The sequence below is a fragment of the Mycobacterium sp. genome (assembly GCF_044370595.1).
Classification (GTDB): Bacteria; Actinomycetota; Actinomycetes; order Mycobacteriales; family Mycobacteriaceae; genus Mycobacterium.
The window spans coordinates 1-43,145 of sequence record NZ_JBILVF010000015.1; the positions used below are offsets into that span (position 1 = coordinate 1).

Here is a 43,145-nt window from a genome sequence, read left to right on the forward strand (position 1 = left end):
AGCAGATCGACTCGCTGGGGCCGGAGAAGTCCAAGCGCTACATGCACCACTACAACTTCCCGCCGTACTCGACCGGTGAGACCGGCCGCGTGGGTTCGCCCAAGCGCCGCGAGATCGGCCACGGTGCGCTCGCCGAGCGGGCCCTGATGCCGGTGCTGCCCAGCGTCGAGGAGTTCCCGTACGCCATCCGGCAGGTGTCGGAGGCGTTGAGCTCCAACGGTTCGACGTCGATGGGCTCGGTCTGCGCCTCGACGCTGTCGCTACTCAACGCCGGTGTGCCGCTGAAGGCTCCAGTCGCGGGCATTGCGATGGGCCTGGTATCCGACGAGGTCAACGGGGAAACCCGCTACGTGGCGCTGACCGACATCCTCGGTGCCGAGGACGCCTTCGGCGATATGGACTTCAAAGTCGCCGGCACCAAGGAGTTCGTGACCGCTCTGCAGTTGGACACCAAACTCGACGGGATCCCGTCACAGGTACTGGCAGACGCATTGGCTCAGGCCAAGGATGCCCGGTTGACGATTCTCGAGGTGATGGCCGAGGCCATCGACGCCCCCGATGAGATGAGCCCGTATGCACCGCGCGTCACCGCCATCAAGATCCCGGTCGACAAGATCGGCGAGGTCATCGGGCCCAAGGGCAAGATGATCAACGCCATCACCGAGGAGACCGGCGCGTCGATCTCCATCGAGGACGACGGCACGGTGTTCGTCGGTGCCACCGACGGCCCGTCCGCGCAGGCGGCCATCGACCGGATCAACGCCATCGCCAACCCGCAACTTCCCAAGGTCGGTGAGCGTTTCCTGGGCACGGTGGTCAAAACGACCGACTTCGGTGCGTTCGTGTCGCTGCTGCCCGGCCGCGACGGCCTGGTCCACATCTCCAAACTGGGCCGTGGCAAGCGGGTCGCCAAGGTGGAGGACGTGGTCAAGGTCGGCGACAAACTGCGCGTGGAGATCGCTGATATCGACAGCCGCGGCAAGATCTCGCTCATCCTGGTCGCCGAGGACGCCGAGGTGTCCGCCGGCCCCGCCGCGGCTGCACCCGTGCCTGCCGATGCCGCGACCGCCGGCAGCTAGCCCGAAGACCGCCCGCGCAGAGCAGTCGACCATCCGGCGCACCGTTCTGCCGGGCGGCCTGCGGGTGGTGACCGAACGGGTGCCGTCGGTGCGGTCGGCCTCGGTGGGGGTGTGGGTCAACGTCGGCTCGCGCGACGAGGGCCCCACCGTCGCCGGCGCCGCCCACTTCCTGGAACACCTGCTGTTCAAGGCCACCCCGACTCGCACGTCGGTGGAGATCGCCCAGTCGGTCGACTCCGTCGGCGGTGAGTTGAACGCGTTCACTTCCAAAGAGCACACCTGCTATTACGCCCATGTCCTCGACGACGACCTGGAGATGGCCGTCGACCTGGTCGCCGACGTGGTGCTCAACGGTGTTTGCGCGGCTGAGGATGTGGAACTCGAACGCGATGTGGTGCTCGAGGAAATCGCCATGCGCGACGACGACCCGGAGGACACCCTCGGGGATGTGTTCCTGTCCGCCATGTTCGGCGAGCATCCGGTCGGCCGTCCGGTGATCGGCAGTGTCGAGTCCGTCTCGGGGATGACCCGTAACCAACTGCGTTCCTTTCATGTGCGGCGCTACATTCCCGAGCGCATGGTGCTGGCGGTCGCCGGGAACATCGACCACGACCACGTAGTGGCATTGGCGCGGGAGTTTTTCGGTCCCCGGCTGGTGACGGGCCGCAAACCGCAGCCGATACGAACAGGCAACGGCAGGGTTGCCACGCCACCCGCGTTGACATTGGTCAGCCGGGACTGCGAGCAGACCCATCTGACCCTCGGTGTCCGCGTACCCGGCCGGCACCAGTCGGACCGATGGGCACTATCGGTGCTGAACACCGCACTCGGCGGGGGCCTCAGTTCGCGGCTGTTTCAGGAGATCCGGGAGACCCGCGGGCTGGCCTACTCGGTCTACTCCGCCCTCGATACCTTCGCCGACAGCGGGGTGTTCTCGGTCTACGCCGGCTGTCTGCCGGAACGGTTCGATGAAGTGGTCCGACTCACTGCCGAGGTTCTCGAAACCGTTGCGCGCGAAGGGATCACCGAGGCCGAGTGCCGAATCGCCAAAGGCGCGTTGCGCGGCGGACTGCTGCTGGGGTTGGAAGACTCCGCCTCGCGGATGAATCGCCTGGGCCGAACCGAACTGAACTACGGGCAGTACCGCACCCTGACGAGCACACTGCGCCACATCGAGCAGGTGAGCGTCGAAGACGTCAACGCCGTCGCGGCGAAAGTGCTCACGGGTCGGTTCGGCGCGGCGGTGCTCGGTCCGCATCGTTCGAAACGAGGCCTTCCGCGGCGACTGCGGGCGCTGACCTGCTGACTGATCAGGCCAGTAGGCCGGCTGGGTCGGTGTAGTGCAAATCGAGGTCGTGGGCCACCTCTTTGTTGAGCAGCTTGCCCTCGTGCGTGGAGAGGCCCTTGGTCAGCGCCGAGTCGGAGAAGCAGGCGCCTTGCCAACCCTTGTCCGCCAGCTTGAGCACGTACGGCATCGTCGCGTTGGTCAGCGCGAAGGTCGATGTGCGCGGCACGGCGCCGGGCATGTTGGCGACGCAGTAGAACACCGCGTCATGGACCTTGAAAGTCGGGTCGTCGTGCGTGGTCGGGCGGGAATCTTCGAAGCAGCCGCCCTGGTCGATGGCGATATCCACCAGCACCGCACCCGGCTTCATTTGCGCCACAGTGGCATTGGTCACCAGCTTGGGGGCCTTGGCGCCCGGCACCAGCACCGCGCCGATCACCAGATCGGCCTGCTTGACCGCGTTCTCCAGATCTAGCCGCGCGGAGTAACGGGTCTCGATGGCGCCGCCGTACTCGGCGTCGATCTTGCGCAACGTGTTGACGTTGAGGTCGAAGACCGTCACATGGGCGCCCATACCCCAGGCGACGGCGGCGGCGTTGTCACCGGCCATGCCGCCGCCGATCACGACGACAGTGGCGGGCGCCACGCCGGGCACCCCACCCATCAGCACGCCGCGTCCGCCCATGGTGCGCATCAAGTGGTAGGCGCCGACATGCGCCGACAGCCGGCCGGCCACCTCGCTCATCGGAGCCAGTAGCGGCAGCGCCCCATCGGCAGTCTGCACGGTCTCGTACGCGATCGAGGTGGTACCCGAGGCCAGCAGCGCGTCGGTGCACTGCTTGGAGGCCGCCAGGTGCAGGTAGGTGAACAGCACCTGGCCCTTTCGCATCCGGCTGTACTCCGGTTCGATGGGTTCCTTGACCTTGAGCAACAGATCGGCCTGGGCCCACACCTGATCGGCACTTTCGACCATCGTGGCGCCGGCAGCCTTGAAGTCGGCGTCGTGGATGGCCGAACCCTCACCCGCGCCCACCTGGACCAGCACATCGTGGCCGCGATGCACCAATTCGGCGACACCCGATGGGGTGATCGCGACGCGGTACTCGTTGTTTTTGATCTCAGTCGGGATGCCGACGCGCACGCTTGCTCCTAGGTCCGGGAATGGCTAGGTCCAGTGTGAAGAAAGTTCGACACGTCGACAGTCACACCGACAAAAAATCGCTAAAGTCTGGTGATGGCAGAACAAAAAGTGGCCAAGGGTGCGGTTTTGCAGCAGAAACCGAAGGATGTTCAGACCGTTGGGATCGACGACGTCGACCGGCGGATCCTGGCCGCACTGCACGCCGATGCGCGCATTCCCAACAGCACTCTGGCCGACGCGGTGGGAGTTGCGCCGTCGACCTGCCACGGCAGGGTTCGCCGCCTTCAAGATCTGGGAGTCATTCGGGGGTTCCATGCCGACATCGACCCGGCCGCCATCGGCCTGCCGTTGCAGGCGATGATCTCGGTGAGCCTGCAGGCCGGCGCCCGCGGACGGATCAGGAGCTTCATTCAGCAGATCCGGCGCAAACACCAAGTGATCGACGTGTACTTCCTGGCCGGTGCGGACGACTTCATCATCCACGTCGCCGCCCGTGACACCGACGATCTGCGCTCGTTCGTGGTCGACAACCTCAACGCCGACGTTGACGTGGCCGGCACGAAGACCTCGTTGATCTTCGAGCATCTGCGTGGCGCCGCACCGCTGTAGTCCGTCGCCGCCCGATAGGCTGCCCGCATGCGAGTCGCAGTCCTGGGCGCCAAGGGCAAAGTCGGAACCGCGATGTGCACGGCGGTGCGCGACGCCGACGATCTGACCTTGAGCGCTGAGGTCGACGCCGGTGATGCGCTGGCGATGCTCACCGACTCCGGTACCGAGATCGTCATCGACTTCACCCACCCAGACGTGGTGATGGAGAACCTGAAGTTCCTGATCGACAACGGGATTCACGCCGTCGTCGGAACCACCGGCTTCACCGAGGAGCGGCTCGATCAGGTGGGCGGCTGGTTGGCGGCCAAGCCCGACATCGGGGTCCTGATCGCGCCCAACTTCGCGATCGGCGCGGTGCTCTCCATGTACTTCGCGCAGAAGGCGGCCCCGTACTTCGAGTCCGCCGAAGTCATCGAACTGCACCATCCGCAGAAGGCCGACGCCCCGTCGGGAACGGCGACCCGCACCGCCGCGCTGATCGCCGAAGCCCGAAAAGGTCTGCCGCCCAACCCCGATGCCACCAGCACCGGACTACCGTGCGCGCGGGGCGCCGACGTCGGCGGCGTCCCAGTGCACTCGGTGCGGCTGACCGGACTGGTCGCTCACCAGGAAGTGCTGTTCGGCACCATGGGTGAGACCCTGACGATCCGGCACGACAGCCTGGACCGGACCTCCTTCGTGCCCGGTGTGCTGCTCGCGGTCCGCCAGATCGGTCAGCGGCCAGGCCTGACCCTCGGCATCGAACCGCTGCTCGACCTGTGATCCTGCGCATCCAACTGCTGATCGGGTTTCTCTGCCTGGCCCTACTGGTCTACTTCGTCATGTTGACCCGAACTGCCGTCGCACTGATCCGGACCGGCACACCGACGGCGGTGGCTCTGGGCATCGGCGTGCTGCTGCTGCCCATCGTCGGTGTCTGGGTCACGGTGTCCACGCTGCGGGCGGGCATTGCTCATCAGCGGCTGGCCCGGCTGGCCGCCGAAGACGGTATGGAACTCGATGTCGGGGCACTGCCCAGGACGCCGGGGGGCCGCATCCAGCGGGACGCCGCTGACGCCCTGTTCGACTCGGTGCGCTCCGAAGTGGAGGCAGACCCGCACAATTGGCGGCGGTGGTACCGGCTGGCCCGTGCCTACGACTACGCCGGGGATCGTTCCCGGGCCCGGGAGTCGATGCGCAAAGCCGTTGCCCTGCAGGCCGAAGAGTCCGGTTGATGAGCACACTGCTGGTGGTGCACCACACACCGTCGCCCGCCACCCGGGAACTGCTCGAAGCCGTCCTTGCCGGCAGCCGCGATCCCGAGATCAGCGGTGTGGAAGTGGTGCTGCGTCCGGCTTTGGCGGCTTCGGTCACCGACATACTCGACGCCGACGGTTACCTGTTCGGAACCCCGGCGAACTTCGGGTACATGTCCGGCGCGCTGAAGCACTTTTTCGACACGTCCTATTACCCGGTTCTGGACCATGTGGCTGGCCGGCCCTACGGTCTGTGGGTGCACGGCAACAACGACACCGCCGGTGCCGTCGCGGCCGTCGAGCGGATATGTACTGGATTATCCCTGGTCAAGTCCGCCGACGTGCTCGAGATCACCGGTATCGTCGACGGCGCCGCGCGGCAACAGGCCTACGAATTGGGCGGCACCCTGGCCGCCACACTGATGTGAGTGAGGTGTCATGGCCGGAATGGGTGACGTGGCGTTGGGTGCGGCGCCGATCGCCGGTGGGGCGGTGCTGGGTGCGCTGATGGGAACCGTCAAAGGCCCGGATTTTCGGGCGCTGATCAAGTCCGACATCGACCTGCTCAACAGCCTCCCGGCCGAAAGCGTCGAGTTGCGGGCGGCCTTGCAGCGCAGCATCGACGAACGGGTCTACGAGCTGATCGCCAACGTCGACCGCAACCGCGAACTGCGTCAGGCGGCCAGCGGCTACCAGGGCAACTGGCGTGACATCTTCGTCTTCCTCTGCGCGGTGATGTTCACGATCGTCTGGTGGAACGTGCCGCACAGTCGATCAAACTGGCTGGTCACCTTTATCGTCCTGCTGATTCTGTCGGCCATCGTCGGGCTGTACGCCACCCGCGGCATCATCGGGCTGTTCAGGCGGTTCCGGAACCGGGGCTGACGCCTTCAGGTGAGCGCCGAAGAACGATTCCATGGCCTGCCAGTGCCGTTCGGCCGCCTGCCGGTCGTAGGGTCCGTTATCGGTCACGGCGAAGCCGTGCGCCGCGGGGTACCACTCGATGATGTGCTCCACGCCAGCCGCGGTGAGCGCGGCCTCGAGAGCTGCTGACTGCTCGGGAGTGTAGGACGGATCGTCCTGCGCCGCACCCACATAGACCGCCGCTTGTATCAAGCCGGCCAACAGATGCGGGCTGCCGGGACTGTCGTCGGCCAGGCCGCCCCCGTGGAACGACATCGCCGCGGCCACCCGCTGGGGAACGCGGCTGGCCACCGTCAGCGACGTGCGCCCACCCATGCAGTAGCCGGTGGTGCCGAACCGGTCCCCGGACACCTCGGGCCGGGCGTCGAGGTAGTCGAAGAATGCGCCGGCGTCGGTGGCCATCACCTCCGGGGTGATCGCTTTCATCATGGCGAAAAGACGGTTCCGCTCGGCCTTGTCGGTGAAGACGTTCGTCATGTCGAACGGCGCCCAGGTCCCGGTGCGGTAGTACACATCGGGCAGCAGGACCGCGTACCCCAGCGAGGCGAGCCGGGCGGCCATCTCACGCAGCGCGGGTCGCGTTCCGCCGGCGTCCGGATACATCACGATCCCTGGCCACTTCAAATCCAGCGGCCCGGCTCCGTCCGGGATGGCCAAGACGACGGGGCAGCTGCCATCCGGTGTGGTGATCGCGTCGCTGATGATCGGCATGCCTTCGTTGTACTCCGTGAGGCCGAGGCGGACGTAAAGTGGTCTTCCGTGTCGATCCCGACGCCCTATGAGGACCTGCTGCGTATGGTCCTCGAGCAGGGCACACCGAAGTCCGACCGCACCGGCACCGGCACCCGCAGCCTGTTCGGACACCAGTTGCGTTACGACCTGTCGGCGGGCTTTCCGCTGATCACCACCAAGAAGGTGCACACCAAGTCGGTCATCTACGAATTGCTGTGGTTCCTGCGGGGCGATTCCAACGTGGAGTGGCTGCAGCGCCACGGTGTCACCATCTGGGACGAGTGGGCCTCCCCGTCAGGTGATCTCGGGCCGGTGTACGGGGTGCAGTGGCGGTCGTGGCCGACGCCCAGCGGCGAGCACATCGACCAGATCAGCGCCGCCGTGGAGTTGCTGCGTGATGACCCGGACTCCCGACGGATCATCGTGTCGGCGTGGAACGTCTCCGACTTGCCGCGGATGGCCCTCGCGCCCTGTCACGCGTTCTTCCAGTTCTACGTCGCCGGGGGCAAACTGAGCTGTCAGCTCTATCAGCGCAGCGCCGACATGTTCCTCGGCGTGCCGTTCAACATCGCCAGCTACGCCTTGCTGACCCACATGATGGCTGCGCAGGCCGGCTTGCAGGTGGGTGACTTCATCTGGACCGGTGGTGACTGCCACATCTACGACAACCACATCGAACAGGTCACCGAACAGCTCAGCCGCGATCCGCGTCCGTACCCGGAACTTGTTCTTGCTCAGCGCGATTCGGTATTCGACTACACCTACGACGACATCGAGATCCGCAACTATGATCCGCATCCTGCGATCAAGGCCCCGGTGGCGGTCTAGGGCGTGACCGTCGCGCTGGTCTGGGCCCAATCGACCTCGGGGGTGATCGGCCGGGACGGTGCCATCCCGTGGCATGTGCCCGAAGACCTCGCCCGGTTCAAGGAACTGACCCTCGGCCACACCGTGGTGATGGGCCGCCGAACCTGGGAGTCGCTGCCGCCGAGGTTTCGACCGCTGCCCGGACGTCGCAATGTGGTGGTGAGCCGCAATCCGAACTACTCGGCGCCGGGAGCCGAGGTCATCGACTCCGTCGCGGCCGCCCTGGCTGATGAGGGCCAGACCTGGGTGATCGGCGGCGCCGAGATTTACCACCTGGCGTTACCGCTGGCCACCCGCTGTGAAGTCACCGAAGTCGAGATCGACCTGCGCCCCGACGACGACGACGCGCTGGCCCCCGCGCTCGACGAGACCTGGACCGGCACGGCCGGCACCTGGCAGGACAGCACCTCGGGGCCGCGGTACCGGTTTTTCCGCTACCTGCGGCCCTGACCGGCCTGACCGCCGTCGTTTCACTCATCGCCGCGACTAGGGTGAGCGCGTGGCTGAGACCGCGCCGCTGCGTGTGCAGCTGATCGCCAGGACCGAATTCGTGGCGCCCGCCGACGTTCCGTGGGACACCGATGCCGACGGCGGCCAGGCGCTGGTCGAATTCGCCGGCCGGGCCTGCTACCAGAGCTGGTCCAAACCCAACCCGCGCACGGCCACCAACGCCTCCTACCTCAAGCACATCATCGATGTTGGGCACTTCTCGGTGCTCGAGCACGCCAGCGTCAGCTTCTACATCACCGGCATCTCCCGCTCCTGCACCCACGAACTCATCCGGCACCGGCACTTCTCCTACTCGCAACTGTCCCAGCGCTACGTTCCCGAGGACGACGCCCAGGTCGTGCTGCCGCCCGGACTGGAGGACGACCCTGAACTGCAGCAGATCGTCCTGGCTGCGGCCGATGCCAGCCGCGCCGCCTACCTGGACCTACTTACCAGGCTGGAGGCCAAGTTCGCCGATCAGCCCAATGCCGTGCTGCGCCGCAAGCAGGCCCGCCAGGCCGCCCGCGCGGTGCTGCCCAACGACACCGAAACCCGCATCGTGGTTACCGGCAATTACCGGGCCTGGCGGCATTTCATCGCGATGCGGGCCAGCGAGCACGCCGACGTCGAGATCCGTCGGCTGGCCATCGCCTGCCTGCGCGAGTTGGCGGCCGTCGCGCCGGCGGCGTTCGACGACTTCCAGATCAGCGTGCTGCCCGACGGTACCGAGGTGGCCACCAGCCCGCTGGCTACGGAACTGTAGGGCCCAGCGGGTAACCTAACCGTCCGTGAGCACCGGCGGATTCGATGCGAGCGCCCGGTTGGGCACGGTCCTGACCGCGATGGTGACGCCGTTCAAAGACGGCGGCCTGGATATCGCCACCGCGGTGCGGCTGGCCACCCACCTGGTGGACTCCGGGTGCGACGGTCTGGTGCTGTCGGGCACCACCGGCGAATCGCCGACGACCACCGATGACGAAAAACTGGCCCTGCTCGGTGCGGTACTGGAGGCCGTCGGAGATCGAGCCCGCGTTATTGCCGGTGCCGGGAGCTACGACACCGCGCACAGTGTGCACCTGGCCAAGGCCTGCGCGGCCGAAGGGGCCCACGGCCTGCTGGTGGTCACCCCCTACTACTCGCGGCCCCCGCAGAGCGGACTGGTGGCTCACTTCACTGCGGTCGCCGACGCCACCGATCTGCCTGTGGTGCTTTACGACATTCCGCCTCGCTCGGTCGTCCCCATCGAATGGGACACCATCCGCACCCTCTCCGGGCACCCCAACATCGTCGCGGTCAAGGACGCCAAGGGCGATCTGCACGGCGCCACCCAGATCATGTCCGAAACCGGTCTGGCGTACTACTCCGGCGATGACGCGCTCAACCTGCCCTGGCTGGCAGTCGGCGCGGTCGGCTTCGTCAGTGTCTGGGGCCATCTGGCCGCCGGGCAGCTGCGAGAGATGTTCAGCGCCTTCAGCTCCGGCGATCTGGCTACCGCCCGCAAGATCAGCGTGTCCCTGGGCCCACTGAACGCCGCGCAGGCCAGACTGGGTGGGGTGACGATGTCCAAGGCAGGCCTGCGACTGCAGGGCTGCGACGCCGGGGACCCGCGTCTGCCGCAGATGCCGGCCACTGCTGAGCAAGTCGACCAGCTGGCCGCCGATATGCGGGCGGCGGCCGTCCTCGGAGTGAGGTCGCCGGCCGAGCGGCCCCAGCGGTGAGTATCGACGATCTTCGTCCCCCCGGCCCGCTCGCACCGGGTGCGCTGCGGGTGACGGCTCTGGGCGGAATAGGTGAAATCGGCCGCAACATGACGGTTTTCGAGCATCTCGGCCGGCTGTTGATCGTCGACTGCGGGGTGCTCTTCCCCACCCACGACGAACCCGGCGTCGACCTCATCCTGCCCGATCTGCGGCACATCGAAGATCGACTCGACGACATCGAGGCCCTGGTGCTCACCCATGCGCACGAGGACCACATCGGCGCGATCCCGTTCCTGCTCAAACTGCGCGACGACATTCCGGTGGTGGGCTCGAAGTTCACCCTGGCCCTGGTGGCTGCCAAGTGCCGGGAGCATCGGATCAATCCGAAATTCGTGGAAGTGGCTGAGGGGCAACGCAGCACTCACGGCGTCTTCGAATGTCGCTATTTCGCGGTCAACCACTCGATCCCGGACGCACTGGCCGTCGCGATTCAGACTGGGGCGGGAACGGTGTTGCACACCGGCGACATCAAACTCGACCAGCTGCCGCTGGACGGCCGCCCCACCGACCTGCCCGGGATGTCGCGGCTCGGCGACGCCGGCGTGGACCTGTTCCTGTGCGACTCCACCAATGCCGAGATTCCCGGGGTGGGGCCCTCGGAGAGTGAGATCGGGCCCACCCTGCACCGGCTGATCCGCAACGCCGAGGGCAAGCGGGTGCTGGTGGCCTGCTTCGCCTCCAATGTCGACAGGGTCCAGCAGATCGTCGATGCGGCGGTGGCATTGGGCCGACGGGTGTGCTTCGTCGGGCGCTCGATGGTCCGCAATATGGCCATCGCCCGTGAATTGGGGTTTCTGAAAGTCGACGACAGCGACGTGGTGGACATCTCCGCTGCCGAGATGATGCCCCCGGACCGGCTGGTGCTCATCACCACCGGTACCCAGGGGGAGCCGCTGTCGGCGCTGTCGCGGATGTCGCGCGGGGAGCACCGCAGTATCTCGATCACCGCCGACGATCTGATCATCCTGTCCTCGTCGCTGATCCCGGGCAACGAGGAGGCGGTCTACGGGGTCATCGACGCGTTATCGCGGGTCGGGGCCCGGGTTGTCACCAATCAGCAGGCTCGCGTGCATGTTTCCGGCCATGCCTATGCCGGGGAACTACTGTTCCTCTACAACGCGGTTCGGCCGCGCAACGTGATGCCGGTGCACGGGCACTGGCGGCATCTGCGGGCGAACGCGAAACTGGCCGCCCGCACCGGAGTTCCGGAAAGCAACATCATGCTGGCCGAGAACGGGGTCAGCGTCGACCTGGCCGGCGGGGAGGCCGGCATCGCCGGGGCGGTGCCGGTGGGCAAGATGTTCGTCGACGGTCTGGTCAGCGGCGATGTCGGGGATGCCACGCTGGGGGAGCGGCTCATCCTGAGTTCGGGGTTCGTGGCGGTGACGGTGGTGATGCACCGGGGCACCGGCCGGATGGCCGCGCCTCCGCACCTGCATTCGCGCGGCTTCTCCGAGGACCCCAAGGCGCTGGAACCCGCATTGCGCAGAGTGGAGCAGGAGTTGGAATCCCTTGCCGCCGATAGGGTCACCGATCCGGTGCGGATCGCTCAGGCGGTGCGGCGCGCGGTGGGCAAGTGGGTCGGCGAAACCTACCGCCGCCAGCCCATGATCGTTCCCACGGTGCTGGAGATCTGACCGCGCCGAGTGTGCGCCCCGTGCAGGATTCCGGGCCCTCTTACCCGAACAGGCCGCACATTCGGCGTCAGCGCTTATTGACGAAACCGGCGTCCACCGGCAGCGCCACCCCGGTGACGTAGCGGCCGGCATCCGACACCAGCCAGAGCACCGCACTGGCGATGTCCTCGGGTTCCAGCGCCTGCACGGGCAACGCATTACCCATATCCGGGCCGCCCTGCTCCTGCTGGGCCAGGCCGTCCAACCAGGATCGGGTGAAGTCATTGTCGATCATCGGGGTGTTGACCGCCGCCGGATGCACCGAGTTGACCCGGATGTTGTACTGGGCAAGAAAATTGGCGTAGGCCCGCATCAACCCGACGATGCCGTGTTTGGCCGCCGTGTAGCCCAGCGATCCGGCAAGCGGTGCCCCGATGCCCACCAGTCCGGCCACCGAACTGGTCAGGACGATGGATCCCCCGTCACCCTGCTTGATCAACGGCCGGATCGCGACGTCGACGGTGTGATACGCCCCGGTCAGGTTGACGTCGATGACGTCTTGCCAGGCGTTCTCACCCATCATCGGCGCAATCCCGGCATTGGCGATCACGATGTCCAGGCGACCCAGTTCGGCGATACCTTCTGCCAGTGCGGTTTTCAGGACTGCGCGGTCACGGACGTCGGCGTGGCGGGCGACGATGCGCGCCCCGGTGTCCTCGACAAGTTTGACGGTGGCCTGAAGATCCTCCGGTGTTGCCAGTGGATAGGGCACGCCGGTGATCTGCTCGCAGAGGTCTACCGCGATGATGTCGGCACCTTGGGAGGCGAGTGTCACCGCGTGTGCCCGGCCTTGGCCGCGGGCCGCACCGGTGATGAATACGACCTTCCCGTCGAGGACTCCCACGCTCAGGCGCGCAACTGGCCCTTGGCCGGGTCACCGGCCGGGATGGGCTCGAGCATCTTCAGGTCGGGTGCACCGGCGAGATGGTCGCCGATCTCGGCGAACAGTGCACCCACGGCGGGCGCGGTGCTGTGCACCTTGAGCGCCTCGGCGTCGGCCCACTGCTCGATGAACACGAAGGTGTCTCCGGTCTGGTGCAGCGAGTACAGGTCACAGCCTGGCTCGTCGTGCACCGCCTCGATGGCTTTGATGCAGGCGCTGCGGACCGCAGCGGCTGACTCCGGCTTTGCGGTAAACGACGCGACGACGACGACGGGCATGGGGCGTGCTCCTTGATCTAGGGGCGGACCCGCACTACGGTAGCGCCCGTTTTGCCCAACCGGACACCCGTAGGCCTCCCCGAACGGTTAACTCACTCTCCGAACCGATCAGTGGAGTGCCAGACGACAGAAACCGCGGCAGCCGGGCGGGCGAAGAAATCCGGTCGCCGGTGAGAGTTCCTGCAGGGACTGGGCAAGACGTTCATGCTGCCGGTGGCACTGATGGCGTTCTGCGGCATCATGCTCGCGAAACTCGTCGCCGGCAAATATGACCCGGCCGCAATTCCGGCGGCGATCGGCGGGGCGGAGAATGTGCAGTCGCTGGACAACTGCATCACCCGGTTGCGGATGGTGGTGAGCGATGCTGGGTGCTCTCGGCGTGGTCAAACTTGGTGATCGCAATGTGCAGGTGGTGATCGGACCACAGGTCCAAGCTGTCAAAGATGCTATGGCAGAAATGATTCCATCGATCTGATGGTTGAGGCCGGATACGATTTCAACCACTGCTGCGGCAGTTCCGGCGCGGGAGACACGATCGTTGCCTGGTGGCTGCCGAAATCGGCGTCTCGCCGTCGGGGATCGACGACGATACGTTGCAGGCCGACCCGATTGGCGTCGAGAAGCTGGCGATCATGCCGGGCACACCTACGCTGCGTGCGGCTGGGCAACTGCTGGCGTCAAGAGAGAGTATGAAGGCTGACGGATGAATCCACAGGACCGCAAGTCGCTCTACATGACCGTGCTCATGAGCCCGGACATGGCGAACTTTTCCGGCAACGTCCACGGCGGCACCCTGCTCAAACTGCTCGACCAGGTGGCCTACTCCTGTGCCAGCCGCTACGCCGGCACCTATGTGGTGACGCTGTCGGTGGACCGGGTGCTGTTCCGAGACGCCATCAAGGTCGGCGAATTGGTGTCGTTCTCAGCGTCGGTGAACCACACCGGCCACACCTCGATGGAGGTCGGCATCCGGGTGGAAACCGAGAACATCCGGGACGGCACTCGTCGGCACACCAACAGCTGCTATTTCACGATGGTGGCCGTCGACGACGACGGTCAACCTGTCCCGGTGCCTGAGTTGGTCCCGACCTCCGAGCGGGAGCGATCCTGGTTTGAGGCGGCCGCCGCCCGCAAGGCGGCACTGAGGTCTGCATTCGCCGATTGATTGCGGTCTGGCAACGGCCGTGCTGTGACCAGTGTGGCGTATGGTGCAGAAGGGGCCAGGGCTATTAGTCTGCCCGCATGGCGAACAAGACGGCCGCTCGCTCTGGCGCGCGAACGACCAGTTCAGGTAGTACTACGAGACCGGTTTCCCGGTCCACCAGACCCGCGCCACCGCGCCGCAAGCCGGTGGCTAAGAAGTCCGCGTCACCGATCACCGTCGCGGCCGCCGCTACCGGCCGGGCTGCTCGGGCGACGTGGTTGGTCGTAGCCCGAGGCGCCGGGTCGACGGCTCGGTCGGTGGGTCGAGCCCGCGATATCGAGCCAGGCCATCGCCGTGACGGCCTGGCCCTGGCCCTGGTGGCTCTGGCGGTGGTGATCGCCGCGGCCTGCTGGTTCGACGCCGCCCGGCCGGTGGGGGCCTGGATCGACTCCGGCCTGCGGACCGTCATCGGCGGCGCCGTCGTACTACTTCCCCTGCTGATCGTGGCCATCGCGGTGATCCTGATGCGCACCGAGCCCTACCCACCGACGCGCCCCCGACTGGTGCTCGGTGCGGCGATGATCGGCCTGCCGGTGCTGGGCCTGTGGCATCTATGGTCCGGGTCGCCTGCAGACCCGGCGGCCCGGCAGCACGCCGGCGGGTTCGTCGGCTTCGTCGTCGGCGGCCCGTTGGCCGACGGACTCACCGCCTGGATCGCTACCCCCCTGCTCATCTTCGCGGCGATTTTTGGGCTACTGCTGATCACCGGAACCACCATCCGGGAACTACCCGCAACCCTGTACGCGATGTTCGGCACCCGGGGCGGCTACGCCGACGGTGACTACGACGATGACGACGCCTATGACGACGCCTATGACGCCTATGGCTCCGGCTACGACGGTGGCGACGACGTCTACGACGTCTACGACGTCTACGACGACTACGACGACTACGACGACTGCGCCCAAGACTCCTACGGCGACGACGTCGGCAGCACCGGCGCGCGCCGCAGCCGACGGCAGGGCCGGGCGGCAGCAGCCATGGAAGACCTCTCCGGTGGCTCCTACGACGACCCGCGCGCCTACAGTGCCGACGAGCCGCCGGCGTGGGCGGTTGAATCCGGGCCCGTCGGCACCCCCTACGACAACTATCCCCTTGACGAAGCCGGACCCGCGGAACCCAATGCGACAGAGCCGATTAAGCCGCGGCGCAAGAAGGCGGCTGCGCCCAAGCAGCAGACCGCATCGCTGGACCGGATTGTGGAGGGGCCCTACACCCTGCCGTCGCTGGAACTGCTCACTCCCGGTGACCCGCCGAAGCGGCGGAGTTCGGCCAATGACCATATGGTGGACGCGATATCCTCGGTGCTGGAGCAGTTCAAAGTCGATGCCGCGGTCACCGGGTGCACGCGTGGACCGACCGTAACCCGCTACGAGGTCGAACTCGGACCCGGTGTCAAGGTCGAGAAAATCACTGCGCTGCAGCGCAATATCGCCTACGCCGTCGCGACCGAGAGTGTGCGCCTGCTGGCTCCAATCCCGGGCAAGTCGGCGGTGGGTATCGAAGTGCCCAACACCGACCGCGAGATGGTGCGGCTTGCCGATGTGCTCACCGCACCGTCAACACGCAGCGATCACCACCCGTTGGTGATCGGGCTCGGCAAGGACATCGAGGGGGACTTCATCTCGGCCAACCTGGCCAAGATGCCGCATCTCTTGGTTGCGGGCTCGACAGGTTCGGGAAAGTCGAGTTTCGTCAACTCGATGCTGGTGTCGCTGCTGGCCAGGGCGACCCCCGAAGAGGTCAGGATGATCCTGATCGATCCCAAGATGGTGGAATTGACTCCCTACGAGGGCATTCCACACCTCATCACGCCGATCATCACCCAGCCCAAGAAGGCGGCCGCCGCGCTGGCCTGGCTGGTTGAGGAGATGGAGCAGCGCTACCAGGACATGCAGGCCTCCCGTGTGCGTCACATCGACGACTTCAACGCCAATGTCCGGTCGGGGAAGATCACCACGCCGCTGGGCAGCCAGCGCGAGTACAAGCCCTACCCCTACATCGTGGCTATCGTCGATGAGTTGGCCGACCTGATGATGACCGCTCCGCGCGACGTCGAGGACGCCATTGTTCGGATCACCCAGAAGGCCCGAGCCGCCGGCATCCACCTGGTGCTGGCGACTCAGCGCCCGTCAGTGGACGTCGTCACCGGCCTGATCAAAACGAACGTCCCCTCGAGGCTGGCGTTTGCGACATCGTCGCTGACCGACAGTCGGGTCATCCTCGATCAACCGGGCGCCGAGAAGCTGATCGGTATGGGCGACGGGTTATTCCTGCCGATGGGTGCCAGCAAGCCGATCCGTCTGCAGGGTGCCTACATCAGCGACGAGGAGATTCAGGCCGTGGTTCAGGCCTGTAAGGATCAAGCCGAGCCGGACTACACCGAGGGTGTCACCAGCGCCAAGGCGTCCGGCGACCGTGCTGAGGTCGACCCCGACATCGGCGATGACATGGACGTCCTGTTGCAGGCCATCGAGCTGGTGGTGTCCAGCCAGTTCGGCTCCACCTCGATGCTGCAGCGCAAGCTGCGGGTGGGCTTCGCCAAGGCGGGCCGGTTGATGGACCTTATGGAGACCCGCGGCATCGTGGGACCCTCGGAGGGCTCCAAAGCGCGTGAGGTTCTGGTCAAGCCCGATGAGCTGGCTGCAACCTTGGCCGCCATCCGGGGCGGGGGTGGGGCAGCCGGTGAGGATATCGACGACGAGGACGACACCGGGGTGCCAGAGGATTTCTGACCAAGCCGGATCGACGAAATGGTCAGCCGAAGTGGCACTTTCACGCCCAAACCGAGGTTTGGGCGCGAGGGGAGTCAGAGCACCAGCAGCATCCGGGTATTGCCGAGGATGTTTGGTTTGACGTAGCTGAGGTCGAGGAATTCGGCCACGCCGATGTCATAGGAGCGGCGCATCTCCTCGTAGACCTCAGCGGTCACCGGGGTGCCCTCGATCTCAGCGAAGCCGTGGTGGCCGAAGAAATCTGTCTCGAAGGTCAACACGAACAATCTCTCGAGTTGCAACTCGCGGGCGACCTCCAGCAACCGGTCGACGATCGCGTGCCCGATGCCCCGGCCCCTGACCTCAGGGTGCACCGCGACGGTACGCACCTCGCCAAGATCGGTCCATAACACGTGCAGGGCACCGCACCCGACGACCCGCCCGTCGAGTTCGGCGACCCAGAATTCCTGAACCGACTCGTAGAGCGTTACGAGGTTCTTCTCCAGCAGAATCCGCCCGGCGTAAGTGTCCACCAGACGCTTGATCTCCGGCACGTCGGAGGTGCGGGCGCGGCGGATCACTACCTCGCGGCCGGCGGCTTGAACCGACGGAGGCAAAGGGGAGTGGTCGGACACGCCAGCCACCCTATCGGGCCGCGACTGCCCAAAGGTCTATCCGTTGGCAAAGACTGGCTCAACGGATCGCCCGCCCCACAGCCTGTTCGGACATCCCCGCTAGGGAATCGGTTTTCCTTCAACAACTTTCGCGGCCTAGACTTTGCTTGCGATCCACCTTGAGGAGTGGGACCTCGCGCCGATCTTGGTGGTCCCTATCGCGAAGACCGCAACCGGGTGCCGGTGCTCATCCCGGGACTCCGTTCCCGGCGAAACCGGATGTTGCCCGTCGCGACGCCCCGGCCGACTTAGCTTCGCTGTACCGAGTCCGGCGTCGGTCGGCGCCGATCGCGTGGATGAACCGATATTCTGTTTGCCGTGACGGGCCATTCGAACACTCCGCCGACGATTCGGCACGAATGGATGGTTCACATCCCCAATCTGCTGACCGGGCTGCGGCTGGTTCTGGTTCCGATCTTCCTGCTCGTCCTCTTCACCGGTGACGGGCATGAAACCGCCAGTCGGATAGCCGCATTCGTGATCTTCGCGGTGGCCGTGATCACCGATCGGCTCGACGGCTCACTGGCCCGTAGCTACGGCGTGACCAGCGAGTTCGGCAAGCTCGCTGATCCGATCGCCGACAAGATGCTGATCGGGGCGGCGCTGATCGGGCTGTCCATGCTCGGTGACCTGCCGTGGTGGGTCACGGTGCTCATCCTTATCCGGGAGATCGGCGTCACAGTCCTCCGCTTCGCCGTCATCAGCCGCGGCGTCATTCCGGCCAGCCGGGGCGGCAAGCTCAAGACGCTCGTGCAGGCGATCGCCATCGGGCTGTTCATCCTGCCGCTGCACAACTGGCCGCCCATGTGGACCACCGTGGCGTGGTGGGTGATGTGGGCCGCGATCGTGCTGACTGTCCTCACCGGCATCGATTACGTCGTGTCGGCGGTGCGCGGGCAGCGGTCCGGGGCCTGAGGGGGGTCCTACGGGAACCATCCGGGCGTGCGCTGCGTTGCACAAATTGCTGCAACGATATGAGGAGGACAGCGCCATGGCGGTACTGCTGCGTGAAGTGATCGGTGACGTACTGCGCCGTACGCGCACTTCTCAGGGCCGCACCTTGCGTGAGGTCTCCGATTGCGCACGGGTCAGCCTGGGTTACCTCTCCGAGGTCGAACGGGGTCGCAAGGAGGCCTCCAGTGAGCTACTCAGCGCCATCTGCACCGCACTGCACGTGCCGCTGTCGCGGGTGCTCAGCGACGCCGGCACCGAACTGGCCTGCCACGAAGGTATCGGTCGGCTGCCTGTGACCGGACTGGATGTAGCCCCCGCGGTGATCCCGCACCCCGCGGCCATGGCGGTAGCCTGATCCTGCGGTTTTGCCCAGAAATTGTCGAAAACCCGCAACCGGCCCGGCAACGTGGTGTGGTCTGCGCGCTGGAACCGATAAATTGGGTTAGAACTAGCTCGGACAAACCGACTCCAATGCGGCACTCGACTCGAAGGCGGGGCAACACCTAATGGCCAATCCGTTCGTTAAGGCGTGGAAGTACCTGATGGCGCTATTCGGTGCCAAGGTTGACGAATACGCCGATCCCAAGATCCAGATCCAGCAGGCGATTGAGGAAGAGCAGCGTCGGCACCAGGGGCTCACCCAACAGGCCGCGCAGGTTATCGGCAATCAGCGCCAACTGGAGATGCGGCTGAACCGCCAGCTCGCCGACATCGAGAAGCTGCAGGCCAACGTCCGTCAGGCGCTCACCTTGGCCGACCAGGCCACCGCTGCCGGTGACACGGTCAAGGCCACCGAGTACACCAACGCCGCCGAGGCCTTCGCCACCCAGCTGGTGACCGCGGAACAGAGCGTCGAGGACCTTAAAGTCCAGCATGACGGGGCGTTACAAGCCGCGCAGCAGGCCAAGAAGGCTGTCGAGCAGAGCGCCATGAATTTGCAGGCGAAGGTCTCCGAACGCACCAAACTGCTCGGCCAGCTTGAGCAGGCCAAGATGCAGGAAAAGGTCGCCGAGTCGCTGCGGTCGATGAACGAGATGGCCGCGCCGGGCACCACGCCCAATCTCGACGAGGTGCGCGAGAAGATCGAGCAGCGCTACGCCAACGCCATGGGCTCAGCCGAGTTGGCTCAGAACTCCGTCCAGGGCCGGATGGCGGAGGTTCAGCAGGCCGGTGTACAGATGGCCGGACATTCGCGGCTCGAGCAGATCAGGGCCTCGATGCGCGGGGATTCCCTGACCGCGGGCGGCGCCGCAGCCCCGGCCACCCCGTCCATCGCCCCTGAGCCCGAGCAGCCGCTCGGCCAGTAGGTTTTCAAATGAAAGGTGGTACTCGATGACGGTGAAGGCCCACCAGGGCTCGCGTTACTGGCGCTCGGCCGCGCAACGCAGCATCGACACCGTCAGCGAGTACGCCGATGTCGCCGCACAGCGGCTCAGTGCGGCGGCCGATCCGCGGGCCCGGCTGTTGCGTAAGCGGCGCTGGGCGCTGCGGTTCGGACTGTTTTTCACCTTCGCGGCGGCCTTCTGGGTTTTGGTGACGGGGCTGCTGGCGGCGTGGAGCACACCGGTGTGGGCACTGCTCATCACCGGGCTCATCGCAGCCGGAGCCGCCGTCCCGGCCACCCTGTGGCTACTGCGCTACCGATGGTTGCGCGGTGAGCCGCTGCCGCCGCAGCGTCAGGTCAGTGACCGCCGTCTCCCGCCCCTGGGGTCGGTGGCCCGGTCGGCGATGTCGGCGCTGGCCGCCTCCGAGCGGGGGCTGCACTCGCTGCTCGGCGTGATCGATCGCGGTCGGTTACTGCCGGCCGGCGAGATACGTGAGCTGACCGCCGCGGCCGGACGGTCCGCGGCGACGATGGCGGCCACTGCGTCGGAGGTGGCGGCCATGGAACGGGCGGCGGGGGACAACCCCGACTCCCGGGCCTATCTGGCCCCGACCATCAACGCGCTGACGGCGCAGCTCAACAGCGGGGTGCGTCAGTACAACGAGATGGTGACCGCCGCCGCGCATCTGGTCTCGTCGGCCAACGCCGGCGAGGGGCTGTCCCCCCAGCGTTACCGCGATGAACTCACCGACGCCACCGACCGGCTGTCGGGTTGGGCGCAGGCGTTCGAGGAACTCGGAACCGCGCAGCGCGTCTGACGGCTCAGAGCGTCGGACGCAACCCCGGCACTGCGACGCCGATCGCACCGCGCACCAGCGCCTTCGTGAAGTTCCACATGTCGAAGTAGTCGCGCCACAGGGTGATTCGGCCGTTGTGTACCTCGAACACGCCGCACACCCAGAACTGCAGCCGCAGTGGGCCGAACTGCAGGACGTCGGTCCGTTCGGTGAGCACCGAGGACCCGTTGACCGCAATGCGGTGGGTCTTGACCTCGAAGCCCGCTCGGCCCTCCATGGCGCGGAAGAGTTTCATAGCCCGTGCGCGGCCGTGGATCGTCGGGAATCCGACGTTCTGATACACCAGGTTGTCATCGAGGACGGCCCCTGCGGCGTCGGCGTCCTGGGCCTGCAGGCTGCGCAGCAGAACCTCCACGACATGGGCGTTGTCCACGGCGGAGTCGATGTCGGTGCTGACGTTGATCTGCTCGGTCATGGTCTCAGCCTAATCCGCGGGCTGTCGTCCGTCCGGGCGCCAGTCGATCCGATGGCGAATCATCCGGTCTCGGATTGGCCCGCGTCTAGGGTGGTCCTGGAGGGCTGAATCGTGGGTCATGGGCGTGATGGTGAGCGAGTCCTAGGCTGATGCGGGTTGCAATTGTGGCCGGGCCGGAGGCAGGGCACGTATTCCCGGCGATCGCCCTGTGCCTTCGTCTAGCCGACGCCGGCGATGATCCCGTGTTGCTGACCGGTCGGCAGTGGCTCGATACCGTCCGGGAAGCCGGGATCGAGGCGGTCGCGTTGGTCGGCCTTGAGCCCGAGGGCTCTGATGACGATGACGACGCCGGGTCAAAGATTCACCGGCGCGCCGCCCGGATGGCGGTCTTGAATCAGGTTGCGCTCCAACAGCTTCGGCCTGATCTTGTCGTTTCTGATGTTATCACCGTCTGTGGCGGAATGGCCGCTGAACTACTCGGTGTGCCGTGGGTCGAGCTCAGCCCACATCCGCTCTACCTGCCGTCGAAAGGATTGCCGCCGATCGGCAGCGGCCTGGCTCCGGGAACCGATGTCGCCGGACGGGTGCGTGATGCAGTCATGCGTGCCTTCACCGCCCGATCGATCCGGATCGGCGACCGCCAGCGTGCAGACTGTCGCGCCGGCATCGGCCTGCCGGACCGCGATCCCGGTCCGCGCCGCCGCCTTATCGCAACCTTGCCGGCACTGGAGGTGCCGCGTCCTGACTGGCCGGCCGAGGCCGTCGTCGTGGGCCCGTTGCACTTCGAGCCGACCACTGAGGTAATGGCGATCCCGCCAGGCGACGGCCCGGTTGTGGTGGTCGCGCCCTCGACCGCGGTCACCGGGGCTGCCGGCTTGGCCGAGGTGTCGTTGCAGTGCCTCGTGCCAGGACGCACGCTTCCGACCGGTTCCCGGTTGGTGGTGTCCCGGCTCGGGGGTGCCGATTTGGCGATGCCGCCGTGGGCGAGGGTTGCCCGGGTCCGCCAAGACGAACTGTTGCGCCACGCCGATGTCGTCGTGTGTGGAGGCGGGCACGGAATGCTGTCCAAATCATTGCTGGCCGGGGTTCCCGTAGTTGTCGTACCGGGCGATGGAGATCAGTGGGAGTTGGCGAATCGCGTTGCGCGACAGGGAAGTGGGAAACTGGTGAGACCACTGAGTGCTGAGGCTTTGATCGCTGCGATCGGTCAGGTGCTGTCAGATATCAGCTATCGCCAGGCCGCACGGCGGGCGGGGGAGAGTGCCGCGGGAGTGACCGATCCGGTCGCGGTTTGCCACCAGGCGACTTGTTAGTTATTCCTATCCACATCGAGGTGGAGCACCTCGTCGAGATCTGGCGGCAAGTCTGCTGACGGGAGGTCGCGCGTAAGTGAAGTGCGACGGCCGCGGGCCGTTGACCAGCGCAGCCGCAAACGGCGCCCTGTTCTTCGTGCAACGCCCGTCACGCCGCCTGATCTCCCAACGCAGGTGCAAGCGCCTACTGGGTAACTTGTTGAGCATGCGGCTCACCGAATTCCACGAACTTGTCGAGGTGCAGTTCGGTCCGGTGCGGGGCACTTCCCTGCTGGTGGACCACGTGCTGACTCGACTTGGCGGCCGCACCGCCGCCCAGGCCATCGAGGCTGGTGTCGAACCCCGCGAGGTATGGCGGGCGTTGTGCGCCGACTTCGACGTGCCACGCGAACAGTGGTAGCGACACGCCGCGCGCCACACTTGCGATCGAACACATGTTCGTTACTGTGAGCGGTGTCCGAACAGAAACTTGTCCGTGAGTTCTGACGAGGTTTTGTCAGAGGCCCTCTCTAACGTCACGGCTAACCGACCAACAACCGGTCAGCCGAACACCACAGGAACGGAGACACCCATGGCACAACAAGCCCCCGACCGCGAGAAGGCCCTCGAACTGGCGATCGCGCAGATCGAGAAGAACCACGGCAAAGGCGCGGTGATGCGTCTGGGTGACGAGGTCCGAGCGCCCATCTCGGTCATCCCGACCGGTTCCATCGCCCTGGACGTGGCACTGGGCATCGGTGGTCTGCCCCGCGGACGCGTCGTCGAGATCTACGGCCCGGAGTCCTCGGGCAAGACCACCGTCGCCTTGCATGCGGTGGCTAACGCGCAGGCCGCCGGCGGTATCGCCGCGTTTATCGACGCCGAGCACGCCCTGGATCCCGAGTACGCCAAGAGCCTCGGGGTGGATACCGATTCGCTGCTAGTCAGCCAGCCCGATACCGGTGAGCAGGCGTTGGAGATCGCCGACATGCTGGTCCGCTCTGGCGCCATCGACATTCTGGTTATCGACTCGGTGGCCGCGCTGGTCCCGCGAGCCGAGATCGAGGGAGAGATGGGCGACAGCCACGTCGGCCTGCAGGCCCGCTTGATGAGCCAGGCGCTGCGCAAGATGACCGGCGCTCTGAACAACTCGGGTACCACCGCAATCTTCATCAATCAGCTTCGCGAGAAGATCGGCGTGATGTTCGGTTCTCCCGAAACGACCACCGGCGGCAAGGCATTGAAGTTCTACGCCTCAGTGCGCCTGGATGTCCGCCGGATCGAGACCCTCAAGGACGGCACCGATGCCGTCGGCAACCGCACCCGTGTGAAGGTCGTCAAGAACAAGGTGTCTCCGCCGTTCAAGCAGGCCGAGTTCGACATCCTCTACGGCAAGGGCATCAGCCGCGAGGGTTCACTCATCGACATGGGCGTCGAACAGGGCTTCATCCGCAAGTCAGGGTCCTGGTTCACCTACGAGGGTGAGCAACTCGGCCAGGGCAAGGAGAACGCCCGCAATTTCCTGATGGAGAACCCGGACGTGGCCAACGAGATCGAGAAGAAGATCAAGGAGAAGCTGGGCATCGGGGCTGTGATGACCGACGAGCTCGCCGACGACGTCCTGCCCGCCCCCGTTGACTTCTAAGACCAGCGAGGCGACTTCTGGGAACCGCCAGGAGCAGGCGCATGCCTTGTGCTTGCGCCTACTCACTGTGCGGGCTCGGACCCGGGCGGAGCTTGCCGTTCAGCTGGCCAAACGGGGCTATCCCGAAGACGCCGCCGAGGCGGTGCTCAACCGGCTGGAAGCCGTCGGGCTCATCGACGACGAGGACTTCGCTGAGCAGTGGGTGCGCTCCCGGCAGGCCAATGCCGCGAAGGGCAAACGCGCCCTGGCAGCTGAACTTCGGACCAAAGGAGTAGGCGAGGAACTGATCGCCGCGGCGCTCGACGGCATCGGTGCCAGCGCCGAACGTGGCCGTGCCGAGCAACTCGTGCAGCGCCGACTCCGGCGGGAGGTGCTCGGCGACGGCGATGACGCGAAAGTGACACGGCGACTGGTCGGTATGCTCGCCCGTCGCGGCTACAGCCAGGGTATGGCCGTCGCGGTGGTCACCGATGCGTTGGCGACCGAGCGGGAGCGGCGCCGAGTGTAGTCATCGACCCTGATCCACCGATCCCGTGCTGTCTCTAGGTTAACCGGGCGCGAGTCGGATGCACGGCCGGAGTTGAGGGCCTCGGCGGCGACGCTTTAGAACTGGCGCTCAGCGGCTCGTGACCAGCGCTCCGGTGAGGTGGTCGTAGGCGACCTGGCAGTGCAGGCGGACGCCGGTGACGAGGGTGTCGTCATCGGCGTAGAAGTGCGGGTTGTGGTTCATCGCCATGCCACGACCGCCTGTGATCGGGCGGGGATTGTTGTCGTCATCCAGTTCGGTGTCTTGAACACCGAGGGTGACGTAGAGGCCGCCGTAACGGTTGACGAATTCGGAGACGTCGTCGTAGCCGAGGGTGGCTTGGGTCTGGACGACTTTGTCGGCGCCGACGACGCGCTTGAACGTCGGCAATCCGGCGGCGAGCCAGGTTGGCTCGTTGTGCACCGCGGGCACGTTCTGCAGATAGTCGACGGTGGATGAGCAGTTGTAGGCCTGTGCGCAGTGCTCGGCCAAGGTCTCGAGCCGCTTCTGCACGTCGGCCATATCGGATTCGACAGAGCAGCGGATGGTGCCCCACAGCGTGGTCGTCTGGCCGATGATGTTGAACCGTCCGACGTCTTCGACATGGCCGATGCTGACGGTGACCGGGTCGAATGCGCTGATCTGACGGTAGAGCTGCCCGATGCCGGTCAGGATGGCGCCGACCGCCGGCATGGTGTCGATTCCCGCCCAGGGGGTGGAGCCGTGGACCTGCATACCGGTGATGACGATCTTGATCAGGCATGAGGCGCCGAACTGATTACCGGCGCGGTAGCCGATGTATCCCTTCGGATACGGAGTTACATGGAATCCGAAGGCCATCGTGGGTACGGGGTTATCGCAGGCGCCCGCGGCGATCATTGCGTGTGCTCCGCCGTCTTCGTCGACGGGAGGGCCCTCCTCGGCCGGCTGGAAGACGAACAGCACTGTGCCCGGGAGGGATTTGCGGTTGCCGGCCAGGACGGTGGCGGCTCCCAGCAGCATCGCGGTGTGACAGTCGTGGCCGCAGGCGTGCGACACCGGAAACGGGCCGCCGGGGTAGTTCTCGTCGATCACCGTGGAGGCATACGGTGCGCCGCACTCGTCGGTCACCGGAAGCGCATCGATGTCGGCGCGCAGCGCGATCACCCGGTCGCCGGGCTGGCCGCCTTTGAGGACGCCGACGACGCCGTGGCCGGCGATACCGGTGCGGACCTCATCCAGGCCCAGGGATCGCAGCTGCTCAGCGATGAGTGCCGCGGTATTCACCTCCCGGTTGGACAGTTCGGGGTTCTGATGAAGATGCTGACGCCAGGCGATCACCTGGGCGGCGACAGCACCAGCAGCGGCGTCCAAGCTGTCGTAAACGGCACTGTCGTAAACGGCGCTGTCGTAAACGGCTTTGTCAGGCACGAAACTTCACCCCTTCGGTCACTTTGGAGCATGTCCGGAGTCGCGTGGAAATTCGGTGACGACCTGTGGCCAACTCTAGGCGGCCACCCCGATAGATTCGGCGTCAGGGGCCGGTTTATTAGGCCCCGCAGCGACAACACCCAGACTCTAATCACGGGTGGACCCGCAATCGGGGACTCGCCAGAGTGACCTGTCGAAATCCGGCCGTCCTGGCCAAGATGGCCGTCACCGTCGAACAACAACTGGCGACGCTGCCGCACTAGGCCGCACTCGGCTGCGGGCATGCGTGCTGTCCTTCTACCAGCCACCCGACCGGGAACTGCTCCAGCGGTGGGCCAGTCGCTGACACCGACTAGCGGTCAGTCACCCGGCTCGAGGATCGTGTTGGCCTCCAACGGCTCAGGGGCACGTTTAGATCGGCGCAGCCGCCGTTCAAGCCGGGTCGCGGCCGCCGACAGCGCGAAGTTCAGCGCGATCATTAGCACCGCGATCACGATCAGCGCAGGAATATAATTGCCGTAAGTCGAGCCGATCACAGTGCCTTGGCGAACCATCTCCAAAAAGGTGATCTGGTAGCCGATCGCGGTGTCTTTGAGCACCACCACCAGTTGGGAGACCAGCACCGGCAGCATCGAGGTAATCGCCTGCGGCAGCAGGATCGACCGCATCGTCTGACCCCAACTCAGACCCAGCGCAGAGGCTGCCTCGCTCTGGCCGCGCGGAAGCGAGTTCACCCCGGAACGGACGATTTCCGCGATCACCGCGCCGTTGTACAGCGTCAGCCCGGTCACCACCCCCGCCAAGGCAAGGTACTTGGAGGGGAACACGTCATACAGCGCGTAGAGGAAATACGCGAAGATCATCATGATCAGCACCGGCACCGCGCGGAAGAACTCCACGAACACCGCGCAGGGGATTCGAACCGCCCGCAGCGGCGAGAGCCTGCCCATCCCGAGGGCGAATCCAAGGATCCCGGCCAACACGATCGACAGCGCCGCCGCGGTCAGGGTGCCCACAATGCCCGGCAGCACATACGTTTTCCAGAGATCGCCGGTCAGGAACGGCCGCCACTTCACCGCCGTCAACTGGCCCTTGTCGGCGAGCCTGTCGACCACCGCCCATACCGCCACCGCAGCCAAGGCGACGGTGGCTACCGAGATGATCCGGTTGCGCGCCCGGCCCCGCGGACCCGGCGCGTCGAAGAGCACTGACGACGCGGTCACCGCACCACCGCCCAGCGCTTGCCCAGCCACCCGAACAGCAGGCCCATCGGCAGGGTTAATAGCAGGAACCCTAATGCGAAGATGCCGCCGACCACCAGCAACGCCGCGGTGTTCTCGATCATCTCCTTCATCAGCAGGGCGGCCTCGGCAACCCCGATCGCCGAGGCAATCGTGGTGTTCTTGGTCAGCGCGATCAAAACCGAGCCCAGTGGAATGAGCACCGAGCGAAATGCCTGCGGCAGCAGAATTATTCTCAGATTCTGACCGAATGTCAGGCCCAAAGAGCGGGCCGCTTCGGCCTGGCCCACCGGTACGGTATTGACCCCCGATCGCACCGTCTCACAGACGAATGCCGCGGTATAGGCCGCCAGTCCCAGCACCGCGAGGCGGAAGTTGCTGTCGGCGATCGACGTCGGCGACTGGGGATCGACAAGTGTGATGCCCAGCGTCTGGGCCAGACCGAACGAGCAGAACAGGATGATCAACGTCAGCGGGGTGTTACGCACCACGTTGACGTAGCCAGCCCCGATCCAGTTCAACATCGGCACCGGCGAAAGTCGCATCGCCGCAAGCACAGTCCCGAGGATCAGTGCCCCTATCGCAGCCAAAACGGTCAGCTTCACGGTGGTCCAGAAGGCCTTGACGATAAGTCCGCCGTATTTGCCCAGAATGTCGACTTCCGCCGACGAACCGTCGCCGGCGGAGGTGTCCAACGGCGGGGGAGTTGGGGCGCTGATGCCGGCCGGCCCCAGGTTCCGGTCGAATGCGGCCTTCCAACTGCCGTCCTGCTGCATCGCCACGATCGCGGCATTGATCTTGTCGAGCAGTTCACGGTCACCGAGTCGCAGTCCGATCCCGTAGTACTCGGTGGAGAACGGCTCTCCGATGATCTTGAACGTGCCGGGATACTGGGCAGCGAAGCCGGCCAGAATCACCTCGTCGGTGCTGACGGCGTCGATGGCGCCGTTGCGCAAGGCTTCCACACACGCCGAATAGGTGTCGTACTGCTGTAACTGGACACCCGGGTACTTGTCCTTGATGCGTTGCGCTGGAGTCGATCCCGACACCGAACACAACTTCTTGGCGTTCGCCAGCGATTCCGGACCCGTTATCTCGGTCTCGTCGGCCCGCACCAGCAGGCTCTGTCCGGTCTGCAGGTAGGGACCGGCGAAGTAGACCTTCTGCTTACGCTGATCGGTGATCGAGTAGGTGGCGACGATGTAGTCGACCTGCCCGTTCTGGATGAGGGTCTCCCGTTGGCCGGACGGGGCTTCTTTCCAGTCGATCTGATCCGGGTCGAATCCCAGCTTTCCCGCGACGTAGGTAGCGACGTCGACGTCGAAACCGCTCATCGATCCATCCGGCTTCTTGACCGCCAACCCCGGTTGGTCGAACTTGGTGCCAATGGTGATCGTCTTCTCCGTGCTCCCGCAGCCCGCCAGCAGCAGGACCAGCGCCATGCCCATCAGGGCGATCACCGGCAGCAGGGAACGTGACCGCATCCACGCCACCTAATGGCTCAGGATTTTGCCGAGGAAGTCGCGGGCTCGCGACGAACGCGGGTTGGCGAAGAACTCCTCGGGCGCAGCGTCTTCGACCACGCTGCCGTCGGCCATGAACACCACCCGGTTGGCGGCGCGGCGGGCGAACCCCATCTCGTGGGTGACGACCACCATCGTCATGCCCTCGGCGGCGAGCGAAGTCATCACGGCCAGTACCTCGTTGACCATCTCCGGATCCAGCGCACTGGTGGGCTCGTCGAACAGCATCACCTTCGGTTGCATGGCCAGCGAGCGGGCTATCGCGACCCGCTGCTGTTGGCCGCCGGACAGCTGGGCGGGGTACTTCTCGGCCTGGCTTGCCACCCCAACCCGGTCCAGCAGCGACATGGCCCGTTCCCTGGCCTGGTCTGCGGCGACCCTGCGCACCTTGACCGGTGCGAGCATCACGTTCTCCAGGATGGTCTTGTGGGCGAAGAGGTTGAAGGACTGGAAGACCATGCCCACATCGGAGCGCAACTGAGCCAGCTTGCGGCCCTCGGCGGGCAGCACCTCGCCGTCGATGGCGATGGTGCCCGAGTCGATGGTCTCCAGCCGGTTGATGGTGCGACAGAGCGTGGACTTACCCGAACCGGAAGGTCCGAGCACCACGACCACCTGGCCACGATCGACGTCGAGATCGATGTCCTTGAGCACGTGCAGGGCGCCGAAGTGTTTGTTGACGCCCTTGATTGAGATCATTGGGCCCGCCCCGACCACGCTCATCAGGCGACCATACCGACGTTGGCGCTCCTTCGCCGTGCGAAGGCGGCGATCAGTGGCCCGACTGGCCGGTGCTCAGTAGCGGTCGAGTGCAGGCGGTGCCGGGGTGGGAATCCCGGCCGGGCCGAGGTTCTTCTCGAATGCCGCCTTCCACGCTCCCTCGGACTCCATCTTGGCGAGGGCGTCGTTGATCTTGGTCCGCAACCCGCTGTCGCCCTTCTTCACACCGATCCCGTAGCGCTCCTCGGAGAAAGGCTTGCCGACGATCTTGAAAGCCCCGGGCGTCTGTGCGGCGTATCCGGCCAGGATCACTTCGTCGGTGGTGACGGCGTCGATAGCGCCGTTCTTCAGGGCCTCGATGCACGCTGAGTAGGTGTCGTACTGCTGCAACTGAACGCCTGGATATTTGTCCTTGATGCGTTGGGCAGGCGTGGACCCGCTGACTGAGCAGAGTTTCTTGTTGTTCGCCAGCGACTCCTGGCCGGTGATCTCGGTATTGTCGGCCGCGACCAGCAGGCTCTGTCCGGTGAGCAGGTACGGGCCGGCGAAATCGACCTTCTCCTTGCGCGCATCGGTGATCGAGTAGGTGGCCACGATGTAGCCGACCTGGTCGCTGTCGATCAGGTTCTCGCGCTGACCCGACGGCGATTCCTTCCACTGGATCTGATCCTCGGAATAGCCGAGTTCCTTGGCGACGAACTTGGCGACGTCGACATCGAATCCGCTCATCGAGCCGTCCGGCTTCTTCAGGCCCAGCCCCGGCTGATCGAACTTCGTGCCGATGACAATGGTGTTGGTGTCCTGGCTGGTGCCGCCGCATGCGGTGGCGGTCAGGGCCAGCGCGGCGGCGAGTGCCGCAGATCCGATCAGGCGCAGAGACAGTACGGGCATGGTCGTTGGGTTCCTTTCGCCCTCTTCGATCTTTCGACCTTACCGAGCGGCGCGGCGCGGCGCGCATGGTGCGGGGCGATCCGCCAATACCGCAGGGAGCAGGGCCTCCGTACCATGATGCGGGTGACGACCGTGTTGCCCCTGGGAAGCGGCGTTTCGTCGACCCCGCAGTCGGCGCGCACCTACCAGGTCCGCACCTACGGCTGCCAGATGAACGTGCATGACTCCGAACGCCTCGCCGGGTTGCTGGAGGCTGCCGGCTACGCCCGTGCACCGGAGGGCACCGACGCCGACGTGGTGGTGTTCAACACCTGCGCGGTGCGGGAAAACGCCGATAACAAGCTGTACGGCAATCTCAGCCATCTGGCCCCGCGCAAACAGGCCGACCCGGACATGCAGATTGCAGTCGGCGGATGCCTTGCCCAGAAGGACCGTGAATCCGTACTGGCCCGGGCGCCGTGGGTCGATGTCGTCTTCGGGACTCACAACATCGGTTCACTGCCGGTGCTGCTGGAGCGCGCCCGGCACAACAGGACCGCCCAGGTGGAAATCACTGAATCGCTGCGTGAGTTCCCCTCCACTCTGCCGGCTGCCCGTGAATCCGCCTATGCTGCATGGGTTTCCATCTCCGTGGGCTGCAACAACACCTGCACGTTCTGCATCGTGCCGTCGCTGCGTGGCCGGGAGGTGGACCGCCCGCCCGCAGACATCCTGGCTGAGGTGCGCTCGCTGGTCGACCAGGGTGTCCTGGAGATAACCCTGCTCGGCCAGAACGTCAACGCATACGGGGTGTCCTTCGCCGCCGACACTCCACGCGACCGCGGCGCCTTTGCCGCACTGCTGCGCTCCTGCGGCGACGTCGAGGGTCTGGAGAGGGTGCGATTCACCTCACCGCATCCGGCGGAGTTCACCGACGACGTCATCGAGGCCATGGCCCAAACCCCCAATGTCTGTCCGGCACTGCACATGCCCCTGCAATCGGGGTCGGATCGGGTACTGCGGGCGATGCGGCGGTCCTACCGGGCCGAGAAGTACCTGGGCATCCTCGACCGGGTGCGCGAGGCGATGCCGCATGCGGCGATCACCACCGACATCATCGTCGGCTTCCCCGGTGAGACCGAAGAAGACTTCGCAGCGACCCTGGAGGTGGTCCGCCGCGCCCGTTTCGCCGCCGCCTTCACCTTCCAGTACTCCCGCCGGCCCGGCACCCCGGCCGCAGAACTGGACGGCCAGCTGCCCAAAGATGTTGTGCAGGAACGCTATCAGCGGCTGATCGACTTGCAGGAGGGCATCTCCCTGGAGTGCAATACGTCCTTGGTCGGCAGCGCGGTTCAGGTGCTGGTGGCCGCCGGTGAGGGCCGCAAGGACGCTGCCACCGCCCGGATGAGCGGACGTGCCCGGGACGGACGTCTGGTGCACTTCGCGCCCGGAAACGACGATGTGCGCCCCGGGGACATCATCACCACCACCATCACCGCGGCGGCCCCGCATCACCTGATCGCCGACGCGGCAGTGCTCTCGCACCGCCGTACACCGGCCGGTGATGCGCACGCTGCCGGTCGTCGACCCCGCACCGTAGGACTGGGACTCCCGACCGTCGGTACCGCACCGGCTCTCACCGAGCCGATCACGACAGGATGCAGGCAATGACCCCCGATGACTTCGAGGCCTACAAGGCCGACCTGGAGGCGGCTGAACGTCGCGTCGCTGGGGAGATCGACCCGGGTGCGAGGGCGTTGGTTGTCGCGATTCTGGTTTTCGTGCTGGTGGCCTCATTCATCCTCCCGCACACCGGCGGAGCGCGGGGGGTCGACGTTCTGATGGGATCGGCCACGGCGACCGACGTCGCGATCGCGCTGCCGTCGAAGTTGTTCAGTTGGTTCGCCCTGGTGTTCGGGGTGGGGTTCTCCATGCTGGCCCTGTTGACCCGGCGCTGGACACTGGCCTGGATCGCCCTGGCCGGTACCGCGGTGTCCATCCCGCTGGGCATGTTGGCCGTCTGGTCGCGGCAGACCGCCGCGGCTGGCCTGCCCGGCCCCGGTATCGGTCTGGTGCTCGCGTGGGTAACGGCGATTCTGCTGGCGTTCCACTGGGCTCGGGTGGTGTGGACCCGTACCGCACTGCAGTTGGCCGCCGAAGCGCAACGCCGTCAGGAGGCCTCCGAACGGGACGCCACCTCACTGCTGGACGGACTTGAGCCGCCGGACCGCAAACCCCGCCCGGACGATCGCTGAAGAGTCCTACCGCTTTTTGGTGACGGCGGCAGCCGCCGCGGTCGCCCATTCGCGCCACTGGGCAGCGCTGGCGTGAGCCTGCTCGGCGTCCCGGTCGCGGCCTGCCGCAGCGGCCTTCTCGGCCTGACGTTCGAACTGTTCGGCGCGCGCACGGAACTGCTCGGCCCGGGCCTGGGCCTCCGGATCGATGCGTCCGGCGTCGGCGGCGTCACGAATCTTCTTCTCCACCAACCGCAGCCGCCGCTCCAACTCGGTTGAACTGTCGCGGGGCGCCTTGCCGATCGCGTCCCACCGCTCGGTGATCGCACGAAGCGACGCCTGGGCGGCCTTGAGGTTGGAGATGTCGATCTTCTCGGCCTCCGCCAGCAGCTTTTCCTTCGCCTCGGCGTTGGCCTGGAATTCGGCCTCCCGCTCGGCGTTGAGCGCGTTGCGGGCGGCGAAGAACGTGTCCTGGGCGGCTTTGAAGCGCTGCCACAGCGCGTCATCGACGTCCTTGGCGGCCCGCCCCGCGGCTTTCCACTCGCCGAGCAGATCGCGGAACTTCGCCGCCGTCGCCGCCCAGTCAGTGGAACCGGACAGCTCCTCCGCGCGGGCACACAGCCGCTCCTTGGTTTCTCGCGCGCCGGTGCGTTCGCGGTCTAGATCGGAGAAATGGGCTCCCCGGCGACGGTTGAATGCGTCGCGCGCAGCGGAGTACCGCTTCCACAGTGCGTCGTCGGTTTTACGGTCTAGTCCGGTGATGGTCCGCCACTCGTCGAGGATGGCGCGCATCCGGTCCCCGGCGGATTTCCACTGGGTGGCGTTGGCGGCCAGGTCCTCAGCCTCGGCGGCCAGGGCTTCTTTACGGGCGGTCTGCTGGGCGCGCTGCTCCTCCCGGCGGACCCGTTCGGCCTGTGCCGTCTCCTTGGCCTGGTCGGCGATTGTGGCCAGTCGGGCTGCCAGCGCATCGACATCACCGAGAACATTGACGGTGGGCAGCGACTCTGCCAGCGACGCCGCGGCAGCCTTGATCTTGCGGGCATCGGCGGTACCCGACTTCAGCCGCGTCTCCAGCAGGGTGACCTCGGTGGCCAGATCATCGAACCGGCGGCCGAAGTGAGCAAATGCCGCGTTGGGCTCACCGGCCTGCCAGGAGCCGATGACCCGTTCGCCGGCGGTGGTGCGCAGGTAGACCGTTCCGTCCTCGGCAACGCGGCCGAAGCGCCGTGGGTCGCTGGACGGCGGGGCGATCACCGCCTTGGTGGGCGGGTGCGGGCGGGGGACCGGTCGTGGCGGTCCGGGCCGGGGCGTGGGGACGGGGGCGGATCCGCGCGATTCGTCGGTGCTGGTGTCGTCGATCGTCATGGCTTTTCAGACTCTCCTCGCCTCCGCGCGGTGCTGCCGCGCCCCTGCCGCGCGAAGCGGCGCCGATGCGTGGGCAGCCGAAACTTCCTGGCCGGCCACCACCGGTATTGAATCAGGTCGGCTTCGGGCGTGGCGCTGGTTCGCGGGCCCGCTTGCCGTGCAGCCCGGGTAACGGGCACTCTGGCGGCTATCGAAGGAGGGGTGTTCGTGGCTCAGGCCGACATCGCGGCACTGCTTGCGCTCGGTGCTGCTTTCTTCATCGCCATCGGCAATGTGATGCATCAGCGCTCGGCGCACGAGGTCACCGATGAACCCGTCGGGAATGTGGCGCTGTTCACCCGGCTGCTGCGTGACCGGCAGTGGTGGCTGGGAAGTCTGATCGCCGCCGTCGGGTTCGGGCTGCAGGCGGCGGCCCTGGGTTTGGGGTCGGTGCTGCTGGTGCAGGCGCTGCTGGTCACCTCGCTACTCTTTGCACTGCCGTTCAACGCCCGCGCCACCGCAACGCCGGTGTCGGTCACCCAGTGGGTGTGGGCCGCCCTGCTGGCCGCGGCGGTGGCAGTCATCGTCACCGTCGGAAATCCGACTCCCGGGCAGGCCCGCGGCGCTCTCGAGGTGTGGACGACGGTCGTGGTCGCGCTGGGGCCGGTTCTGGTCTTGTGCGTCATCGGTGCCCGGATGATGGCGGGCCGGCCGGCCGCCGCGGTGCTGCTGGGTGTCGTTTCGGGTGCGTTGTGGGGGGTGTTCGCGGTCTTGACAAAAGGGGTGGTCGAGCGCGTCGGGCACGGTCTGGGAGCCGTGCTGTCAGCACCGGAACTGTATGTCTGGGCTGCGGTGGGGGTGGCGGCCACCGCATGGCAGCAGTCGTCGTTCCGGGCCGGATCGCTGGCGGCGTCACTGCCGACCATGACGGTCGCCGAACCGGTTGTGGCCTCGGTCCTCGGCGTTCTGGTGCTGGGCGAATCGTTGCGGCCCGGCGACCGCGGCTGGGCGTTGCTGGTGGCCGCGATCGCGGCCATGGTGGTCGCCACCGTCGCATTGGCCCGCAGTGAGGCGGAGACCACGACCGCCGACCACGAAGACAAACAAGAAGCCCACGGTCGCTAGCGTTGAGCCCGTGCTGACAGCCATCGCCCTGACCCCTTCGGCGCCGGTGCTGGTGCCCGAATTAGCCGGCGCGGCCGCTACCGAGGTCGCGGGGTTGCGCGATGCCGCACTGGCTGCCGCCGCCACCCTGCCGGACCGCTGGATCGTCATCGGGATAAGCCCAGCGGTGGGCTCGACCGAGCAGGTGGTCGACGCGGGCAGTCGCGGCAGCTTCGCCGGGTACGGAGCCGACGTCGCAGTGACGCTGTCGCCGGACCCCGTCGCCGATGTGAGTGCGCTGCCGCTGTGCGCACTGTTCGCCGGCTGGCTGCGGGGGAGAGTTCGGCCGCAGGCCCGGGTCGACGTGCGGGTCTATCCCGCCGACTGCGCGGTGCAACAGGCGCTGGCCCACGGCCGGGCATTACGCGCCGAGATCGACGCGGCGGCCGAACCGATCGGTGTCCTGATCGTTGCCGACGGAGCGAACACCCTGAACCAGAGCGCACCCGGTGGCTACGACCCCGCATCACAGGCCGTCCAAGACGCCCTCGACGACGCCCTGGCCCGCGGCGCGGCTGAGGCGTTGACCGCGCTGCCCGACGGGATCGTCGGGCGGGCCGCCTACCAGGTGCTCGCCGGGTTGGCGCCAGGGCCGGTGCGGGCCACCGAGATCATCCGCGGTGCTCCCTACGGGGTCGGCTACTTCGTCGGCACCTGGGTGCCCGTCCCGGAAACGGTCCCGACGCCTCAGTGAGCCGGCCGATCGCCGTGATCGGGCCCACCGGCAGCGGGAAATCCCAACTGGCCCTTGACCTTGCTGAGCGGGTCGGCGGTGAGGTCGTCAACGCCGACGCCATGCAGCAGTACCGCGGCATGGACGTCGGCACCGCCAAGGTTCCGCCCGCGCAACGGCGGGGCGTGCCGCACCACCAACTCGATGTCCTGGCGGTCACCGAGACCGCGACGGTGGCCCGCTATCAACACGCCGCGGTCGCCGATATCGAAGCGATCCGCGGCCGGGGCGCGGTACCGGTCATCGTCGGCGGTTCGATGATGTACGTGCAGTCGTTGTTGGACCAGTGGGAATTCCCGGCCACCGATCCTGCGGTCCGATCCCGCTGGGAAGACCATCTCGCGCAGCAGGGGACGGTTGCCCTGCACGCCGAACTGGCTCGCCTCGACCCGGCCGCGGCGGCCACGATCCTGCCCAGCGACGGGCGGCGGATCGTGCGGGCGCTAGAAGTCGTCGAACTGACCGGCGAACCCTTCGCTGCCTCCGCGCCGCGCATCGGTGCGCCACGATGGGACACCGCGATCATCGGATTAGACCGGGAAACCACCGAACTCGACCGACGGCTGGCTCAACGCACCGGCGCCATGTTCGAATCCGGACTGATCGATGAGGTGCGTACGCTGCTGGCCGCCGGATTGCGCGAAGGTGTCACCGCCGCCCGCGCGCTGGGCTACGCGCAGGTGATCGAGGCGCTCGACACCGGGGGAGGGGACGCCGAGATTGCCCGGGCCCGGGAACTGACGTTCATCGGCACCCGCCGCTACGTGCGCCGGCAGCGGTCGTGGTTCCGTCGCGACCACCGGATCCGGTGGCTCGACGGTGCGTCGCCCGCGATCGTCGACTCGGCCCTGACGCACTGGCGGGACGTATCCTGAGCGGGTGATTTTCGCCAAGGGGCATGGCACCGAGAACGATTTCGTGGTGCTGTCCGATCCCGCCGGAGCGGTGAATCTGACCCCTGCCGCGGTAGCCGCCTTGTGTGACCGCCGACGCGGGTTGGGCGCCGACGGTGTCCTGCGGGTGATCACCGCCGGGGCCGCGATGGGCGCCGGTGTGCTCGAACGGCTCCCGGCGGGGGTGGGCGCAGATGACTGGTACATGGACTACCGCAACGCCGACGGGTCGGTGGCGCAGATGTGCGGCAACGGGGTCCGGGTATTCGCGCACTATCTGCGCTCCAGCGGGTTGGAGGGCCGCGACGAGTTCGTCGTCGGGTCGCTGGCCGGCCCACGCCCGGTCGTCATCCACCGCGCCGACGACTATCGCGCCGAGATCACCGTGGAGATGGGCAAGGTCAACCTGCTTGGTGCGGGCTGGGCCATCGTCGGCGGGCGGCGCCTGGCCGGCATCGGTGTCGACGTCGGTAACCCGCACCTGGCCTGCTTGGTGGACGACCTCACCGACGCCGAGTTGGCCGTTCTGGACGTTGGCGCTCCGGTGCAGTTTGACTCGGCCCAGTTCCCCGATGGGGTCAACGTCGAGGTGCTCACACCGGTTCGCGATGGCGCGATCCGGATGCGGGTACACGAACGGGGTGTCGGCGAAACGCGGTCGTGCGGTACCGGGACTGTCGCGGCCGCCGTGGCGGCGCTGGAGTATCAAGGGGCTGCTGGCGGGGGGGTGGCGGTTCGGGTGCCGGGCGGTGAGGTCAGCGTCGAGGTGACCGAAACCACCAGCTTCCTGCGTGGACCGTCGGTCCTGGTGGCCCGCGGAGAGCTCTCCGAGCAGTGGTGGTCGGCGCACCGGTGAGCCGACGGGGTTGCTCGGGGACATTATGGGGGATGCGCAACGTTGTACCGGCGTGACACCATCGAAGATCTCCTATGACCGATTCTGATCGCACCACCTCCCAGCGCCCCTCGCCGGCTGAGCCCAGCCTCGGTGAGTTGGCTCTGGAAGACCGCTCGGCCTTGCGCCGGGTGGCCGGGCTGTCCACCGAACTCACCGACGTCAGCGAAGTCGAGTACCGCCAGCTTCGGCTGGAACGCGTTGTGCTGGTAGGGGTGTGGACCGAAGGCAGCGCCGCTGACGCCGAAGCCAGCCTTGCCGAGCTCGCCGCGCTGGCCGAGACGGCCGGTTCGGAGGTGCTGGAAGGTCTCATTCAGCGCCGCGACAAGCCGGATCCGGCCACCTACATCGGATCCGGTAAAGCCATCGAACTGCGGCAGCTGGTCGTGGCCACCGGCGCCGACACCGTGATCTGTGACGGTGAGCTGAGTCCGGCCCAGCTGACTGCTCTGGAGAAGGTGGTCAAGGTAAAGGTCATCGACCGCACCGCGCTGATCCTGGACATCTTCGCCCAGCACGCCACCAGCCGGGAAGGCAAAGCCCAGGTCGCCCTGGCCCAGATGGAGTACATGCTGCCCCGGCTGCGGGGTTGGGGTGAGTCGATGTCCCGCCAAGCCGGCGGGCGGGCCGGCGGCAGCGGCGGCGGAGTGGGCCTGCGCGGCCCGGGCGAAACCAAGATCGAAACCGATCGCCGTCGCATCCGGGAGCGGATGTCGCGGCTGCGCCGCGAGATCAAGGAGATGAAACAGGTCCGCGACACCCAGCGCAGCCGCCGCCGGGGCAGCGACGTGCCGTCGGTGGCGATCGTCGGCTACACCAACGCCGGCAAATCCAGCCTGCTCAACGCCTTGACCGGGGCGGGTGTTCTGGTTCAGAATGCGCTGTTCGCGACCCTGGAACCGACAACCCGCCGAGGTTTTTTCGAGGACGGCCGGCCGTTCGTGCTGACCGACACCGTCGGGTTCGTCCGGCATCTGCCCACCCAACTGGTGGAAGCGTTCCGGTCCACCCTGGAGGAGGTGCTCGACGCAGACCTGCTGGTTCACGTCGTCGACGGCTCCGATGCCAACCCGACGGCCCAGATCGAGGCGGTGCACCAGGTGATCCGTGAGGTTCAGGCCGATCACCACGCGCCAGCCTCTCCAGAGCTGTTGGTTGTCAACAAGATTGACGCCGCTGAAGACCTGATGCTGGCCCAGCTACGGCGTGCGCTGCCCGGCGCGGTGTTCGTCTCGGCGCATACCGGCGAGGGGGTGGACCGGTTGCGCACCCGGCTGGGGGAACTGGTCGAACCCCGGGAGGTCGCTGTGGACGTGACCATCCCCTATTCCCGAGGCGACCTGGTCGCCCGGTTGCATGACGAGGGCCGCGTCGATGCCACCGAGCACACCGGTGACGGCACCCGGGTGAAGGCGCGGGTACCCGCAGCGCTGGCAGCGACGATCGGGCAGTACACCACCCAGTAGGGGCCCAGGCAACCAACCGTCCGGTTGGTCTATCCTCGAAGGCGGATCTGCACCCCCTCAATGTCGTCAACGCCGCGGAGGTCACTGTCATGGGCAAAGCCGTCAAGTACACCCGCACCCTGTTCGAACCCGAACACGAACTGTTCCGGGAGTCGTATCGGGCTTTCCTCGGCAAGCATGTCGCCCCGTACCACGACCAGTGGGAGAAGGAGAAGATCGTCGATCGCGGGGTCTGGCTGGAGGCCGGCAAGCAGGGCTTCCTGGGCATGGCGGTGCCGGAGGAGTACGGCGGCGGGGGTAACCCCGACTTCCGGTACAACACCATCGTCGTCGAGGAGACCGTCGCCGGCCGGTACAGCGGTTTGGGATTCTCGCTGCACAACGACGTCGTCGCGCCCTACCTGCTCGAGCAGACCAACGAGGAGCAGAAGCAGCGCTGGCTGCCGCATTTCTGCACCGGCGAAATGATCACCGCCATCGCGATGACCGAACCGGGAACCGGCAGTGACCTGCAGGGCATCAAGACGCGGGCGGTGCGTGAGGGCGACCATTACGTGCTCAACGGGTCAAAGACCTTCATCACCAACGGCATCAACGCCGACCTGGTGATAGTGGTCGCCCAGACCAACCCGGAAAAGGGCGCTCAGGGCTTCTCGCTGCTCGGGGTCGAGCGCGGTATGCCGGGCTTCGAGCGTGGCCGCCACCTCGACAAGATCGGCCTCGACGCCCAGGACACTGCCGAATTGTCCTTCACCGACGTCAAGGTGCCCGTGGAAAACCTCATCGGCGAGGAGGGCATGGGATTCATCTATCTCATGCAGAATCTGCCGCAGGAACGGCTCTCCATCGCCATCATGGCGGCCGCGGCAATGGAGGCGGTACTTGACGAAACACTGGAGTACGTGACGCAGCGGAAAGCTTTTGGCAAACCGATCGGTTCATTCCAGAACAGCCGATTCCTGCTCGCGGAATTGGCCACCGAAACAACTGCCGTCCGCATCATGGTGGACGAATTCACTCGTCTGCTGCTGGACGGGAAACTGACCGCCGATCAGGCCGCGATGGCCAAGTGGTGGACCACCGAGCTGCAGGTGAAACTGGTCGATCGCTGCCTGCAATTGCACGGGGGTTACGGCTACATGCGGGAATACAACGTCGCGCGGGCGTTCCTGGACGCCCGGGTCCAGACCATCTATGGCGGAACCACCGAAATCATGAAGGAAATCATCGGCCGCAGCCTCGGTGTGTAGGGCGATAAATACGCTTCGGCTAATTACAATCCGGGCGGGGTTTCGTCTCGAATAGGGGTCCGATTCGGCAAATTCCTGCGTGTCGTGGCAAGCTTCGGGTTGTTATGGCCGATTTGGTGCAACCATTTCGGAGTGCTTTGAGGGGTGTAGTGGTCCGAACGCAGGAGGATTAGGCATGACCTCGGTGGCTACCTGGCTGGGCCGTTCCATGCGTCGGCTCACACTCGGCGTGGCGGCTTCGGTGGCTGCCGCCGCACTGGTAGTCCCGGAAGCGCTGGCCAGCCCGGAAAGCGACGCTGCAGACGCCATCAACCAGGCCTGGCAAGCCGCCGGCGGACTCAGCTCTGTTGTCGGCGGCAAGGACGGTGAGATCTTTCCGGTCGGTGAGGGCTACGGCCAGAAGTTCGCCGACGGCAAGATCTTCTTCACCCCGAACTCCGGTGCCCATCTCATCTACGGCCCCGTCCTGGATAAGTACGAATCCCTCGGCGGGCCCGCCGACAGTGACCTCGGCTTCCCCAACATCGACGTGGTTCCGGGTCTGGTCAGTTCCAGAAGTCGGGTCAGCACCTTCAGTGCCAGCGACAAACCCGCCATCTTCTGGGCACCCAATACCGGCGCGTGGGCAGTGCGCGGTGCCATCAATGCCGCATGGGACAAACTGGGCGGCTCCGCCGGCCAGCTGGGTGTGCCCGTCGAGGACGAACGCTACGACGGGGATATCGTCAGCCAGAGGTTCAACGGTGGCCAGCTGTCCTGGAACAGCAAGACCAACACCTTCACCTCCGACCCGCCTGGGCTGGCCGACAGCCTCGCCGGCTTGGACGTCCCGCTGGATCCGGTCACCATGATCAACCTGGCGTGGCGGGCCAGCGGAGGGCTCGGTGGTCCGCTGGGCGCCCGGCAGGGCGAACTGGCCATGATCGGCGACAACACCGCGGCGCAGGGCTACGCCAGCGGAAAGATCTTCTACTCACCGCAGACCGGGGCGCACGCGGTCACCGGTGCGATCCTGACGAAATACGAGTCGCTGGGCGGCCCGACCGGTGACCTCGGTCTGCCGACCGGCCCGGAGGCTGACGGCGGTGTGCCGAACAGCCGGATCAGCTCATTCAGCGCCCCGGACAAGCCGACCATCTTCTGGACGCCCGACACGGGCGCCATCGTCGTGCGCGGGCCACTCAACGCCGCCTGGGCGAAGCTGGGCGGCGCCACGGGTGCGCTCGGTGCTCCCACTGGCGAGCAGACCCTCAAGGGCGACAACGTCACGCAGACCTTCAGCGGCGGCGAACTGTCCTGGAACCAAGCAACCAAGGAGTTCAGCTCCAAGCCCGCCGGACTTGCCGCGGAATTATCCGGCTTGGAAATGCCTGACGGCGTCGCTGCGACACCGGCGGCTCCGTCCTCAGGCGGGACTGCTGAGGAGAGCGGATTGGGCTGGTGGTGGCTGGCGATCATCCTGCCCCTGCTCGCGCTACTGGGCCTGATGGCTATGCTGACGCAGCGTAAGAGCCCGCCGCAGCACGACGACGTTGTCGCCGATCGCGGCTTCTTCGGCACCGACACCGACGACGACTACTGGCCCGGGCGAAGGCCCGCGACGGGAACCCACGCCGACGCCGAACGCGACTTCTGGTCGCCGCCGATTGAGGAAAGCGCCGGGTCCGATGCCGGGTTCGATGCCGGGTTCGATAGCGACGAAGACGCGATCGACACTGCTCCGACGCGTATTCCCACCGAAGCCGATCTGGCTGAGGTCAGCGCGTCCGGCGACTGGTTCCCGGAAACGAAGTCCAGCTCGGGTCGACACTCGGCCAGCACACTGGCGGCCTCTCCGGCGGCTTGGCGGCTGGATTTGGAGGAGAAGCTCGGCGCACCCCGCCGCAGGCACGCCGTCGAGGACTCGCGAACCGGGCAGTTCGACGCCGTCATCGAGGAGCCGGCCGCACGGGTCGACTACGAAGCTGACTATCACGCCACCTATCAGCCGCGGTACGAGGACGACTATCAGCCGGACTACCAGCAGCTCACCCGCGAAGAGGCGGACGAACCGTGGCGCCCGGCCATTCACCTTCCGCTGGCCGACCCGTTCCAAGCCCCGGAGGGTTACTGGATCAAGGGCAATACCCACTCGGGGCTGTACTACACCCCTGAATCGGTGCTCTACGACAACACCATTCCCGAGGTGTGGTTCGCTAGCGAGGATGTCGCGCAGGCGAACGGATTTGTCAGGGCACCTGAGTAGCGTCCCTGCCGTCAGATCTTCCTGATCACGGTGACTACCTTGCCCAGGATCGCCGCATCGTTGCCCGGGATCGGTTCGAAGGCCGGGTTGTGCGGCATGAGCCACACCTGGCCGGCGGACCGTTTAAAGGTTTTCACCGTGGCCTCACCGTCGATCATCGCGGCGACGATGTCGCCGTTGTCGGCGACGTTCTGCTGACGCACGACGACCCAGTCTCCGTCGCAGATGGCGGCGTCGATCATCGACTCCCCAACCACCTTCAGCAGGAACAGTGACCCCTCCCCGACGAGTTCGCGGGGGAGCGGGAAGACATCTTCCACAGCCTCCTCAGCCAGGATCGGACCGCCTGCGGCGATCCGCCCGAGCACCGGCACAAAGGTCGGTTCGGGCAGGACATCCGAGCCGGCTACGTCGGTGAGTACCGGCGCGGCGGCATCATCGGCACCGCGGACATCAACCGCTCTCGGTCGATTCGGGTCGCGGCGCAGATAACCCTTGCGCTCCAGCGTGCGGAGTTGGTGGGCAACCGACGACGTGGATGTCAGCCCCACGGCGTCGCCGATCTCCCGGATGCTCGGCGGGTAGCCACGGCTG

General features: G+C 66.3%; 45 protein-coding genes and 2 pseudogenes. 33 read left to right on the forward strand and 14 right to left on the reverse strand.

Features of this window, described 5'->3' with window-relative positions:
* A partial coding sequence (locus ADBZ5N_RS03815; protein WP_526256161.1) for a polyribonucleotide nucleotidyltransferase occupies window positions 1–1,079 on the forward strand: 1,079 nt, incomplete at its 5' end.
* Window positions 1,057–2,385 carry a M16 family metallopeptidase gene (locus ADBZ5N_RS03820; protein WP_526256162.1) on the forward strand — a complete coding sequence of 443 codons (1,329 nt, stop codon included), beginning with the start codon at window positions 1,057–1,059 and terminating at the stop codon, window positions 2,383–2,385. The genes ADBZ5N_RS03815 and ADBZ5N_RS03820, both read left to right, overlap by 23 nt.
* A 4-nt stretch (window positions 2,386–2,389) precedes the next feature.
* On the opposite strand, the gene ald is transcribed toward ADBZ5N_RS03820, so the two are convergent.
* Window positions 2,390–3,505, reverse strand: coding sequence for an alanine dehydrogenase (gene ald, locus ADBZ5N_RS03825; RefSeq protein WP_526256163.1), 1,116 nt, complete (start codon window positions 3,503–3,505; stop codon window positions 2,390–2,392).
* Window positions 3,506–3,598: 93 nt separating this feature from the next.
* On the opposite strand from ald, the gene aldR reads away from it, so the two are divergent.
* Genes aldR through ADBZ5N_RS03850 form a run of 5 tightly spaced genes read left to right on the forward strand, consistent with a single transcriptional unit; the run spans window position 3,599 to window position 6,234 of the window.
* The gene (aldR, locus tag ADBZ5N_RS03830) at window positions 3,599–4,114 is read left to right on the forward strand and encodes an HTH-type transcriptional regulator AldR (RefSeq protein ID WP_526256164.1); all 516 of its coding nucleotides are present in this window, start codon (window positions 3,599–3,601) and stop codon (window positions 4,112–4,114) included.
* 27 nt (window positions 4,115–4,141) lie between these two features.
* Entirely contained in the window at window positions 4,142–4,876 is a 735-nt protein-coding gene (gene dapB, locus ADBZ5N_RS03835) for a 4-hydroxy-tetrahydrodipicolinate reductase (protein ID WP_526256165.1), read from the forward strand.
* Complete coding sequence (locus ADBZ5N_RS03840) at window positions 4,873–5,328, forward strand: tetratricopeptide repeat protein (protein WP_526256166.1); 456 nt, start codon at window positions 4,873–4,875, stop codon at window positions 5,326–5,328. Before dapB ends, ADBZ5N_RS03840 begins: the two co-directional genes overlap by 4 nt.
* Window positions 5,328–5,777, forward strand: coding sequence for a flavodoxin family protein (locus ADBZ5N_RS03845; RefSeq protein WP_526256167.1), 450 nt, complete (start codon window positions 5,328–5,330; stop codon window positions 5,775–5,777). Before ADBZ5N_RS03840 ends, ADBZ5N_RS03845 begins: the two co-directional genes overlap by 1 nt.
* Before the next feature lie 10 nt (window positions 5,778–5,787).
* Window positions 5,788–6,234 carry a hypothetical protein gene (locus ADBZ5N_RS03850; protein ID WP_526256168.1) on the forward strand — a complete coding sequence of 149 codons (447 nt, stop codon included), beginning with the start codon at window positions 5,788–5,790 and terminating at the stop codon, window positions 6,232–6,234.
* Here ADBZ5N_RS03850 and ADBZ5N_RS03855 read toward each other — a convergent pair.
* Window positions 6,124–6,984 carry a dienelactone hydrolase family protein gene (locus ADBZ5N_RS03855; protein WP_526256169.1) on the reverse strand — a complete coding sequence of 287 codons (861 nt, stop codon included), beginning with the start codon at window positions 6,982–6,984 and terminating at the stop codon, window positions 6,124–6,126. The genes ADBZ5N_RS03850 and ADBZ5N_RS03855 overlap by 111 nt on opposite strands.
* A 48-nt stretch (window positions 6,985–7,032) precedes the next feature.
* On the opposite strand from ADBZ5N_RS03855, the gene ADBZ5N_RS03860 reads away from it, so the two are divergent.
* From ADBZ5N_RS03860 to ADBZ5N_RS03880, 5 genes are read left to right on the forward strand one after another with little or no spacing between them, the layout of a single operon-like run.
* Window positions 7,033–7,833, forward strand: coding sequence for a thymidylate synthase (locus ADBZ5N_RS03860; protein WP_526256170.1), 801 nt, complete (start codon window positions 7,033–7,035; stop codon window positions 7,831–7,833).
* A 3-nt stretch (window positions 7,834–7,836) separates the two neighbouring features.
* On the forward strand, window positions 7,837–8,322 hold the full coding sequence (locus ADBZ5N_RS03865) for a dihydrofolate reductase (protein ID WP_526256171.1): 486 nt from the start codon (window positions 7,837–7,839) through the stop codon (window positions 8,320–8,322).
* Window positions 8,323–8,371: 49 nt separating this feature from the next.
* Window positions 8,372–9,124, forward strand: a complete 753-nt coding sequence (thyX, locus tag ADBZ5N_RS03870; RefSeq protein WP_526256172.1) for an FAD-dependent thymidylate synthase — start codon at window positions 8,372–8,374, stop codon at window positions 9,122–9,124.
* 25 nt (window positions 9,125–9,149) lie between these two features.
* Window positions 9,150–10,079: a 4-hydroxy-tetrahydrodipicolinate synthase gene (gene dapA / locus ADBZ5N_RS03875; RefSeq protein ID WP_526256173.1), complete on the forward strand. Its 930-nt coding sequence runs from the start codon at window positions 9,150–9,152 to the stop codon at window positions 10,077–10,079.
* 2 nt (window positions 10,080–10,081) lie between these two features.
* A complete protein-coding gene (locus tag ADBZ5N_RS03880) occupies window positions 10,082–11,758 on the forward strand; it encodes a ribonuclease J (RefSeq protein ID WP_526256200.1) in 1,677 nt (558 codons plus the stop codon).
* Between the two features lie 67 nt (window positions 11,759–11,825).
* Here ADBZ5N_RS03880 and ADBZ5N_RS03885 read toward each other — a convergent pair whose 3' ends face one another.
* Together ADBZ5N_RS03885 and ADBZ5N_RS03890 are read right to left on the reverse strand one after the other, a co-directional pair.
* Window positions 11,826–12,641: a mycofactocin-coupled SDR family oxidoreductase gene (locus ADBZ5N_RS03885; RefSeq protein WP_526256174.1), complete on the reverse strand. Its 816-nt coding sequence runs from the start codon at window positions 12,639–12,641 to the stop codon at window positions 11,826–11,828.
* Between the two features lie 2 nt (window positions 12,642–12,643).
* Window positions 12,644–12,958 (reverse strand): putative quinol monooxygenase, encoded by a 315-nt coding sequence (locus ADBZ5N_RS03890; RefSeq protein ID WP_526256175.1) that lies wholly within the window; start codon window positions 12,956–12,958, stop codon window positions 12,644–12,646.
* Window positions 12,959–13,162: 204 nt separating this feature from the next.
* Between ADBZ5N_RS03890 and ADBZ5N_RS03895 the strand changes: the two genes are divergently transcribed.
* The 4 genes and pseudogenes from ADBZ5N_RS03895 (at window position 13,163) to ADBZ5N_RS03910 (ending at window position 16,897) form a co-directional block, all read left to right on the forward strand.
* A complete protein-coding gene (locus tag ADBZ5N_RS03895; protein ID WP_526256176.1) occupies window positions 13,163–13,354 on the forward strand; it encodes a PTS sugar transporter subunit IIB in 192 nt (63 codons plus the stop codon).
* A 149-nt stretch (window positions 13,355–13,503) separates the two neighbouring features.
* Window positions 13,504–13,665 carry a hypothetical protein gene (locus ADBZ5N_RS03900; protein WP_526256177.1) on the forward strand — a complete coding sequence of 54 codons (162 nt, stop codon included), beginning with the start codon at window positions 13,504–13,506 and terminating at the stop codon, window positions 13,663–13,665.
* A complete protein-coding gene (locus tag ADBZ5N_RS03905; protein WP_526256178.1) occupies window positions 13,662–14,123 on the forward strand; it encodes an acyl-CoA thioesterase in 462 nt (153 codons plus the stop codon). Before ADBZ5N_RS03900 ends, ADBZ5N_RS03905 begins: the two co-directional genes overlap by 4 nt.
* A pseudogene (locus tag ADBZ5N_RS03910) lies at window positions 14,124–16,897 on the forward strand (DNA translocase FtsK).
* A 74-nt stretch (window positions 16,898–16,971) separates the two neighbouring features.
* On the opposite strand, the gene ADBZ5N_RS03915 reads toward ADBZ5N_RS03910, so the two are convergent.
* Window positions 16,972–17,457: an amino-acid N-acetyltransferase gene (locus tag ADBZ5N_RS03915; protein ID WP_526256201.1), complete on the reverse strand. Its 486-nt coding sequence runs from the start codon at window positions 17,455–17,457 to the stop codon at window positions 16,972–16,974.
* Between the two features lie 456 nt (window positions 17,458–17,913).
* On the opposite strand from ADBZ5N_RS03915, the gene pgsA reads away from it, so the two are divergent.
* The 4 genes from pgsA (at window position 17,914) to pspM (ending at window position 20,646) form a co-directional block, all read left to right on the forward strand.
* Window positions 17,914–18,465, forward strand: coding sequence for a CDP-diacylglycerol--glycerol-3-phosphate 3-phosphatidyltransferase (pgsA, locus tag ADBZ5N_RS03920; protein WP_526256202.1), 552 nt, complete (start codon window positions 17,914–17,916; stop codon window positions 18,463–18,465).
* A 76-nt stretch (window positions 18,466–18,541) separates the two neighbouring features.
* Entirely contained in the window at window positions 18,542–18,859 is a 318-nt protein-coding gene (locus ADBZ5N_RS03925; protein ID WP_526256179.1) for a helix-turn-helix domain-containing protein, read from the forward strand.
* A 151-nt stretch (window positions 18,860–19,010) separates the two neighbouring features.
* Window positions 19,011–19,811 carry a PspA/IM30 family protein gene (locus ADBZ5N_RS03930; RefSeq protein WP_526256180.1) on the forward strand — a complete coding sequence of 267 codons (801 nt, stop codon included), beginning with the start codon at window positions 19,011–19,013 and terminating at the stop codon, window positions 19,809–19,811.
* A 25-nt stretch (window positions 19,812–19,836) separates the two neighbouring features.
* Window positions 19,837–20,646, forward strand: a complete 810-nt coding sequence (gene pspM, locus ADBZ5N_RS03935) for a phage shock envelope stress response protein PspM (RefSeq protein ID WP_526256181.1) — start codon at window positions 19,837–19,839, stop codon at window positions 20,644–20,646.
* A gap of 4 nt (window positions 20,647–20,650) precedes the next feature.
* On the opposite strand, the gene ADBZ5N_RS03940 is transcribed toward pspM, so the two are convergent.
* Window positions 20,651–21,100: a limonene-1,2-epoxide hydrolase family protein gene (locus ADBZ5N_RS03940; protein WP_526256182.1), complete on the reverse strand. Its 450-nt coding sequence runs from the start codon at window positions 21,098–21,100 to the stop codon at window positions 20,651–20,653.
* Window positions 21,101–21,249: 149 nt separating this feature from the next.
* Between ADBZ5N_RS03940 and ADBZ5N_RS03945 the strand changes: the two genes are divergently transcribed.
* From ADBZ5N_RS03945 to recX, 4 genes are all read left to right on the forward strand, one after another.
* Entirely contained in the window at window positions 21,250–22,413 is a 1,164-nt protein-coding gene (locus tag ADBZ5N_RS03945; RefSeq protein WP_526256183.1) for a glycosyltransferase, read from the forward strand.
* A 205-nt stretch (window positions 22,414–22,618) separates the two neighbouring features.
* Window positions 22,619–22,813 (forward strand): DUF3046 domain-containing protein, encoded by a 195-nt coding sequence (locus ADBZ5N_RS03950; RefSeq protein WP_526256184.1) that lies wholly within the window; start codon window positions 22,619–22,621, stop codon window positions 22,811–22,813.
* Between the two features lie 171 nt (window positions 22,814–22,984).
* Window positions 22,985–24,037: a recombinase RecA gene (gene recA / locus ADBZ5N_RS03955; RefSeq protein ID WP_526256185.1), complete on the forward strand. Its 1,053-nt coding sequence runs from the start codon at window positions 22,985–22,987 to the stop codon at window positions 24,035–24,037.
* Window positions 24,027–24,545: a recombination regulator RecX gene (gene recX, locus ADBZ5N_RS03960; RefSeq protein ID WP_526256186.1), complete on the forward strand. Its 519-nt coding sequence runs from the start codon at window positions 24,027–24,029 to the stop codon at window positions 24,543–24,545. The genes recA and recX overlap by 11 nt, the downstream gene beginning before the upstream one ends.
* Window positions 24,546–24,653: 108 nt before the next feature.
* Here recX and ADBZ5N_RS03965 read toward each other — a convergent pair whose 3' ends face one another.
* The 6 genes and pseudogenes from ADBZ5N_RS03965 to ADBZ5N_RS03990 all read right to left on the reverse strand — a co-directional run bounded on the left by ADBZ5N_RS03965 (window position 24,654) and on the right by ADBZ5N_RS03990 (window position 30,348).
* Complete coding sequence (locus ADBZ5N_RS03965) at window positions 24,654–25,973, reverse strand: M20 metallopeptidase family protein (RefSeq protein WP_526256187.1); 1,320 nt, start codon at window positions 25,971–25,973, stop codon at window positions 24,654–24,656.
* A 359-nt stretch (window positions 25,974–26,332) separates the two neighbouring features.
* Entirely contained in the window at window positions 26,333–27,196 is an 864-nt protein-coding gene (locus tag ADBZ5N_RS03970; RefSeq protein ID WP_526256203.1) for an amino acid ABC transporter permease, read from the reverse strand.
* Window positions 27,193–27,867, reverse strand: coding sequence for an amino acid ABC transporter permease (locus tag ADBZ5N_RS03975; RefSeq protein ID WP_526256204.1), 675 nt, complete (start codon window positions 27,865–27,867; stop codon window positions 27,193–27,195). Before ADBZ5N_RS03975 ends, ADBZ5N_RS03970 begins: the two co-directional genes overlap by 4 nt.
* A gap of 36 nt (window positions 27,868–27,903) precedes the next feature.
* Window positions 27,904–28,662 (reverse strand): annotated as a pseudogene (locus ADBZ5N_RS03980) (glutamate ABC transporter substrate-binding protein); the annotation flags it as partial.
* Between the two features lie 45 nt (window positions 28,663–28,707).
* A complete protein-coding gene (locus ADBZ5N_RS03985; protein WP_526256205.1) occupies window positions 28,708–29,436 on the reverse strand; it encodes an amino acid ABC transporter ATP-binding protein in 729 nt (242 codons plus the stop codon).
* Between the two features lie 96 nt (window positions 29,437–29,532).
* On the reverse strand, window positions 29,533–30,348 hold the full coding sequence (locus ADBZ5N_RS03990; protein ID WP_526256188.1) for a glutamate ABC transporter substrate-binding protein: 816 nt from the start codon (window positions 30,346–30,348) through the stop codon (window positions 29,533–29,535).
* A gap of 117 nt (window positions 30,349–30,465) precedes the next feature.
* Between ADBZ5N_RS03990 and miaB the strand changes: the two genes are divergently transcribed.
* On the forward strand, window positions 30,466–31,998 hold the full coding sequence (gene miaB, locus ADBZ5N_RS03995; protein WP_526256189.1) for a tRNA (N6-isopentenyl adenosine(37)-C2)-methylthiotransferase MiaB: 1,533 nt from the start codon (window positions 30,466–30,468) through the stop codon (window positions 31,996–31,998).
* A complete protein-coding gene (locus ADBZ5N_RS04000) occupies window positions 31,986–32,582 on the forward strand; it encodes an Rv2732c family membrane protein (RefSeq protein ID WP_526256190.1) in 597 nt (198 codons plus the stop codon). The genes miaB and ADBZ5N_RS04000 overlap by 13 nt, the downstream gene beginning before the upstream one ends.
* Window positions 32,583–32,588: 6 nt before the next feature.
* On the opposite strand, the gene ADBZ5N_RS04005 is transcribed toward ADBZ5N_RS04000, so the two are convergent.
* Window positions 32,589–33,926: a DUF349 domain-containing protein gene (locus tag ADBZ5N_RS04005; RefSeq protein WP_526256191.1), complete on the reverse strand. Its 1,338-nt coding sequence runs from the start codon at window positions 33,924–33,926 to the stop codon at window positions 32,589–32,591.
* A gap of 207 nt (window positions 33,927–34,133) precedes the next feature.
* Between ADBZ5N_RS04005 and ADBZ5N_RS04010 the strand changes: the two genes are divergently transcribed.
* The 7 genes from ADBZ5N_RS04010 to ADBZ5N_RS04040 all read left to right on the forward strand — a co-directional run bounded on the left by ADBZ5N_RS04010 (window position 34,134) and on the right by ADBZ5N_RS04040 (window position 42,551).
* Window positions 34,134–35,030, forward strand: a complete 897-nt coding sequence (locus ADBZ5N_RS04010; RefSeq protein ID WP_526256192.1) for a DMT family transporter — start codon at window positions 34,134–34,136, stop codon at window positions 35,028–35,030.
* A 10-nt stretch (window positions 35,031–35,040) separates the two neighbouring features.
* The gene (locus ADBZ5N_RS04015; protein ID WP_526256193.1) at window positions 35,041–35,763 is read left to right on the forward strand and encodes a class III extradiol ring-cleavage dioxygenase family protein; all 723 of its coding nucleotides are present in this window, start codon (window positions 35,041–35,043) and stop codon (window positions 35,761–35,763) included.
* A complete protein-coding gene (gene miaA, locus ADBZ5N_RS04020; protein ID WP_526256194.1) occupies window positions 35,760–36,677 on the forward strand; it encodes a tRNA (adenosine(37)-N6)-dimethylallyltransferase MiaA in 918 nt (305 codons plus the stop codon). Before ADBZ5N_RS04015 ends, miaA begins: the two co-directional genes overlap by 4 nt.
* Before the next feature lie 4 nt (window positions 36,678–36,681).
* Window positions 36,682–37,551: a diaminopimelate epimerase gene (dapF, locus tag ADBZ5N_RS04025; RefSeq protein ID WP_526256195.1), complete on the forward strand. Its 870-nt coding sequence runs from the start codon at window positions 36,682–36,684 to the stop codon at window positions 37,549–37,551.
* Window positions 37,552–37,625: 74 nt separating this feature from the next.
* The gene (gene hflX / locus ADBZ5N_RS04030; protein WP_526256196.1) at window positions 37,626–39,056 is read left to right on the forward strand and encodes a GTPase HflX; all 1,431 of its coding nucleotides are present in this window, start codon (window positions 37,626–37,628) and stop codon (window positions 39,054–39,056) included.
* An 89-nt stretch (window positions 39,057–39,145) separates the two neighbouring features.
* Window positions 39,146–40,306: an acyl-CoA dehydrogenase family protein gene (locus ADBZ5N_RS04035; RefSeq protein WP_526256197.1), complete on the forward strand. Its 1,161-nt coding sequence runs from the start codon at window positions 39,146–39,148 to the stop codon at window positions 40,304–40,306.
* Window positions 40,307–40,481: 175 nt separating this feature from the next.
* Complete coding sequence (locus tag ADBZ5N_RS04040) at window positions 40,482–42,551, forward strand: LGFP repeat-containing protein (protein ID WP_526256198.1); 2,070 nt, start codon at window positions 40,482–40,484, stop codon at window positions 42,549–42,551.
* Window positions 42,552–42,562: 11 nt separating this feature from the next.
* Here ADBZ5N_RS04040 and lexA read toward each other — a convergent pair.
* Window positions 42,563–43,145: transcriptional repressor LexA (lexA, locus tag ADBZ5N_RS04045; protein WP_526256199.1), on the reverse strand; the 583-nt coding region annotated here is incomplete at its 5' end.

Bases quoted from the DNA above. Each gene is read 5' to 3' on its own strand.
- recA (WP_526256185.1), top strand. From the start codon at position 22,985: ATGGCACAACAAGCCCCCGACCGCGAGAAGGCCCTCGAACTGGCGATC.
- ADBZ5N_RS03940 (WP_526256182.1), bottom strand. From the start codon at position 21,100: ATGACCGAGCAGATCAACGTCAGCACCGACATCGACTCCGCCGTGGAC.
- ADBZ5N_RS03820 (WP_526256162.1), top strand. From the start codon at position 1,057: ATGCCGCGACCGCCGGCAGCTAGCCCGAAGACCGCCCGCGCAGAGCAG.
- ADBZ5N_RS04000 (WP_526256190.1), top strand. From the start codon at position 31,986: ATGCAGGCAATGACCCCCGATGACTTCGAGGCCTACAAGGCCGACCTG.
- ADBZ5N_RS03890 (WP_526256175.1), bottom strand. From the start codon at position 12,958: ATGCCCGTCGTCGTCGTCGCGTCGTTTACCGCAAAGCCGGAGTCAGCC.
- ADBZ5N_RS03950 (WP_526256184.1), top strand. From the start codon at position 22,619: ATGCGGCTCACCGAATTCCACGAACTTGTCGAGGTGCAGTTCGGTCCG.
- ADBZ5N_RS03990 (WP_526256188.1), bottom strand. From the start codon at position 30,348: ATGCCCGTACTGTCTCTGCGCCTGATCGGATCTGCGGCACTCGCCGCC.
- miaB (WP_526256189.1), top strand. From the start codon at position 30,466: ATGCGGGTGACGACCGTGTTGCCCCTGGGAAGCGGCGTTTCGTCGACC.
- pspM (WP_526256181.1), top strand. From the start codon at position 19,837: ATGACGGTGAAGGCCCACCAGGGCTCGCGTTACTGGCGCTCGGCCGCG.
- ADBZ5N_RS03930 (WP_526256180.1), top strand. From the start codon at position 19,011: ATGGCCAATCCGTTCGTTAAGGCGTGGAAGTACCTGATGGCGCTATTC.
- ADBZ5N_RS04035 (WP_526256197.1), top strand. From the start codon at position 39,146: ATGGGCAAAGCCGTCAAGTACACCCGCACCCTGTTCGAACCCGAACAC.
- ADBZ5N_RS03925 (WP_526256179.1), top strand. From the start codon at position 18,542: ATGGCGGTACTGCTGCGTGAAGTGATCGGTGACGTACTGCGCCGTACG.
- ADBZ5N_RS03945 (WP_526256183.1), top strand. From the start codon at position 21,250: ATGCGGGTTGCAATTGTGGCCGGGCCGGAGGCAGGGCACGTATTCCCG.
- ADBZ5N_RS03905 (WP_526256178.1), top strand. From the start codon at position 13,662: ATGAATCCACAGGACCGCAAGTCGCTCTACATGACCGTGCTCATGAGC.
- dapB (WP_526256165.1), top strand. From the start codon at position 4,142: ATGCGAGTCGCAGTCCTGGGCGCCAAGGGCAAAGTCGGAACCGCGATG.
- ADBZ5N_RS03850 (WP_526256168.1), top strand. From the start codon at position 5,788: ATGGCCGGAATGGGTGACGTGGCGTTGGGTGCGGCGCCGATCGCCGGT.
- ADBZ5N_RS04005 (WP_526256191.1), bottom strand. From the start codon at position 33,926: ATGACGATCGACGACACCAGCACCGACGAATCGCGCGGATCCGCCCCC.
- pgsA (WP_526256202.1), top strand. From the start codon at position 17,914: ATGGTTCACATCCCCAATCTGCTGACCGGGCTGCGGCTGGTTCTGGTT.
- aldR (WP_526256164.1), top strand. From the start codon at position 3,599: ATGGCAGAACAAAAAGTGGCCAAGGGTGCGGTTTTGCAGCAGAAACCG.
- ADBZ5N_RS03985 (WP_526256205.1), bottom strand. From the start codon at position 29,436: ATGATCTCAATCAAGGGCGTCAACAAACACTTCGGCGCCCTGCACGTG.
- ADBZ5N_RS04040 (WP_526256198.1), top strand. From the start codon at position 40,482: ATGACCTCGGTGGCTACCTGGCTGGGCCGTTCCATGCGTCGGCTCACA.
- hflX (WP_526256196.1), top strand. From the start codon at position 37,626: ATGACCGATTCTGATCGCACCACCTCCCAGCGCCCCTCGCCGGCTGAG.
- ADBZ5N_RS03845 (WP_526256167.1), top strand. From the start codon at position 5,328: ATGAGCACACTGCTGGTGGTGCACCACACACCGTCGCCCGCCACCCGG.
- ADBZ5N_RS03855 (WP_526256169.1), bottom strand. From the start codon at position 6,984: ATGCCGATCATCAGCGACGCGATCACCACACCGGATGGCAGCTGCCCC.
- ADBZ5N_RS03895 (WP_526256176.1), top strand. From the start codon at position 13,163: ATGCTGCCGGTGGCACTGATGGCGTTCTGCGGCATCATGCTCGCGAAA.